Below are 56,166 nucleotides of genomic sequence, written 5' to 3' on the forward strand. Positions count from 1 at the left end.
CCGTCCAGCGCGAGCTGGTGAAGAACCCCGGCTACGTCTTCCTCACCCACATCGACCACCTCTACGTCGTGAACGACAAGTGGGACGGGCTCGGCACCCAGGTCGAGCCGCACGACCACGGCCTGGGCGCCGGCCCCTGGTGGAACGTCGAGACCTGGAAGCCGAAGCGGAAGTGAGCCGGCCCCGATGAACACCCGGCCCGCCGGTTCCCCCGGCCTGCCCTGGGGGCCGATGGCGCGCATGGCCGGGCGGCGCGCCCTGCTCGCCGCCCCCGTCCTGCTCGTCGTCACCTTCGGGGTCTTCGCCGTCGCCGAGCTGTCTCCCTTCGACCCGGTCAAGGCGTACGCCGGCACCGCCGGCCTCACCGCCTCGCAGGCCGACCTCGACCAGCTGCGGGCCAACCTGGGCGTGGACCGGCCGCTCGTCGGGCGCTGGTGGGACTGGCTCACCTCCGCGCTCACCGGCGACCTCGGCACCTCCTCCGTCATGCGCCGCCCGGTGGCCGAGGTCGTGGCCGAGCGGGTCGGCTGGTCGGCGCTGCTCGCCGCCACCGCCTTCGCGGTGGCGGCCTCGGCCGGGACGGCGCTCGGGGTCCTCGCGGCCCGGCGCCGCGGGGGCCCGCTGGACCGGGTGGTGTCCTCGCTCGCCTATACGCTGGAGGCCGCCCCCGCCTTCTGGCTCGGCCTGCTCGCCGTCTGGTTCTTCTCCGTGCACCTCGGCGTCCTGCCGTCGGGCGGGCTGACGGACGCGGGCAGCGACGTGGTCACCGCGGACCAGGTGGTCCGCCACCTCGTCCTGCCCGCCCTGGTGCTGGGCGTCTCCCAACTCCCCTGGTTCTTCCTCTACGTCCGCCAGGGCGTGGCCGACGCGCTCGACGAGGACCCCGTACGCGGGGCCCGCGCGCGGGGCATCGGCGAGCGGCGCGTACTGCTGGGCCACGGGCTGCGCGCCGGGATGCTCCCGATGCTGACGCTGATCGGCTCGCGCGTGCCCGAGCTGATCACCGGAGCACTGCTCGTGGAGACCGTGTTCAGCTGGCCGGGCATCGCGGCGGCCACCGTACAGGCGGCGACCTCGGTGGACTTCCCGCTGCTGGCGGCGCTGACCGTGCTGGCCACGGCGGCCGTCCTCGCCGGGAACCTCCTCTCCGACCTGCTGTACGGGCTGGCGGACCCGCGGGTGGGATTCGATGGCTGACCCCGTGTGGAAGACCAACGGCCGGGCGGGCCGTTCGACGCGGACCCTGCGGGTGCGCACCTCCGCGGCGGTGGTCGCGGTGCTCGCCCTGGCGGTGCTGCTGGTTCCGCCGCTGGCCCAGCTCGATCAGCAGGCGGTCGATTTGTCGATGAAGCTCCGGCCGCCGTCGTGGGCGCACCCGTTCGGCACCGACGACGTGGGCCGCGACCTGCTCCTGCGCTGCGTATACGGGCTGCGCGTCTCGCTGCTGGTCGGTCTCGTGGCCGCGCTGGTCGCCACGGTGATCGGTACGGCCGTGGGCGCGGCCGCGGGGGCGCTGGGCGGGTGGCCGGACCGGCTGGTGATGCGGGCGGTCGACACCCTGTCGTCGATACCCCACCTGCTGCTGGGCGTGTTCATCGTGGCGATGTTCCGGCCGGGAGTGTGGCCGGTCGTGGTGTCGGTCGCGCTCACGCACTGGCTGTCGACGGCGCGGATCGTCCGCGCCGAGGTGCTGTCGCTGCGCTCCCGGCCGTTCGTCGACGCGGCGATCTCGGGCGGGGCCTCGCGCCTGCGCGTCACCGTGCGCCACCTGGTCCCGGCGGTGCTTCCGCAGGCCGGACTGGCGGCGGTGCTGATGATCCCGCACGCCATGTGGCACGAGTCGGCGCTGTCGTTCCTCGGCCTCGGGCTCCCCGCCCACCAGGCCAGCCTGGGCAACCTCGTCCAGACGGCGCGCGGCTCGCTGCTCGCCGGCGACTGGTGGCCCACCCTCTTCCCCGGCGTCCTCCTGATCGTCCCGACGCTGGCCATCGCCGGCCTCGCGGGTGCCTGGCGCGACCGCCTGAACCCCCGCCGCCGCTCGGAGCCGACCCTGTGACCGCCAAGACGCCGACCCGGCCCGTTCTCAGCGTCGAGGGGCTGCACGTGCGGTTCCGGATGGGCGCCGGGCAGTACGTCGAAGCCGTCGGCGACGTCACCCTCGCGCTGGCCGAGGGCGAGTGCCTGGCCCTCGTCGGGGAGAGCGGCTGCGGCAAGTCCGTCCTCGCCTCCGCCCTGCTCGGCCTGCTCCCCGGCAACGCCGAGACCGCGGGATCCGCCCGGCTGGCCGACAGGCTGGACGTCCTCGCCGCCGACGAGCGCACGCTCGCCCGGACCGTCCGCGGCCGCCGCATCGGCCTCGTCCCGCAGAGCCCCGCCGCGCACCTCACGCCGGTCCGCACCATCCGCTCCCACCTGCGGGAGACCGTCCGGGAGCTGGCCGGCCGGGCGGCGGGCCGGAGCAGGGCTTCGCTGCGCGCCGAGGCGGAGGCCGCGGCCGAGCGGGCCGCCTTTCCCGCCACCCACCTCGACCGGCACCCCCACGAACTCTCCGGCGGGCTCGCCCAGCGGGCCGCCACCGCCCTCGCGCTCATCGGGGACGCCCCGCTGCTGCTCGCGGACGAGCCGACCACCGGCCTCGACCGCGAGCTCGTCCACCGCACCGTGGACGAGCTGCGCGCCCACACCCGGGAAGCCGGCCGCGCGCTGCTGATGATCACGCACGACCTGGCCGCCGCCGAGCGGATCGCCGACACCGTCGCCGTCATGTACGCGGGCCGGATCGTGGAGGTCGCTCCCGCCGAAGCCTTCTTCGGCGCGCCCGGTCCCCGCCACCCCTATGCCCGCGGCCTCCTCGACGCCCTGCCCGAGCGGGCCTTCACCCCCATCTCCGGCGCCCCGCCCGAGCTCGGCGCCCTCCCCCCGGGCTGCGCCTTCGCCGCCCGCTGCACCCGCGCCGACGCCACCTGCCGCACGCTGCGTCCCCCGCTCGCCGAAGGGGTGGCCTGCCACCATGCTTGAGCTCCGGAACATCACCGCCGGCTACGACCGCCGCCGCCCCGTCGTGCGCGACGCGCACCTCACGCTCCGCCCCGGCGAATCCCTCGGCCTGCTCGGCCCCAGCGGCTGCGGCAAGTCCACCCTCGCCCGGGTGGCCGCCCTGCTGCACCGGCCCGACCGGGGGAGCGTGACCCTCGACGGCACCGCCGTGACCGGCTTCCGCCATCGGGCGCCGCGCTCCCTGCGCGTCGGAGTCGGCGTCGTCTTCCAGCAGCCCCGCCTCTCGGCCGACCCCCGCCTGCGGCTGCGCGACCTCGTCGCGGAACCCCTCCGGGCCACGGGCCGGCGCGGGGAAGCGGACGAGGCCGTACCCGAGTTGGCCGCGCGTGTCGGACTGGGCGCGGATCTGCTCGCCCGGCGTCCCCACGAGGTCAGCGACGGCCAGCTGCAACGCGCCTGTCTGGCGCGCGCCTTGGTGCTGCGCCCGCGCTGGCTGGTCTGCGACGAGATGACCGCGATGCTGGACGCCTCCACCACGGCCGCGCTGGTGGGGGTGGTCGAGGAGTACCGGGCCGAGACCGGGGCCGGGCTCTTGGCGGTCGGCCACGATCCGGTCCTGCTCGCCCGCTGGTGCGACCGTACGACCCACTGGAACGAGATCGTCAAGCACTGATCGCCCGTCACGGACGGTCAACACCCGTACGGCGGACACGGGTTTCGCCCGAAGGCACCCCCTCCTGCGCCACGATGGGCGCCGCTCTCAGGAGGTATCGATGGTGATTTCGCTCTCCGTGGTCGTCCTGCTCCTGATCCTCGCGTGGATCTTCATGCGCAGCGGCGGCCTCAAGTTCTCCCACGCCCTCGTCTGCGTCCTGCTCGGCTTCTACCTCGCGAGCAGCAGCATGGCGGCGACCATCCACGACGGCCTGACGGCCACGGCCGAGGTGGTCTCCGGCCTGCGCCCGTGAGCCCTCCGGTCCGCGCGGATTGATCAACTGTTGCGCCTTCATGAATCATCCGGCTCCTCCATGGACTCCTCGGGCCGTGCGATCTAGCGTCTGGCGGCGGCGCGATGTCATACGCACTGTCAACAAGACCGAAGAGAACGGAGGAAGTTCGGATGTTCCGAAGAGCGCTGAACTGCGCCGTGGTCCCGGCCCTCATCGTGTTCACCGCGATGTACGGCATCTCCCCGGCGCAGGCCGCGGAGATACCCCAGGCGCCCGGCCACCGCCTGGTCAGCCACTACGACGGCGCCCCCGCGGCCGCCGCCCCGCTGCCCGGCGAGACCCCGCCCCAGCACCCCTTCCTCGCGCCCAACGGCCGCAGCGGCATGCACTCCGACGCGGCCGGCAGCGCCACCTCGCCGTGGTCCGGCCCGCTCGGCAGGAACCCGCAGGTCACCAGCGAGAAGATCGCGGCCCTCGGCGGCGAGTGCGCCACCGCCACCTTCGACGCGGGCGGCCGCCTGGTCACCGTCTGCGGCACCTTCTCCGGGTTCAAGGTCAAGCTCCTGGAACCCCGTACGCTCGCCACGCTCGCGGAGTACCAGCTCCCGCAGCGTTCCTCGACGGTCGAGGCGATCACCTCGCTCGACTTCTCGAAGATCTTCAAGGACACCTCGGGCGGCGCCTACTTCTACCTGGACAACCAGGACCGGGCGGTGCTGGCCGACTCCCGCCAGCACATCCTGCGCCTCTCGCACACGCAGCGGCCGGACGGCAGCTGGACGTTCGCCGTCGACGACGACTGGGACCTCACCGGCCAGGTCCCGCACGACTGCGTCAGCTGGACCAACCTGTGGCCCAGCGGCACCTGTGACCCCGTCACCTCCGTGATGCCCGACTGGAACGGCCGCATCTGGTGGGTCACCCGCCAGGGCCGCGTCGGCACCGTGGACCCGGCGACCTCGCAGATCCGCTCGATCCGGCTCCAGGGGGAGGAGATCCAGAACTCCTTCTCCGTCGCCGAGGACGGCGTGTCGATCGTCTCCGACCACGCCCTCTACAGCTTCCGCGCCGCCGCCGACGGCACCCCCGAGGTGCAGTGGCGCCAGACGTACGACCGCGGTACGGGAACCAAGCCCGGCTCCGTGAACCAGGGTTCGGGCACCACCCCCGACCTCTTCGGCAACGGCTACGTCGCCATCACCGACAACGCCGACGACCGGATGAACGTCCTCGTCTACAAGCGGGGCACGGACGTCCCGGCCGACCAGCGGCTGGTCTGCAAGGTCCCGGTCTTCGGCAGCGGAGCCTCGACCACGGACAACTCCCTGATCACCTGGGGCAACAGCATCGTCGTCGAGAACAACTACGGCTACGAGAACCTCACCAGCCTGCTCCTCGGCAAGTCGGTCGTCGGCGGGGTCAGCCGGATCGACGTCCGCGCCGACGGCAGCGGCTGCGACACGGTGTGGCAGAGCGCGATCCGCTCGCCCTCCGTGGTCCCGAAGCTCTCCACCGCGAACGGGCTGCTCTACTTCTACGAGAAGGAGCCCAACGCCTGGGGGATCGACGCCTGGTACCTGACGGCGGTGGACTTCCGCACCGGCGAGCGCCGCTGGCGGCAGCTGACCGGCACCGGGCCGCTGTACGACAACAACTGGGCGCCGATCACGCTCGGACCCGACGGCACCGCCTACGTGGGCGTCTTCAACGGGATCGTCGCGGTACGCGACGGCGGCTGACGCCGACCGGCGCAGGGCCGGCCGACACGCGATCCGCGTCGGCCGGCATCCCCGGCTCCCCGTGCTTCCCCGGCTCTCCCTGCTCCTCGGGCCGCCACAGCGGGTGTTCGCGCTCGGCCCACGCGCGGCCGACGGAGCCGGTGCGCAGGCCCCGGCGGGCCTCGGGGTCGGCCAGGGCCTTGCCGATGTGCGCGGCGAGCACGACACCCAGGGTGAGGGCCAGCCAGTCGTGGACGAAGGTGGCGGCCGTGCGCCGGGTCAGCGGGACGAGGCCGGTCCACCACATGAGCGTCCCGGTGCCCGCCATCACCAGCACCGCCCCGGCCAGCCAGCCCGCGTACACCTTCTGCCCGGCGTTGAACTTCCCGGCGGGCCGCCGCGTCACCCGGTCGCGCCGCAGGGCGGCCCGCAGCCAGACCCGGTCGTGCGGCCCGAACCGGCCCAGCCGCCGCAGATCGGCGCGGAAGGAGCGCGAGGCGAGCCCCAGCAGGAACGGCACGACCAGCAGCAGCCCCGACCACACGTGCACCGTGACGAGAAGGTGGCGGCGGCCGACGAGCTCGGCGAGGGCGGGCACGTACAGACAGGCCGCCGTGCCCGCGCACAGGCCCATCAGCGCGGCCGTGGAGCGGTGGATCCACCGCTCGGCGGGGCTGAACCGGGCGATCCGCCCGCTGCTCCGCAGCACCGGATCAGACGGTCGGGGCATCGTCGCGTCCGTTCGACCGGCCGACCCAGGCGTCGACGTCGTATCCGAGGTCCTCCCAGTAGCCCTGCTCCACGTCCCGGGTCAAGGTGATGCCGGAGAGCCACTTCGCGGACTTGTAGAAGTACATGGGGGCCACGTACAGCCGCACGGGACCGCCGTGGGAATGGCTCAGCGGCTTGTCCTGCATGCGCAGCGCCACCATGACGTCGTCCCGGCGGGCCTGGGGGAGGGTCAGGGACTCGGTGTACGTGCCGTCGAAGCAGCTGAAGCGGATGGCCCGGGCCTCGGGGCGCACCCCGGCGGCGTCGAGCAGCCGGGTCAGCGGCACCCCCTCGAACGGGGTGCCGGGCACCCGCCAGCCGGTGACGCACTGGACGTCCCGTACGACGCGGGTCTGCGGGAGCGCCCGGAGCGCGTCGAGGGTGTACGTCGCGGGGCGGTCGACGAGGCCGTCGACGGTGAGCCGGTAGTTCTCGGGGCCGCGCTCGGGGACGGAGGAGGCCACCGAGTAGTAGCGGAAGCCACCGCCGCCCGGCAGCAGCCCGGTGAGGCCGGTGGGGTCCTTCGTCGAGGCCGCGCCGAGGAAGGACTCGAAGCCGTCCTGGAGGTACGGGGCGGTGACCAGCCCGGCGGCGCCGAGCCCGACCATGCCGAGGACCAGACGGCGCCCGATCGGCGCGCCCTGACCGTCCGGGTCGGGATCCGGTGGCGGCTCAGGTGCGGGTACGGCTGCGGGTGCGGGGCTCACGGACCGATTCGACCACCGCCGCCGCCCCGGCGCCAGGCCCGGCGGCGGTCCGTCAGACTTCCGTCACACCTTGCCCGGCGGACAGGGGTGGGCCGTCGGGGCGGCAGGTAGGGTGCCCGTTGATCAAATCCGTTCATCAGGCAGTCACACAAGGAAGCGGCAATCACGGTATGAGCGCGTCGAGAGCCATCGGACACCCCGGGCCGGGGGGCGCGCCGGGGGCCGTGCCAGGGGGCGGCGGCGCCCGCCTGGCCGCACTGGACGGAGTCCGGATCGTCGCCGCGCTGGGCGTCCTGTGCTACCACTACCTGGCACTGGACAGCGGTTGGGGGGAACCGGCCGCCACCGTCTTCCCCGTCATGAGCAGCTGCGCCGCCTACGGCTGGCTGGGCGTCGAGATCTTCTTCGTCGTCAGCGGGTTCGTCATCTGCATGAGCGCCTGGGACCGCGGTGTGGGCGAGTTCGCGGCCTCCCGCATCGCCCGGCTGTTCCCGGCCTACTGGGCGGCCGTCCTCTTCACGGCCGGCGTCCTGTTCGCCTGGCCGGAGGTGCGCGGGGTCAAGGCGTTCAGCGACGTCGTGGTCAACTTGTCGATGCTCCAAGGGGGCATCAAGGTGCCGCACATCGACGACGCGTACTGGACCCTCTTCGTCGAGCTGAAGTTCTACGCGCTGTTCGCGCTGGTCGTCCTGCGCGGCGTCACCTACCGGAACTGCGTGGTCTTCTGCACGGTCTGGACCGTGGCCGGCGTGGTGGCACCCACCGCCGACAGCGGAGTGCTGTCCTTCTTCGCGATCCCGACCTTCTCGCCGTACTTCATCGCGGGAATCGCCTTCCACCTCATGCGCCGCTTCGGGCCCAATGCCGTCCTGTGGGGCATCGCCGGCCTCCAGTTCGTCCTGGCGCAGAGCTACGTCCAGGGCCGGATGATCAGCAATCTGGGGCGCGGCGTCGCCGCGCAGACCCCGGTCTGGCCGGCCCATGCCGTCATCGCGTGCGGGTTCCTCGTCATGGCGGGGATCGCCCTCGGGGCCTTCGACCGCGTCCGGTGGCGCTGGCTGCGGCACGCGGGGGAGGTCACCTATCCGCTGTACCTGATCCACATGATGGCCGGGCTGACGATCATCCACCACTTCCGCCACGTCGTGCGGCCCGTCCCCCTGGTCCTGGGCGTCACCGCGCTCATGGTGGCGCTCGCCTGGCTCGTGCACCGGCTCATAGAGCGTCCCCTGGGGCGCCGGCTGCGCCGCGGAATGCGCCGCGCCGTGCACGACATCCGCCGCCACTCCGCGCACCCGCAACCGGTCCCCGCGGTCCCGGCCCAGCCGACGGCGCCCGAGGCGGAGCGCGTCCGCACGCCCCGCCACTGAACCGCCGGCCCCGGGCTCCTCGGCGGTACTAGGCCTTCCAGAAGAAGACGGCCGTCATCCGCTTCTCCTCCAGCGTCCGGCCCCAGTAGCCGGTGGCGCTGTGGATCAGGTTGGCGGAGTAGAGCAGCAGCCGGTTGGCGCGGTGGGGGACCCGTACGTCCTCGGTGAAGGAGTCCGGGGAGACGAAGCGGGTGCCCAGCGCGTCGACCAGGTTGTTGTGCGGGGCGATCACCTGGTTGCCGCCCAGCGCTCCGCCGGGCAGGCTCTGGCGGTAGAAGCTCGTCCCGCAGTCCTTCGGCACCTTCGGGTTCAGGTAGAGCACGGCGGCGTAGCGGCACAGGCTCCGCGAGTCGGTGTGCGGGCGCGACTCGGACTCGCCCTCGCCGACGACCTGGACGCAGTTGTGGTTGAACGTTCCCCCGCCCGCGGGCCGTTCGGCCCAGATCTTCGGAGCGCCGGTGGACTTGCGTACCAGCCGCTCCACCAAGGCCAGTTCGTCGGGCTCCAGACCCGGCATCGCACGCAGCCCCGGCCAGCTCTCGGGCTTGTGCGGATAGCCCTCGGTCCAGTCGTCCTTGGCGAGGCAGCGCTCCCGTACGGCGTCCGGGTCCGGCAGTACGTCGTCCAGCACCCAGTAGTCGCGGCCGCGGGTCGGCTTGCGGTACGGGAGGACCGGGAGGGGAGGAGGTAGGGGCATGGCAGGGACGGTAGCCACCGGGCGCGGTACGGATCGCTCCGGAAGGAGTCAACGTTCCGTCAAGTGTTCACCATGGCTTGGGAGATCGGCGGGACACGGCTGCGGTCACCCGCTGCCGGACGGCCCGGATGGTTCACTGGCGGCATGCCGCTCGAAAACTACGGAGTGCTGTCCGGAACCCTGCACCGCCACTTCCGTGACCGGCCCGACGACCAGGGCCGCTGGTTCCACGTCCACCTGGAGGTCGACGCTCCCGCCGGGCGCTACGAGTGCGCCATCGACGTGGACAGCAAGCAGTCCGCCGTCGGGGTCCGGTGGAAGGTCTTCACCCTGCACGCCTCGGTGCTCGACCCCGTCGCCTCGCCCGCGCCCGGCTACCACGACCTCGCCCGGACCTCCGGATCCGGCGCGCTCGACTACCTCCGGCACCCGGCGCTCGCGGACCGCCCCGGCTGCCTCCTCGGAGGCCACCCGCCGCGGTGGTTCCAGCGGATCCTGGACCGGTTCAACCCGCCCCGGCCCTGGATCTCGGGCTCCTACCTGGAGGCCTCGCGGGCGCTGGAGCCGATCCTCGTCGCGGGCCGGCCGGTCCTGGTCTTCGGCGAGCCCTTCGACGAGGGGCTCGGCATGCACAACGTCCACCAGAACCAGGGCGACCCGTACGGCAGCCAGTGGTGGCCGGACAACGGCATCTGGCAGGACGGGGCCACGCTGACCCGGCGCCCGGACGGCCTCTTCGACGTGTTCGTCTCCAAGTTCTCCACGCAGAAGGAACCCACCGACGAGAACGGCCACCCGGTCTCCTGACCGCGACCGGGGGTACGACCGACGGCGCGGCCGACGCCCCCTAGTGGGCGGCGCGGCAGGCGCCGCCCGCCACGTTCGAGGAGATGCCCACCGCCTGGAGGCTGGCGACGCAGCTGGTCTGGTTGCCGATCTGGCCCTCGTAGCACGCCTGACCCACGCCGTCCGTGACCTGCTTGCCGTGCTGTACGAGGTACTGCTCGCAGTCCTGGATGCTGGTGGGGGCGGCGGCGGTGGCGGCCGGGGCGGCGAAGAGGGCGCCCCCGGCGGCGAGGACGAAGCCGGCGAGGACGCTGGTGATACGGGCCGAAGCGCGCATGTGGACGCACCTGCTCTCTCGGTCGGACACGCGGTCCGCCGGTGCGCCGGACCACGGGCGGGGGCGGCGCGGAGCGGGCACTCCGGGGGTGACGGGCTCGACGCATCGGTCACCCCCGCCCTTTCGACGCTAGAGCACGGTGCGGCGGGCCGCCACCGCCGCGCAGACCGCCGCCAGGGGCAGTTCCGCGCACACCGCCAAGGCCACCGCCGCGGCCCGGGCGCTGCCGGGAGCCGCGGTCGTCACGTCGAACCAGGCGTCCATCACCAGCAGCGCGGCCGTCGCCGCGGCGAGCGGCGCCGCGCGGGGATCGCGGCGCCCCAGCAGCAGGCCCGTACCGCTCAGCCCCGCGGCCAGCATGGCGTCCAGCCCGATCCATGCCGTCGACCAGTTGGAGACCTCGGCCGTCTGTGGCAGCGTCTTCGCCAGCACCACCATCCACGGCAGCAGCGCCACCCCGGCGCCGATGAGCAGCGTGGCCGGCCGGGGCCGGGGCGTGCCGCGGGTCCGCAAGCGCGGGGCGATGAGGCTCATGGCGGTGGAGCTCCTTCCGGCCCCGGTGGTCCGTCCTCCGGGTTCGAAGATCACTCTGGTCGCTCCGAGGAGCGCAATCAGTAGCGGCACCGTCCGAACCGGGGGTGGCACTGGCTACACCCCCGAGCGGGTACCAGGGTGGTGGAGCGGCTCTGATCAGTGCGATTACCGTACGGGCATGGGACTTTCCGGGGCGCCGAGGCGTACCACACGCTGGATCGCCGGCCACGCGCCCTGGTCGTCGTGGGCCTGGCGGAGCACCGCCTTCACCTGCGCCGCCATCCCCATGGCCCTGCCCGCCGCGGCCGCGTTCCTGTTCCCCAAGGCCTCCCCGATCACGCTGCTGGGGCTGCTCGTCCTGACCCCGCTGCTCACCCTGCTGCAGCGCAGCCGGTTCCGGGAGCTGCTGGAGCGGGAGATCCCGGCCGTCGCGTACGGTCGCCGGCCGCTGCGCCCACGCGCGTTGCTCGCAAGGCTGCGCTCCGAGTCGACCTGGCGGCAGTACGGGTACCACCTGCTGGTCAGCCCGCTCGCGGGGGTCGGCGGGGCCCTCGTCGTCCTGGCCTGGGCGTGCGGATTCGCCGGGGCCGGCGTGTACGGCTGGTCGTGGCTGCTGCCCGTCGAGGACCGGTACCTCGGCTGGAGCCGGTACTACGACACCGTCACCGTGCTCGGCTGTCTCCTGCTGCTCGCCACCCCGTGGGCGGCCGCCGCCCTGGCCAGGCTGGACGCCTTCGCCGCGGCCGCCCTCCTCGGACCCAACCGGGCCAAGGAACTGGAGCGCCGCGTCGAGGACCTCGCCGAGAGCCGGGCCGGCGTCCTCGACGCCGCTGACCTCGAACGCCGCAGGATCGAACGGGACTTGCACGACGGCGCCCAGCAGCGCCTGGTCGCCCTCGCCATGAACCTCGGCATCGCCCGCGCCACGCTCACCGATCTGCCGCCCGAGGCCAAGGCCGTGATCGACGAGGCACACCGGGAGGCCAAGGAGGCCATCGAGGAGCTCAACAACCTCGTACGCGGCCTGCATCCGGCGGTCCTGGAGGACCGGGGGCTCGACGCGGCCCTCTCCGGGATCGCGGCCCGGGCTCCGCTGCCCGTCGAACTGACCGTGCAGCTGGCGCACCGGCCCGGCCCCACCGTCGAGGCCGTCGCCTACTTCGTCGTCTCCGAGGCCCTCGCCAACGTCGCCAAGCACGCCGAGGCCTCCCGCTGCCGCGTGGAGGCCCGCCGGGACGGCGACCTGCTGCGCATCACCGTCACCGACGACGGCGTGGGCGGCGCGGACCCGGCCCGCGGCACCGGGCTGGTGGGCCTGCGCAAACGCGTAGGGTCGGTCGACGGAACCATCTTGATCAACAGCCCCCTCGGGGGCCCGACCGTCGTGACTGTGGAGCTGCCGTGCGGGCTGTGATCGCCGAGGATTCGGTGCTGCTGCGAATAGGACTGGTCAAGGTCCTCGAAATGGCCGGATTCGAGGTGGCCGCCGAGACGGGGGACGCCGAGGCCCTGCTCGCCGCCGTCGCCGCGTACGAGCCCGACCTCGCCCTGGTCGACGTACGCATGCCGCCCGGATTCACCGACGAGGGCGTACGGGCTGCGCTGATGATCCGCAGGCAGTGGCCCGGGACCTCGGTCCTGCTGCTCTCGCAGTACGTGGAGGAGCGCTACGCCGCCGATCTGCTGGCCGCTCAGGCCGGGGGCATCGGGTACCTGCTCAAGCAGCGCGTCGCCGACGTCGAGGAGTTCATCGACGCCGTCAGGCGGGTCGCCGCCGGCGGCACCGCCCTCGACCCGCAGGTCGTCTCGCAGCTGCTGCTGCGGCGCGGCGGGGGCATCGACCCGCTGGAGCGGCTCACCCCGCGCGAGCGGGAGGTGCTCGCGCTGATGGCCGAGGGGCGCTCCAACGCGGGGATCGCCGCGCAACTCGTCGTCGGCGAGAGCGCGGTCGCCAAGCACATCAACAACATCCTCGCGAAGCTCGACCTGCCGCAGGCCGACGGCGACCACCGGCGGGTGCTGGCGGTCCTGCGCTTCCTGGACGGCACCGCGTGAGCGGGGGCGGCGGTGGGCGTCCCCGACGCCCCCTGCGGCCCCGGCGCGTGGCCTGGATCGTGGTCGCCGTCCTGAGCGCCGTGCTCGTCGCCGCCCCCGCCGCCTGGCAGGTCTGGTCGTACACCTCCAGCGAGAGCGGGACGCTCAGCGGCGGCAGCGGCGGGCGGCCGGTGTCCGCCGTGGAGATCGACGCGGGCGGCGCCGACGTGCGCCTCACCCCCCGTTCCGACGGGCAGGTGGCCTACCGGGCCGAGGTGCGCTGGTCGCTGGCGGCTCCGGAGATCGAGGAGAGCTGGCTCGGCGACACCCTGAAGCTGACGCCGCACTGCCCGGCGGTGGCGGAGTTCGTGTCATCGGGCGCCGGCTGCTCCGTCGACCTGGGCGTCACCGTGCCCGCCGGCGTACCGGTGAAGGTCACCGCCGGCTCCGGCACGGTGGTGATCAGCGGGCTGGGCGGGTCCGTCGACGCCTCGGTCGGCGCCGGGACGCTCCGGCTGAGCGCGCTGCGCGGGCCGCTGCGGGCGAGCGTCGGTTCGGGTTCGCTCGAAGCCTCCGGGCTCAGCTCGCCGGAGGCCGAGATCCGGGCCGGAGCGGGCTCGGCCGTCGCGCGGTTCGCCGCCCCGCCGGAGCGGGTCACCGCCCGGGCGGGCGCGGGGCGGCTCCGGCTCACGGTGCCCGCGGAGACCCGCTTCCGGGTCACGGCCCGCGCGGGGGCCGGGCGTTGTGACATCGCGCCCGGGATGGACGACCCCGCCGCCCCGGGCCGGCTGGACATCGCGGCGGACGCCGGCCGCGCGGAGGCCGGCTACTGAGGCCGACGCCCCGAACCGACGCCCTGAACCGGTGTGCCCGGTGCCCGGCGGCCACGGCGCGGTGCCGTGGCCGCCGGGCGGCGCGGGCGGTCAGGCGCGGGGCGGGACCCGGGAGGGGCGGCCGCCGCCGCGGGTGAGGGAGTACCCGAAGATGCCGGCGAGGGCGCCGAGGATCCCGCCCGCCGCCGTCCAGATCCAGCGGTCCGACCACCGGCCGCCGGACCAGCCGTCGGCCGGCTCGCCGACGGCCGCCGCCTGCTGGGCCGAACTCCCGGTGCCCGCCTGGGCGGTCTTGCCGATGCCGGGCACGAGCGGCTTCGCGAGGGCGCCGTCCACCGCGAAGGCGCCTCCCGTGTCCCGGGTGGAGGCCTCGACCTCGGCCCGTACCGGAAGACCGAGGTCCTCCTCCGCCACGCCGACGACCGTCAGTCGGACGTAGTAGCTGCCGGGCAGCGGGTCGTTGGCCCAGGGCTCCGCACCGGGGCGGACGGTGCGCAGGGTGCAGGAGAGCTCGACCGAGGCGGCCTCCTTGGCCGCCGCGGCCTGCTGCGTGCCGTAGGTGCACGCCTGGCGGCGGCGCAGCCCGTCGTAGACGTCGAGCTGCCAGGTCGAGGCGGAGTGCCGGTTCGCCGCCGGAGGCAGCTTCACCGTGGCCTTGACCGTGGCCCGCTGGCCCGAGTCCAGCGGGAGCACCCAGTACAGGTAGTCGCCGGTGGACGCCTCGGCCGTGGCCCGCTGCCCCGGCTGGATCGCCGTGGCGGTGCGGAAGGCGGTGCCCGCCTCGGTCGGGCCGGAGGCCTTGCCGCCCGGGCTCGCGCTCGTACTCGCGCTCGCCGACGGGGTGTCCGCCAGGGCGGCGCCCGCCATGGCGAGCACACCGCCCGCGGCGAGGGCGGCGGCGGTCAGTATGCGTACGGTACGCATCAGTTGGTCCTCCAGACCGAGATACGCCAGCGGGAGATCCAGCCCCACAGCAGGCCGGCGACGAGGCCGGCGAGCACCAGCACGCCGAGCAGCCACCAGCCGCGGCCGAGACCGAACGCCGCCGCGTCGGACGTGTCGTCGGGCCCGTCCACCACGTCGATGGTGAGCTCGACGGGCAGGCCCGGCGTGGTCTTGACCGAGGCGGGAGCCGCGAAGGAGTTGCTGACCTGCAGGCAGACGGTCTCCACCGCCGCCTTGCCGTCGCCGTCCCCGTCGGAGTCGTCGACCTCGGCCTTCGGGTAGCGCAGACCGGTGGAGATCATGTCGGTGCGCCCGTCACCCGCTTCCGAGCCGCGGACGATCTCCCGCCCGTGCACGGTCGTGGCCCGGAGCATGACCCCGTAGTCGTTGTTGACGGCCCGGTCGGCGGCGATGCTCACCGAAGCGCGCAGCTCCTGGCCGGGCTTGACGTCCACCCGGTACCAGCGGTGCTCGCCGAAGGTCTCGCGGTCGGTGTAGAGGCCCGCGCCGAGCTGCGGGGCGCCGGCACACTGCTTGGCGCCCTCGGTCGCCACCGGGGTGACCACCGGGGTCGCCGCCCGGTCCACCAACTGCTTGACGCGGCCGGAGAGTTCGGCGGTGTGCTGCACCGAGGTGTAGGTTCCGCCGGTGGCCTCGGCGATGCAGATCAGCTGGTTGCGCGTCTTCGCGTCGGGGACGAGCCCGAGCGTGTCGATGACGAGGTGGATGCCTTGGGCCGCGATGTCGCGGGCCACCTCGCACGGGTCGAGCGGGGCGCAGGTGTCCTCGCCGTCGGTGATGAGCACGATCCGCCGGGTGGCGTCGCCGCCCTTGAGGTCCTCGGCCGCGCCCAGCAGGGCCGGCCCGATCGGGGTCCAGCCGGTGGGGGCCAGGGTGGCCACCGCCGTCTTCGCCTCGGTCCGGTCGAGCTTGCCGACCGGGTAGAGCTGCTTGGTGTCCTTGCAGCCGAGCTGCCGGTCGTCACCGGGATAGGTGGCCCCGAGGGTCCGTATCCCGAGCCGTACCTCGTCCGGCGTGGCGTCCAGCACCTCGTTGAAGGCCTGTTTCGCCGCCACCATCCGCGACTTGCCGTCGATGTCGGTCGCCCGCATCGAGCCGCTGACGTCGAGGACCAGCTCGACCTTGGGGGACTCCTTCGCCACCGGTTCGCCGGCGGCGGCATTCGCCGGGAAGAGCCCGACCGCCAGAGTGGCCAACAGGCCACAGGCCCCGGCCGCCACCCATTTTCTTGTGATCATCGCCGGATCGTATTGAGGATCCGGCTCCGGAACCAAAACGCTCCCGGGAAGCCTGCCCGCCCCGGCGGCGCCGCGGCCGACCTGCCGTCCGCGGCGGGCGCGGCTACCCTGGACGGGGGGACGGCTCGCAGTGCCCCGACGGAGGCGATCCCATGAGACGGCGCCATCACTTCCACATCGATCACGCGGGGCACTCCGTCAGCGCCACCGTCGAGACCGGCCGCCACGTCGACGTGGAGATCCTGGTCGACGGCAAGGAGACCGGGCACGGCACCACGCACCACGACCGGCCCGTCACCGTGCAGGTGGAACTTCCGACCGATCCGCCGACGCCGGTGTCCGTACGCGCCACACCCGGGCCCGGCGTCCCGCGCTGTGTCCTGGAGGCCCCGGACGCCGTCCCCCAGGTCATGTCCCCCCGTCGCTACTGAACGTCGTCGCCGACGCGCCCGAGCGGCACGCGCCCCGGCCGCGAGGCCGGGGCTCATGCCGCTCGGAGGTGCTCAGGCGGGTGTCAGCTCGCCTGGAGGGTGACGTCGTCCACGACGAAGGAGGTCTGGAGGGACTGGTCCTCCACGCCCTGGAACTTCAGGGTGACGGTCTGGCCGGCGAACCGGGACACGTCGTAGCTCTTGAGCACGTAGCCCGGGGCCGCGTCCAGGTTGGACAGGGTCTCCAGGGTCTGGCCGCCCACCGAGACGGTGAACCGGTCGTAGACCACGCTCTCGTCCTCGTCGGTGTCGATGTGGAGGTAGAAGGCGAGCCGGGCCGTGGCGCAGCCGGCCGGGAGCGCCAGCGACTGCGAGGCGCTGTCCGTGTGGGAGGCGCCGTAGCCGTTCAGCCACGCCATGTACGCGCCGCCGTGCGAGACCTGGCCGGACTGGTTGGTGACGACCCCGGCGGTGGCCGTCCACGGGCTGCTGCCGCTCTCGAACCCGCCGTTGACCACGACCTGCTTCGGGGTGCACGTACCCCCGCCGCCTACGGTCAGCGTGTAGGTGGTGCCGTGCGCGACCGTGCCGGTACCGGTGACGGTCAGGGTGTAGGTGCCCGCCGCGGTGGCCGCGCCGACCTGCACGGTGAGCGTCGAGGAGCCGCCGGACTGCACGGAGGCCGGGCTGAGCGTCGCCGTCACCCCGGACGGGGCGCCGGAGACCGACAGGGCGAGCGTCTGCGGGCTGCCGCTCACGGTGGTGGTGTTCACCGTGGAGGTGACGCTGGTGCCCGGTGCGGCGGAGCCGGCGGACGGGGAGGTGCTGATCGAGAAGTCCTGCGCCGGGGTGTCCCCGCCGACGGCCTGCTTCCAGATCGCGTAGGCGACCCCGTCGGCGCTGCGGTCCAGCACCGTCGCGTTGATGTTGTTCGTCGTGTCGCAGGAGCTGTGGTAGCAGGAGTCGTACGCCGCGTTCGCGGTGCCGCCCCACTTGGCCGCCTGCGCCGAGGTCTTGCGGGCACTGGCGCCGGCCGCGTAGCCGGAGGTGGGGATGCCGCCCTGCTGGAAGGAGTAGTCGTCACTGCGGCCCTGGCCCTCGGTGTTCTCCTCCGGGGCGAGGTTCAGTGAGGCCCAGTACGCCTTCAGCGGCGCGGCCGTGGTCGAGTTGACGTTGTTGATGAAGTAGCCGCCGTTGGGCGAGCCGACCATGTCGAAGTTGTAGTAGCCCTTGATGGCGGCCTTCTCGGCGCTGCTGAGCCGGCCCACGTAGAACTCCGAGCCGTTCAGGCCCTGCTCCTCGTCGGTCCACCAGGCGAAGCGCACGTGCTTGGTCAGGGTGGGGTTCTTCTGCGCGAGGACGAGCGCGTTCTCCAGCAGGGTCGCGGAGCCCGAGCCGTTGTCGTTGATGCCCGGTCCCGCCGAGACGCTGTCGAGGTGGGCGCCGAACATGACGGTCTGGTCGGCCGGGCCGCCGGGCCAGTCCGCGATCAGGTTGTTGGACGGGTAGGTGCACGAGGTGCAGTTCTGCTCGGTGACGGTGAAGCCGGCCGCCTGCAGTTTGCCCTTGATGTACGCCACCGACTGGGTGTAACCGGCGCTGCCCGCCCGGCGGTTGCCGCCGTTCTGCGAGGCGATGGTGTTCAGCTGGGCCAGGTGCGCCTGGACGTTGGCCACGTTGACGTCCGGCGGGTCGTTGCCGGGCTGGGTGCTGCCCACGTTCAGCGCGTAGTCGACGGTGTGCGCGAGGCTCGGGCCCTGGCCCTTGACCGTGATCGTGGAGGACCCGGGCGCCGCGTTGGCCGTGGCGGACAGGGTCAGCGTCGAGGACTGGCCGGACTGCACGGTGGCCGGGTTGAAGGAGGCGCTCACCCCGGACGGCAGGCCGGTGGCCGTGAGGGTCACCTGCTGGGCCTGGCCGGTGGTGGTGCTGGTGGTCACGGTGGTGGTGACCGAGGCGCCCTGCTGGACGGTGCCCGAGGACGGGTTCAGCGCCATCGAGAAGTCGTCGTTCTGCCCGCTCGGGGTGCAGGTCGGGTCGCCGGACTGGGCGGGCACGCTGATCGCGTCCCAGGCCGCCTTGGTCCGGGTGAAGAGGTTGCAGGTGGCCGGGTCGAGCGACTTGGCCGAGCTGAGGGTCGCCGTCCGGTACTTCTTGTAGGACATGCTGCTGGTCTTGAGCAGCATGCCGCCGTAGAAGATCTTGCCGGCGGTCTGCACGCCCACGCCGGTGACCGTGGACTGGTTGCAGGTGGGGCTGCTCGGCTTGCCTCCGCCCGGGCTGCTGCCCTCGGCCAGCAGGTAGAACCAGTGGTTCAGGGGTCCCGCGGCCGCGTGCACCTCGGTGCCGGGTATCGCGGAGCTGTAGCAGGCCGGGTCGTTGTTGACGGCCGGCGGGTTGTACATGTTCCGGATCGGCCCGCGGCCCTGGAGGTTGATCATCTCGCCGACGGTGTAGTCGGGGGTGTCGTACGGGGCCGGCTCGTTGGCGTACGCCTCCGTCAGCGCGCCGAAGATGTCGCCGGTGCCCTCGCCGAGCCCGGACTCCTGGCCGCTGGTGCCGCCGGGGGTGTTGGAGTCGATGGCGTGCCCGTACTCGTGGCCCACCACGTCGATCCCGGCGATCCACTCGTTGGCGCTGTTGTGCCCGATGGTGACCGAGCTGCCGTCCCAGTACGCGTTGAGGTCGCTCAGTCCCACCTTGCCGGGGAAGCTGCGGCCGTTGCCGCTGACGCCGTTGCGGCCCAGCCACTGGCCCAGCATGTCCCACTGCTTCTGGGCCGCGAACATCAGGTCCGTGCAGCCGGTTTCCTTGGACGTCGCGTTGCCGGTGCCCCAGGAGTCCGAGGACTTCGTGAACACGCTGCCGGTGCTGTAGTCGGCGCAGCTCAGACCGGGCCGGTTCGGGTCGCGCAGCGAGTACGAGCCGCCCGAGGCGGTGGTGTCGAGGGTGAGCGGGTTCGGGCCGTTCCACTTGCTGGTGCCGCTGCCGGCGACTACCTCGTCGTGGCGGTCGACGACCTTGCCGGTGCGGGCGTCCACGAACACGTGCAGCTTGCTGGGCGCGGTCTTGGTGTTGCCGGCGAGCACGGTCTCCCAGGCCAGGACCTGCTTGTCGTCCTTGATCTTGACGACGAGCCGGCTGTCGAGCACCTTGTCGACCTTGGCCAGCTCCGCACGCGAGACGGTCTCGGCCGCCTTCGCCGTGACGGAGGGGGTGGTCGCGACGTCGATCGCGGCGGCGGAGGCCGACTGGACGGCGCGTACGCGGCCCTGGCCGTCGGCGAGGACGACCGCGTCGCCGCCGACGACCGGCAGCCCGCGGTAGCTGCGCTCGTAGGAGACGGAGTACAGGTCCTGCACCCAGGGGGTGACCAGGCGGCGGTCGTACTGCTGCTGGTGCGAGTTGACCAGGGTGTCGAGGCCGCTGCGGACCGCCGCGTCGGCCGCGGCGACCGCGCGCTCGGCGGATTGGGCCTGCGGGGAGGGCGCGGGGGGCTGGACCTGTGGTGAGGCGGACGCGGCGGTGGCCAGCGTGCCGGCGAGGCTCGCCGTCAGCGCCATGGCCGCCACGGAGGCCATCCATCTGGTGGGCTGCAAGAGTCCACTCCGATCGTGTGGGGGGTGCTGCGGGTGGGTGTTGGCGCCGAGTATGGGCGTGGACATGGCGAGATTGGGACATCCCTGCGCACATAAGGTCCGCGTTATGGTGCCGAGGGGTCACGCTGCGTAAGCTGCCGGAATGCAGCTGGAGTTGAGGCATCTGCAAGCCGTGTGCCAGATAGCGGAGTCCGGCAGTCTGGGTGGCGCGGCCCGGCGGCTGGGGGTGTCCCAGCCCGCGCTCTCCGCGCAGCTGCGCAGGATCGAGCGGGTCGCGGGCGGCGAGCTCTTCGTCCGCGGCCGCAGCGGCGTGGAGCCCACCCCGCTGGGCCAGTTCGTCCTCGGCAAGGCGCGGCGCGTGCTCACCGAGATGGAGAGCCTGGGCGCCGAGGCCCGCGCGATGGCGACCGACGCCCCGCTGCGGCTCGGCTGCATCCTGCTCGTCCTGATCGACGGACTGCTCGCGCGGACGGACCTCGTCCTGTCCGGGCGGGAGATCACCGTGGACGTGGAGCACTCGGTGACCGCGCTCGTCCGGATGCTCGGCGCGGGCCGGTACGACGTCATCGTGTACGGCGAGGTCAACGACCACGAGGTCGCCCTGCCCCAGGGCACCCTGGCCCGGACGCTGGTGCCCAAGGAGCCCTTCTGCATCCGGATGTCCACCCGCCACCCGCTGGCGGGGCGGGAGGTCCTGGACCTCGCCGAACTGGCCGGCGAGCAGTGGATGACCCTGGTGGAGGACGACGACGGCGGCCCCGAGGCGCTGGTGGAAGCCTGCGCCAAGGCCGGGTTCGCCCCCTCCCTGCGCCACCGGATCACCGACCGCAAGATGCGCCACGACCTGGTGGCGGCGGGCCGGGCCATCTCCCTCACCCAGCCCACGGCCCCCACCGTGGAGGGCACGGTGATGCGCCCGCTGCTCGGCACGCCGATCACGGGCCGTATCCGGCTCGCCTGGAACCGCTCGGCGGTCTCCGCCGGCCAGGCGGACTCGCTCTACCACGCGGCGGCGGGCGCGTACCTGGCCAACGTGGACAACAACCCCTTCCACCGGGCGTGGTGGGACGCGCACCCGGAGGCGCACCCGGTCCTGGGGTGAGCGCGGGGCTCAGCGCGCCTGGGCGGGGCTCAGGGGAGGGGCTGGCCGGACGACGGCAGCAGCCCGCTCGTCGTGGACGAGGCCGGCCACGTGGTCGGAGACCATGTCCAGGATGGCCGCCGCCGCGGCCGCGTCGCCGAGCACGAGGAAGTTCAGGGTCAGCCCGTCCGTCATCGCCGCCAGGTAGCGGGCCAGTACGGGGACGGGGACGCGCAGTCCGGTCTCCATGCCGAGGCAGACCTGCTCGAGCAGTTCCGCGTACGTCGCGCAGTACAGCTCGTGCTGGCGCCGCGCCAGGTGCTCGAACCCGGGCTCGCGCAGGGCGTACTGGGTGAGCTCGTAGGTGAGCATGTGCTCGGCGGGGTGGGCGCGGACGTGGTCCCAGTACGCCTGGAAGCCGGCCCGGACGGTCTCGCGGAGGGTGGTGCGCGGCAGGATCGCCTGCTTGACCACCGTCAGGTAGTGCTCGGTGATCGTCTCGATGACCGATTCGAGCAGCGCCTGCTTCGAGTCGAAGCAATAGTGGAAGACGCTCAGCGACACCCCTGCCTCGGCGGCGATCGACCGGGTCGTCGTCTTCGGGACGCCGTCGCGTGCCATCGCGCGGATCGCGGCCTCGGTCAGCTGCCTGCGCCGCTGCGCCAACGGCATCCGTGCCATGCGGAATCGGTTCCCTTCGTACGGGCGGAGGTACGGGCGAGGCCGGGGCCGGAGGGGTCGGACGTGCCGATCCCCCCGGCCCCGGCCTGCGGGTGCCGCTGTGGGCCCTCAGCCGCTGCGGGCCATCAGCTGCTGTAGACGCCGACTTCGTGCAGGGAGTAGCCCCACTGGGTGCCGCGGCCCACTCCGTGGACGCGCACGTACCGGGCCGGGACCCCGGCGAACCGCGCCGTGTCCAGGCCGCCGTCACCGGCGGTCGTGGACCAGACCGTCTGCCAGTTCACGTCGTCCGCCGAGACCTCGATGCGGTACGACTTCCCGTACGCGCGCTCCCAGTCGAGGGTGACGCGCTTGACCACCCCGGGGGAGCCGAGGTCGATCCGCAGCCACTGGTCGTCGTTCCAGTCGCTCGCCCAGCGGGTGCCCGTGTCCCCGTCCACGGCCCGGCCGGGCGCGTAGCTGACGAAGGGGTTCCACTCGGCGGAGCTGGCCGAGGCGGGCGCGCCCGCGGCGAGGTTGACGCCGGCCTTGTGCTGCTCGGAGGCCCCCCAGGTGTGCAGGTAGGACTCGGCGCCCTTGAAGAGGTCGTCCACGACGCCCTGGCCGCCGACCTGCCGGATGTCCTCGATCCAGTCGGGGACCAGGCCGTAGTGCGCGGCGCCGTCGGTGTTGAGGTCCCAGGTGCGCTGCCCGGTGGTCTGCTTGTCGATGACGGAGCCGCCGTCGGTGCTGCGGAACGGGTACTTCACCGGGTTCGGGGTGTCGGCGCCGCGCGGGCCCGGCCAGCCGCCGACCCCGTTCATGTCGGTGCCGTACCCGTAGCCGACCTGGTACTTGTCGCGCAGCGCCTTCGTACGGGCGGCCTCGCCGCTGAACCCCTCGGCCCCGTTCATGTACTGGGCGGCGAACCCGCCCAGCTTGTAGAGGCGTTCGGTCCAGCCCAGGTCCATCCAGCTGTGCGAGGAGATCACGCCGGGGTAGGACTCGGATTCGAGGATGTCGAAGGCCCGGCCCGCGGCCTTGACGCTCATGTGGTCGACTTCGAGCATCATCTTGCGTTTCATCATGCCGCGCACGGCGTATTCACCGAGCTCGGTGAGACCGCGGGAGTTGCACTGCGCGTCGGCCGCGTAGGAGGGGACCGCCACGCCCGCCGGCAGCTCCTTCTGCGCCGAGGGCGCCGGTGCCAGGCCGATCGGGTTGTCGTGCTGCGGGCCGGTGCACCGCTCGGTCTTCCAGAAGGTGCCGGTGGACAGGAACTGTCCGACGTTGATCGCCGTCCCCAGGGCGCCCTCGTCGAAGCGGACCCCGCACAGGGCGTTGTCGAACTTGTGGCACAGGAACATGCTGCGGACGCCGAGCCGGTACAGCTCGTCGAGGCCGCGGTCGATGTCCGCCTTGCTGCACTGGGAGATGTCCAGGATCTGCTTGCAGCCGAACGGCTCGGAGGTCTCCACGCCCAGGACCACGGCCAGCTTGCCCTGCTGGACGACGTCGCGTGCCTGCGCGGAGTCGGTGACGATCCGGAACCAGCCCTTGCCCGGGCCGCCGTACATCTTGTCGATGTAGGCCTGCATGTCGTACGTCTTCTGCGCCTCCAGGCGGATGGCGGTCATCTCGTCGCAGCCGCGGTCCTTGAAGAAGTAGACCGAGCAGATCACCCCGTTGGTGACGAGGTCGTTGACGAGGACGCGCTGGCCGCCGCGCCAGGCGCGCTCGATCCATGCGTAGTAGTTCTGCTGGTGGGTCAGGGAGTCGTGGGCGGGCCAGTCCTTGAACGTCGGCCAGCCGTTGGGGTCGTGCTTGCCGTCCCCGCCCTTGGTGATGAAGTCGAAGATCGCGAGGGAGCCGTCGGGGTAGTGCTCGGGGCAGTCCTTGAGGGCGTCGGCCACTCCCAGGTCGGAGAACGCCTTGCCGCAGATGAGCCGGCCGCCGAAGCCCTCGTTGGACATGATGTGGTCGTGGGCGTCGACGAAGCCCCGGACCCGCCCCTGGGCGTCGGTGCCCTTGAACGGCTCGCCCGTGACGTTGATCTGGGAGTCGGGGGCGGGGCGCGCGGTGGGGTTCCACCAGCCCGCGTCGCCCTCGGCGGCCGCGCCGGGCGCGGGGCCGAGGGCCATGGCCACCATGGCCAGGAGGAGGGCGAGCAGCGCCAGTGGCCTGCGCCTGCGGTGCGGGGGACGGGTCATGGTCATCACTCACGTCATCGGTCGGCGGATGGCGCGGTCGAGGACGCAGACGGCCCGAGGAGCCAGCTGATTGTCATGTTCCGCGCAGGCAGTGTGACGAGAATGGCTACCGGCGGTAACAGAGTCAAGAGTCCGGGACGAATGACCTGATGGATTGTCAGTTGTGTGGCGAGGAGGCCCGCCCGGGGGAGTGCCGCGGGCGGGCCCCTTCGCTACTCGGCGCCCTCGTCGAGCACGGCGGCGATCCCCTGTGCGAGGCAGGGGATCCGGTGCGCCGGGATCCCCGCGATGTTGATCCGCCCGGCCGTCGTCCCGTAGATGGCGAACCGGCTGCGCAGCCGCAGCATCTGACGCGCAGTGAGCGGCAGCATCGAGAACATCCCCTTCTGCCGCGCCAGTACATCGGCCTGCGCGTCCCACCCGAGCGCGGTCAGCTCGGCGGTCAGCCCGCGCCGGTTGTCCTCGATGCGGGCCCGCATCCCGTCCAGCTCGGCGCGCCACAGCGCCCGCAGCCCGTCGTCCTCGAGGATCGCCGTCACCACCGCGGCGCCGTGCTCCGGGGGCATCGAGTAGAGGGTGCGGGCCGCGTTCTGCAGGGCCGTCTCCACGTGCCGCAGCGACTGCCGCGAGGTGCCGAGCACGACGGCGCAGCCCGTCCGGTCGCTGTAGAGCCCGAAGTTCTTCGAGCAGGAGATGGCGACGAGCATCTCCGGCACCCGCTCCGCGAGCAGCCGGGTGGCCGCGAGGTCGGCTTCCAGGCCGTCGCCGAGCCCGTGGTACGCGAGGTCCACGAAGGGCACCCAGCCGTGCTCCGCGGCGAGGTCGGCGAGAGCCTCCCAGGCCTGCGCGGACGGGTCGACCCCGGTCGGGTTGTGGCAGCAGCCCTGGAGCAGGACCACGTCCTCGCGGCGCGCCCCGCCGAGGTCGCGCAGCATCCCCGCCGTGTCGAAGCGCCCCTCGGCGTCCAGCCAGCCGTACGTCCGCACGGTCAGCCCGGCGGCTTCCAGGATGGGCCGGTGGTTGACGTACGCGGGGTCGCTGATCCACACCGTCGTGCCCGGCCGGGTCCGGCAGATCAGGTCGGCCAGCAGCCGCAGCGCGCCGCTGCCCGCGACGGTCTGGACGGCCACCGCCCGCTCGGCCGCGTCGCCGGAGCCCAGCACCAGGGAGAGCATCGCCCGGTTGAAGGCCGTGTTCCCGGAGAGCCCCCGGTACTCCTTGGAGGCGGAGCGTTCCGCCAGCCGTATCTCGGCCTCGCGCACCGCCGCCATGACCGGGGTGCCGCCCGTCTGGTCGCGGTAGACGCCGAGGACGAGGTTCAGGCGCTCGGGCCGGGCGTCGGCGCCGTACGCCTCGGTGAGGTCCCACAGCGGGTCGACGGGCGGCGGGAGGAGGAGCTCAAGCATGGTCGGGAACCTCGGGCTGCTGGGTACGGGCGGTGGTGCGCGGGCGCCGGTTGGCGAGGGCGACGCCCGCGGTGATGAGGGGGACGCCGACGAGCACGGCGGCGGTCGGCGACTCGCCGAGCAGAGGGATGGCGAGCAGGACCACGGCGACCGGGCTGAGGCTGCCGACGGTGGAGCTGCGCTCCGCGCCGAGGCTGCGGATGGCGTAGGCGTACAGCAGGCCGGCGCACAGGCCGACCCCGAGCCCCTGCACCACCAGGAACAGCGCGATGTCGCCGCCGGCGGCCGAGGCCAGGCCGGTGGGCAGCACCCCGGTCAGGACCAGGAGCGCCATCACCGCGAAGGAGGGCAGGCACAGCAGGCCGATGGACCCGACGGGATCGAGGTCCACCTCCTTCAGTCCGACCGTGTACAGGGCCCACAGTCCGCTCGCGACGAGCAGGATCCCGGCGCCGGCCAGCACCTGCGTGTTCAGCGGGACGACGTGGCGCCAGACCAGGGCGACCACGCCGACCGCGATCAGCGCCAGCCCGACCGCCTGCGTACCCCGGGGCAGGCCCTTGCCGGCGGCGACCATCAGCGCGGAGACGAAGAGCGGGACCATCCCGGGGACGATCGAGCCGACGAAGGCCGCCGACGTCAGGGAGCCGCCGTACATCGCGGCCAGGAAGAACGGCACCCCGGCCCCGCAGGCGATCTTGAGCGCGGTGGTCGGGCGGACGGCGGCGATCCGGCGGCGCCGGCGCCACAGCGCGGGTGCCAGGACGAGGAGCGGGACGCCGAAGCGCAGCAGGGCCGCGTCGGCGGGCAGCAGGGTGGAGGAGCTCAGGGCCCGGGCGCTGAGGGCGAAGGCGGCCCAGATCAGCACGGTCACGACCAGGGCCGCGGTGCCCTTCGCCCGGGGCGAGAGCCGTGGGCGGGCGGCCGCCGGCAGCGCCGTCGCGGGTCCGGCATTCGTGGTGACCAAGGGGGCTCCTCCAGCCTCGGGGGCCGGATCCGGCCATGGAGCAACGCTAGGTCTTTTGCCGGGGCAGCCGATTGCCAGTTCTGCCTTCCGGACATACGTTTGAGGCAGAATCTGCCAAGGAGGAGCCGAGGAGGGGCGATGGACGCAGTCGATCTGCAGATCATCCGCGAATTGCAGGCCGACGGGCGGCTCTCCAACCAGGACCTCGCCGACCGGGTCCGGCTGTCCCCCTCGCCCTGCCTGCGGCGGGTGCGGCGCCTGGAGGAGGCCGGTCTGATCCGCGGGTACACGGCCATGGTCGACCAGGTCGCCTTCGGTCTGCCGATCACGGTCTTCGTCCGGATCCGCCTGGACCGCCACACGAAGGAGGCGGTCGGGGTCTTCGAGGGGCACGTCGCGCTCATCGAGCACATCCAGGACTGCTACCTGATGGCCGGAAGCAGCGACTACCTGCTCCGGGTGGTCATCGAGAGCCTGGAGGCGTACGAATCGCTCGTCCGCAACCGGATCCACGCCATCCCCGGCATCGCGTCGATCGAGTCGAGCTTCGCCTTCGGCAGCGTGAAGCAGTCACGGGTCTACCCCGCCCCCATGTGACGAGGGCGACCGCCCTCCCGCCCGCGGCCCCTCCCAACCGACCGCCCGTACAGGGCGCTTGCCCGCGGCCGCCGCGAACCGGCCCGGGGCGGGCGCGGCGTGGGGGGGGCGCCCCGGGGTCCGGATCGGATCCCGCCTCGAACGGCCGCGCATGGTCCGGCCGTTGCCCGCGTGCGTGGCCATTTCGCGCCGGTGGGGCCGGACATCCGCCCCTACCCTGCGTGACGTTGTGCGACAGTCGTGGGCCTCTGTGAATCCCCCATCCTGCAACCTGCGTTACATGTCCGGATTTGCCCCGGCTTCGGGAGTGAACAAGAACACTCTCCGCAAGGCATTGCGCATGGAAGTCCGGAGCCGGGGCAACCGGCGGGTTCGTGTCGGTACCACCGGCAGGGGGATCCAGAGGACGAAAGGCACAACGCAACGTGACCGCAGCACAACAGAGCATCCACGTGGGCGGAGAGTGGCGCGCGGCCCTCTCCGGCGCCACCCGCGAGATCATCGACCCCGTCGACGCGAGCGCGTTCGCGGTCGTCGCGGAGGGCGGCGTCCAGGACACCGACGAAGCCGTCGCCGCGGCGCGGGCCGCGTTCGACGACGGTGCATGGCCGCGTACGCCGGTCGCCGAGCGGGCCGCCCTGCTGAGGCGCGTCGCGGACCTCCTGGAGCGCGATCGCGAGCGGATCGGCGCCATGGAGAGCCAGGACGCTGGCAAGACGCTGGAAGAGGGCCGCGTCGACGTCGACTGCGTCCGCGACGCCTTCCGCTACTTCGCCGACCTCGTGGCGAACGAGGACGGCGCACGGGTCGTCGACGCCGGTTCGGACGAGATCCGCAGTGTCGTCGTGCACGAGCCGGTCGGGGTCTGCGCCCTGATCACGCCGTGGAACTATCCGCTGCTCCAGGCCAGCTGGAAGATCGCTCCCGCTCTCGCCGCCGGCAACACCTTCGTGATCAAGCCCAGCGAGATCACCCCGCTGACCACCGTCGCACTGATCGAACTGCTCCTGGAGGCCGGACTTCCGCTCGGCGCGGCCAACATCGTCACCGGTCCCGGCGGCACGGTCGGCGCCCGGCTCGCCGAACACCCCGATGTCGACCTGATCTCGTTCACGGGCGGTCTCGTCAGCGGCACGAAGGTGGCCAGGGCGGCTGCCGACAGCGTGAAGAAGGTCGCCCTCGAACTGGGCGGCAAGAACCCCAACGTGGTGTTCGCCGACGCCTGTTCGACGCCCGACGCCTTCGACACGGCCGTCGACCAGGCGCTCAACGCCGCCTTCATCCACAGCGGCCAGGTCTGCTCCGCCGGCTCCCGCCTCATCGTCGAGGAGCCGCTGCGCGATCGTTTCGTCGCCGAGCTCGCCCGCCGGGCCGAGCAGATCCGGCTGGGGCGCGGCACCGACGAGGGCGTCGAATGCGGCCCGCTGGTCTCCGCGGCCCAGCTGGCCCGGACCGAGGAGTACGTGGCCTCCGCCCTCGCCGAGGGCGCGGTCCTGCGCGCCGGCGGCGAGAAGCCGGCCGGTCCCGGCTACTTCTTCCGGCCCACGGTCCTGGACCGCTGCCACCGCGGCATGCGCGTCGTCCGCGAGGAGGTCTTCGGCCCCGTCCTCACCGTGGAGACCTTCCGCACCGAGGAGGAGGCCGTCGCCCTCGCCAACGACACCGAGTACGGCCTCGCCGGAGCGGTGTGGACCTCCGACGGGGACCGTGCCCGGCGGGTCGCGGCCGCGCTGCGCCACGGCACCGTCTGGATCAACGACTTCCACCCCTACCTCCCGCAGGCGGAGTGGGGCGGCTTCGGGAAGTCCGGCATCGGCCGCGAACTGGGCCCCGGCGGCCTCGGCGAGTACCGCGAGGCCAAGCACATCTACCAGAACCTCGCCCCGCGCCCCGTGCGCTGGTTCGCGGGCGCGGCGCAGAAGGACCAGGCATGAACGACCGCACGAACGACCGCACGAACGCCTCCGTGAGCGCCTCCGTGAACGACCGGCACGTGTACGACTACGTCGTCGTCGGCGGCGGCACCGCCGGCTCGGTGATCGCCTCCCGGCTGACCGAGGACCCGGACGTCAGCGTCGCCGTCATCGAGGGCGGCCCCAGCGACGTCGGCCGCGACGAGGTCCTCACCCTGCGCCGGTGGATGGGCCTGCTCGGAGGCGAGCTGGACTACGACTACCCCACCACCGAGCAGCCCCGGGGCAACTCGTACATCCGGCACAGCCGTGCGCGGGTGCTGGGCGGCTGTTCCTCGCACAACACCCTCATCGCGTTCAAGCCGCTGCCCTCCGACTGGGACGAGTGGGCGCGGGCCGGCGCCGAGGGGTGGGACGCGGCGTCCATGGACCCGTACTTCGCCCGGCTGCGCAACAACATCGTCCCCGTCGACGAGGCCGACCGCAACGCGATCGCCCGGGACTTCGTCGACGCCGCGCAGGCCGCGCTCGGCGTACCGCGCGTCGAGGGCTTCAACAAGGCGCCCTTCCACGAGGGCGCGGGCTTCTTCGACCTCGCCTACCACCCGGAGAACAACAAGCGGTCCTCCGCCTCCGTCGCCTATCTGCACCCGTTCCTGGACCGGCCCAACCTGCACATCGCCCTGGAGACCTGGGCGTTCCGGCTGGAGCTGGAGGGCACCCGCGCCACCGGCGTGCACGTCCGCACAAAGGAGGGCGCGGAGCACGTCGTACGCGCCCGGCGCGAGGTCCTGGTGTGCGCCGGGGCCGTGGACACCCCGCGCCTGCTGCTGCACTCGGGCATCGGACCGCGCGCCGACCTGGAGAAGCTCGGCATTCCCGTGGTGCACGACCTGCCGGGCGTCGGCGAGAACCTGCTCGACCACCCCGAGTCGGTCATCGTGTGGGAGACGCACGGCCCCATCCCGGAGAACTCCGCGATGGACTCCGACGCGGGACTCTTCGTCCGACGGGACCCCGGGGCCGAGGGTCCGGACCTGATGTTCCACTTCTACCAGATCCCCTTCACCGACAACCCCGAGCGCATCGGCTACGAACGGCCCGCGCACGGAGTGTCGATGACCCCCAACATCCCCAAGCCGCGCAGCCGCGGCCGGCTCTACCTGACGAGCGCCGATCCCGAGGACAAGCCCGCGCTGGACTTCCGGTACTTCACCGACGAGGACGACTACGACGGCCGGACCCTCGTCGACGGCATCCGCATCGCCCGGAAGATCGCCGAGAGCGAGCCGCTGGCCGGCTGGCTGAAGCGCGAGGTGTGCCCCGGTCCCGAGGTGACCTCCGACGAGGAGCTCAGCGCGTACGCGCGCCACGTCGCGCACACCGTCTACCACCCCGCCGGCACCTGCCGGATGGGGTCCGAGGGCGACGAACTCGCCGTCGTCGCACCCGACCTGCGGATCCGGGGCCTCGACGGCATCCGGATCGCCGACGCGTCCGTATTCCCCACCATGACCGCCGTGAACCCGATGATCGGCGTCCTCATGGTCGGCGAGAAGTGCGCCGACCTGCTGGGAGGCACCCGATGAAAACGCCGACAACGCCGAAAACGCCGACGACGCCGCACACCGCCCCGCCGCAGACGCCCGCGGAAGCCGTGTTCTCCGTACGCGACCTGTGGAAGGTCTTCGGGCCGAAGGCCGACCGCGTGCCCGCTGACAAGGAACTCGCCTCCCTCGGCCCCGCCGAGCTGCGCGAGCGGACCGGCTGCACCGCCGCCGTCCGCGGCGTCTCCTTCGACGTCCGCAAGGGCGAGGTCTTCGTCGTCATGGGACTGTCGGGCTCGGGCAAGTCGACGCTCGTACGCTGCCTGACCCGGCTCATCGAACCGACCTCGGGCACGATCTCCATCGACGGGGAGGACGTGCTGTCCATGGACACCGGCCGGCTCCGCGAGCTGCGCCGGCACCGGGCGGCGATGGTCTTCCAGCACTTCGGGCTGCTGCCGCACCGCACGGTGCTCGACAACATCGCCTACGGACTGGAGATCCAGGGCGTGGGACGCGCCGAACGGCGCGAGCGCGCGGCGGAGTTCGCCGCCAAGGTCGGATTGGACGGCCTGGAGCAGCGCAGGCCGAGCCAGCTGTCCGGCGGCCAGCAGCAGCGCGTGGGCCTGGCCCGCGCACTCGCCGTGGACCCCGAAGTCCTGTTGTTCGACGAGCCGTTCAGTGCGCTCGACCCGCTCATCCGGCGGGACATGCAGGAGGAGGTCGTGCGCCTGCACCGCGAGGAGGGACGCACGATGGTCTTCATCACGCACGACCTGAGCGAGGCGCTCAAGCTCGGCGACCGCATCGCGCTGATGCGGGGCGGCCGGATCGTGCAGATCGGCACGCCGGAGGAGATCGTGGGCGCCCCCGCCGACGACTACGTCAGGGACTTCGTCCGGGACGTGCCGCGCGAGCAGGTGCTGACCGTCCGATCCGCGATGCGCCCCGCCCTCGCCGGGGAGCGCGAGGCCGGTCCCGCGCTCGACCCCGGTGCCACCGTCCACGAGGCCATCGAGGCCGTCGCCCGTACCGGCGAGAACGCGCGGGTCGTCGAGGACGGCCGCTGCCTCGGTGTGGTCGACCACGCGGGACTCCTGGGCGTCGTCGCCGGGATACCGGTCGCGACGGGGAAGGCGGTGGCCTGATGTATGCCCATACGACCTGGCCGCCGCCGGGCGGCACGACCGCCGGCGACGCCCGGCCCGGTGTGCTGCGCATGCTCACCCGCCACCGCGGCCGGCTCATCGGCGTCGGCGCGGCCCTCGCACTCGTCCTCGGTTCCGTTCTCCTGGGCGGCGGCAGCTGGCCCGCCCCGCTCGCCGTCGACCTGTCCGGGCCGCTCGACCGCACCAGCGACTGGATCATCGACAACCGGGACGGCCACCCGCTGTTCCTCTACTTCCTCGGCCACGTCAGCAACCTCGTCGTCGTGTCCGTCCGCGCGGTGTACCTGCTGCTGCTCGCCCTCGGCTGGGCCGGCGTCACCGCCGCCGCCGGACTGGTGGCCTGGCGGGTCGCCGGGGTGCGCCTCGCGCTGACCTCCGTCGCCGCCTTCGCGGTGTGCGGACTGCTCGGCATGTGGGTGCCCACCCTGCAGACGCTCGCCCTGATGGCGGTCGCCGTCGCCGCGTCCGTACTGCTCGGAGGCCTCCTCGGGCTGGCCGCGGGCCTGTCGGACCGCATGCACCGGATCCTGCGGCCCGTGCTGGACACCATGCAGGTGCTGCCGGCCTTCGCGTACCTCCTGCCCGTCGTCCTGGTCTTCGGCATCGGCGTGCCCGCCGCCGTCCTCGCCACCGTCGTCTACGCGGCTCCGCCCATGGCCCGCCTGACCGCACTCGGGCTGCGCGGCGCGGACGCCGGAGTCGTGGAGGCGGCCACCTCCCTCGGCGCCACCGGGAGGCAGCGGCTGCTGACCGCCCGGCTGCCGCTGGCCCGCAAGGAACTGCTGCTCGGCCTCAACCAGTCGATCATGATGGCGCTGGGCATGGCCGTGATCGCGTCCGTCATCGGCGCGGGCGGCCTCGGCGACCGCGTCTACCAGGCGCTGGCCTCCGTCGACGTGGGCGCCGCGCTCGCCGCCGGCGTGCCGATCGTGCTGCTCGCCATCGTGCTGGACCGGGTCACCGCCGCGGCCGGGGAGCGGATCGGCGCGGCCGGGGCCGGCCGGACCCGGCTCGGCTGGGCCGTGGCGGCCGCGGTGACCGCCGCCGTCGCCGTCGGCGGACGCCTCGCCGACCGGCTTTCGTGGCCCGACGGGTGGACGGTGGACACCGCCGAACCCGTCAACCGGGCGGTCGACTGGATGACCGCCCACCTCTACTCCGGCGTGCCCCTCGTCGGCGGCACCGCCGACTGGGCGGCCCGGTTCACCACGTGGGTCCTCAACCCCCTGCGCGACGGCCTGCAGTGGCTGCCCTGGTGGGCGGTCCTGCTGACCGTCGGAGTCCTCGCGCTGCTCATCGGCACCTGGCGCACCGCCGCGACGGCCGTCCTCGCCATGGCCGCGATCGGCGTGCTCGGCGTCTGGGACCCGGCGCTCGACACGCTGTCCCAGGTCCTGGCCGCCGTCGCCGTGACCCTGCTGCTCGGCGTCGCCCTCGGGGTCGCCGCGGCCCGCAGCACCCGGCTGGCCCGGGCGCTGCGTCCGGTCCTCGACGTCTTCCAGACGATGCCGCAGTTCGTGTACCTCATCCCCGTGGTCGCCCTGTTCGGCGTCGGCCGCGCCCCGGCGGTCGCCGCCGCCGTGGTCTACGCGCTGCCCGCCGTGGTGCGGATCACGACCCAGGGCATGCTCTCGGTGGACCCGGCCGCGCTGGAGTCCTCGCGCTCGCTGGGCGCGACCGGGCGGCAGCAGCTGTTCCAGGTCCAGCTGCCGCTGGCCCGGCCCGCGCTGCTGCTGGCCGTCAACCAGGGCGTGGTGCTGGTTCTCGCCGTGGTCGTCATCGGCGGCCTCGTGGGCGGCGGGGCGCTCGGCTACGACGCGGTCTTCGGTCTCGCCCAGGGCGACCTGGCGACCGGTCTGGTCGCCGGTGCGGCGATCGTCTGCCTCGGCCTGATGCTCGACCGCGTCACCCAGCCGACGGACCGCGACCTCGCCGGAAAGGGGGCCTGACATGGCCCGCACCCGTTCCACCGCACCTCGTACCCGCTCCATCGCCCTCGCGGCCGCCGTCGCCCTGACCGCCCTCACGGGCTGCGGCGCCGCCGACATGACCCGCCAGGCCTCCCCGTACGCCGACGCGAAGGACTCCCGGACGGTGACGCTGTCCGTGCAGTCGTGGGTGGGCGCGCAGGCCAACGTGGCCGTCGCCCAGTACCTGCTGCAGCACGAGCTCGGCTACCGGGTGGACACCGTCCAGATCGACGAGGTACCCGCGTGGGACGCGCTCAGCCAGGGCCGGGTGGACGCCATCATGGAGGACTGGGGCCACCCCGAGCAGGAGAAGCGGTACGTCGAGGACAAGGCGACGATCAAGCGCGGCGGCGATCTCGGAGTGACCGGCCACATCGGCTGGTTCGTGCCGACGTACTTCGCCGAGCAGCACCCGGACGTCACCGACTGGAAGAACCTGAACAAGTACGCCGAGGACTTCCGTACGGCGGAGAGCGGCGGCAAGGGCCAGCTGCTCGACGGCTCCCCGTCGTACGTGACGAACGACAAGGCGCTCGTGAAGAACCTGGACCTGGACTACCAGGTGGTGTTCGCGGGCTCCGAGGCGGCGCAGATCACGCAGATCAAGCAGTTCGCCAAGGAGAAGAAGCCCTTCCTGAGCTACTGGTACAAGCCCCAGTGGCTGTTCGAGAAGGTCCCGATGACGGAGGTGGAGCTGCCCGCCCACCAGGAGGGCTGTGACGCCGACGCGCAGAAGGTGGCCTGCGCCTACCCGCACACCCCGCTGCAGAAGTTCCTCAACGCCCGCTTCGCGGACGGCGGAGGTGACGCGGCCGCCTTCCTGAAGAAGTTCCGCTGGACGACCGCGATGCAGAACGAGGTCTCCCTGATGATCGCGGAGGAGAAGCTGGCGCCGCAGGAGGCGGCGGCCCGCTGGGTGAAGGAGAACGAGGCCACCTGGAAGGCGTGGCTCCCGTCCTGACGCCGCCCCGGCCCGCCCGTACGAGGCGGCCGGCTCGACGCTCCCTTCGCGTGCGGCCTCCAGGGGGTGTCCGCACAGTCCCGCCTGCCCCGCGGGAGCGCCCTGCGGGCGCACGGCGCTACGTCGCGGACACCCCCTCAGGGCCGCCATCAGCGCGGCCCGTACGCCGTGCCGTTCCGGCTCCCGCACTGCGCCGATGGTGGTGCCCGCCGGTGAGGTGGCCGCCTCGCGGAGCTCGACCGGGTGCGTGCCGGAGTCGCGCAGCATGACCGAGGCGCCCGCGGAGCCGCGTACGACGAGCTCGCGGGCCTTGTCCCTCGAAAGCCCCGGCAGGACGCCCGCGTCGGTCATCGCCTCGACGCGGAAGTAGAAGCAGGCGGGTCCCGAGCCCGAGAGGGCGGTCATCCCTCGTCGACCCGCACCGCCGTGTTGGGCATCGCCCGGACCACCGCGACGCCGTCCGGGACCCGCCGCTCGAAGAAGGCCGTGGTCAGTCCGGCCGCCACGCTGATCAGCAGGGCCCCGGGGGGCGATCGCGGGGCGATCTCCTCCAGCGGCGCGCCCGGCGGCCGACGCCGCCGTCCCGAGCCCGTCTCCGCGTACGCGTGCGGTGCGAACAGGGCCACGTCCTGCGCGCCGACGGTGGAAGTACGTTCCCCCCTCCCCGCGCCCGCCGGCGCCCGCGCGGAACCGACCTTGACCACGATCCGGTGGGCCCCGGCCACGTCCGCACGCTCGATGCGCGGGTCGTCCGGCGCGGCTTCGGGCGTCACGGGAGCCCTCCTCGGGGCGGTCCGGGTACGGCTGCGGGGTTCCGATTCAGCCATGGTCCGTTCCCGTTTCGTTCCCGGCCGACGGGAATGGTTCGGGACCGATCCGGTAGCCATCGGACTCAACTTTGCGGGGCATCAGTAGGCCCGCAGCCCAGAAATGCAGAGGGGAGCACGGAGCACGGTGTACTCGTCATTCACTGAGAAAATGTCCCAACCGGATCTGATAGATCTCGGCGACGGAATTTATGTCCTCCGGTTCGAGGTCATGAAGGTGACCTCGGTCTACCGGGCGGTCAAGGACCTGCTCGCGCGCGGGGTGATCCGGCACGGGCAGACCCTCGTCGACAGCTCCAGTGGCATCTACGGCCACGCCCTCGCCCTGGTCTGCCGCGAGCTGGGGCTCAAGTGCCACGTCTTCGCCTCCGTCGCGGTCGACGACGGCATCAAGACCCAGCTCAAGTACCTCGGTGCCACCTACGACCAGGTCTCCGGCGGCGGGGCCAACCTCCAGCACGACCAGGAGGCGCGCGTCCGGCTCGTCCACGCGTACCTGCGGCGCAACCCGGACGCGTACTGGATGCAGCAGTACCACGACGACGTGCACTACGCCGGCTACGAACACGTGGCGGAGCTGCTCCTCAAGGAGCTGGGCTGGGCCGAGATGAGCCTGGTCGGCGGCGTCGGCACCGGCGCCTCCACCAGCGCGATGAGCCGCTACCTGCGCGAGTCCTGCCCCAACGTCCGGGTGGCCGGCATCCAGCCGTTCGGCAGCCGCTCCTTCGGCTCCGAGAACTTCCCGCTCGACGGGTTCATCATCGCGGGCATCGGCAGCGGCATCCGCTTCGACAACATCGACTACAGCGCCTACGACGACATCCACTGGGTCGACTTCGACGTGTCGGCCGCGGGCTGCCGCCACCTGCTCTCCACCACGGGCGTCTTCGCCGGGCTGTCCGCCGGAGCCGGCTGGCAGGCCGCCCGGTACATCCGCTCGACCGAGCCCTCGGGCGGCCCCGTCGTCTTCATGGCCGCCGACCCCGGACACCGCTACATCAAGCAGGTCTTCCCGCCCGACGGCCCGCTCGTCGAGGACCCCGAATACCGGCCGGTGGTCATTTCCGCACTGGAGGAGATGACCGGACCCTGGTGCACGATGCATTGGGGCCGAAGGCCGTACAGCGTCCAGGACGACCTGCCGCTGCTCGCCCTGCAGGGCTGAATGCCCGCACGGTCGACCTGGATCGCCGAATTCCACCGCAGAAGAATCAGAGGCCGCACCCATGACCGATGTCGCCATCATCAATTATGGCGCCCAACACGACTATCCGGCCATGCTCCACGAGCTGGCGGACGGGCTCCACGTCTTCAGCCACAACCCGCTCGCGCACATCGCGGGGCTCGGCTCCTACGAACACGTCGAGGACTGCGAGTTCGTCCCCTACGCCGAACTGCGGATCCGGGAGCTGGCGCGGACCCGGCGCTTCGCGCACGTCATCACGGACAACGAGTACGACCTCGAACGGGCCGCGCGCATCCGGGAGGACCTCGGCATCCCCGGCCAGTCGGCGCGCAGCGCACGGCAGTTCCGCGACAAGGTCGTCATGAAGCAGACCGCCGGCCGCACGGTGGCCACTCCGCGCCACGCCCGGCTGAAGACGATCGTCGACCTCACCCGGTTCATCGCGGAGAACGACTACCCGGTCGTCGTGAAGCCGGTGAGCCAGGGCGGCTCGCGCGACATCGTGGTGCTGCGCGAGGAGGGCGACCTCATGGCGTTCAGCCGTCGCCACTGGCGCGAGGACCTCATGGTCGAGGACTTCGTCGACGGCGAGATCTACCACGTCGACGCGATCCTGGCACCCGGCTACCGCTTCGTGGCCTCCTCCCGGTACCTGCGGGACTGCCTCGGCGTCCTCTCGGGCCGGAACAACGGCTCGCTCCAGCTCGACCCGAGCGGCAAACTCGCCCGGCGACTGGAGGAGTTCCTCGACCGGGTCCTCGAGGCCTTCGACACCCCGGAAGTCGGCGCCTACCACCTCGAGGTGTTCCGCACGCCCGAGGACGAGTTCGTGCTGTGCGAGATCGCCTCGCGCGTCGGCGGCTCCCGCATCCCCGCCCTCACCCGCCTGACCTACGGCCTGGACCTGCACACCACCTGGCTGCGGCTGTCCTGCGGTCTGCCCGTGGACCCCGCGCCGACCGCCCCGCCGGCCGAACTCCGCGGCTCCATCGGCATCGTGCCCCAGGGCCGCCCGGTGCGCGCACCGCGGGCCCTGCCGTTCGACTGGGTCGAGCACTACCAGGTCAACGAGCAGCTCGCGCCCGGCGCCGTGGCGCAGAACAGCACCTCCAACCTCTGCTTCGCCCTGGTCCGCGGAGCCGACACCGCGGAGGTGGAGCAGCGCCTGCTCCAGGTCGAGGAGTGGATCCTGGGCAACCTGACCGAGGCCGACGAACCCGCCCGGCTCCCCGCGCCGTGAACGCCTGGCGAGAGGCGTCCCCCACAGCGCGCCTCCTGCTGGTGGCGGTGCTCTTCACCGGCCTGACCACCTTCATGTTCCTGCCCCTGCTGGCCATCGAACTGACGGCGCAGGGCATACCGGCGGGCCGCACCGGCTTCCTGGTCGGTCTGCTCGCCTTCTCCGGCCAGGCGTTCTCGCTCCTGACCGGGCTGCTGGTCGACCGGTTCGGCGCCCACCGGGTGATGTCCGCCGGCTTCCTCCTGCGCGTCCTGGGCTACGTACTCCTCGGGATCGGCGGCGCCGGCGCCCAGGCGCCGCTCGTGGCGGGGATCGTGGCCGTCGGGGTCGGCGGCTCGCTGCTGGGCCTGTCGACCAAGACGCTCCTCGTCTCGCAGGAGGGCACCGACCCGCGCACGATGCTCGCGCTGCGCTCGACGTTCGTGAACGTGGGCGTCGTGGCCGGGCCCGCACTGGGCGCCGCGGTGTACCCGCTCGGGTTCGGCTGGATCCTGGCGGCCTGCGTGCTCTCGCACCTCGTCCTCGGCACCCGCCTGGTCCTGCGACGGTCCGTGACGGCCTCCCGGTCACGGCCCGCCGCGGGACGGGCCCCCGCTCCGGCGGCGGACGGTACGCCCGCCGCGCCGTGGACGCTGCGCCAGTGGCTGCCCCTGTGCGGGCTGGGGGTCGCGTACTGGGCGATCTACAGCCAGCTCAACGTCCTGCTCCCGATCACCGCGAACGAGATGACCGGCAGCACCGCCGCGATCTCGGTGGTCTTCACGGCCAACGGTCTGCTCGTCGTGCTGTTCCAGTACACCCTGCTGCGGCACGTGTTCCGCCGCGCCACCGCCCGCACCCTGCTGGTCCTCGGCTTCCTCGCCTTCGCCTGCGCCTACGCCACGCTGATACCGCTCGCCGGGTGGTGGTCGCTGCTCGCCTTCGTGGTGCCGGTCACGCTGGCGGAGATGCTGATCGGCCCCAGCCTCGACGAGCAGGCGGTGAACGCCGCGGCGACCCGCCGCACCGGGCTCGCGCTCGGCGCGATGAGCGCGGCCGGAGCCCTGGGCAGCCTCTTCGGCTCCAGCGCGAGCGGCTATCTGCTGCAGACCGCGCGCGGCGGCGGCGAGGTGTGGCTGGTGCTCGTCGGATCCTCCCTCGCCGCCGCGGTGACCTGTCTCCTCCTACCGAAAGTGCGTACGCGCCATGCCTGAAACACAGCCGACCGTCGTGCTGCTCAATCCCCGCAGCCATGTCCTGGCCGCGGCCCGGAAGCTGGGCGCCGCCACCGTGACCGTCCCCGAACCCGGCAGGCCGCTGCCCGCGGACGGTCCGGGACTGGCCTTCCACTCCCCGTGGACGACCGACCCCGAGGACCTCGTCGAGCGGTTGCGCGCTCTGGACCTGGCCGCTCCCGTCAGCTGCTTCGGCTTCGGCGAACTCGGCTGCTCCGTCGCCGCGCTGGTCAACCGTCACCTCGGCTGGCCCGGCAACCCGCCCGAGGCCATGGAGGCGTTCAAGGACAAGGCGAAGCTGCGATCCGCGGTCGGCGACCGGGCCGGCGCGCCCGTCGCGTACCGGCTCTGCACGCACGAGAACGAGATCCGTGCGGCCGTCGCGGCCATCGGCTACCCCTGCATCGTGAAGCCGGCCGACGGCACCGGCAGCGCCGGGGTGCGCCGCCTCGCGGGACCGCCGGAGCTCGAAAGCCACCTGGCCGCACTGGACTTCACGACCCCCCACATCGTGGAGGAGTTCCTCGTGGGGACCGAGTACAGCGTGGAGGCCATGAGCTCGTCCGCGGGCCACCGGGTCCTCGCGATCACGGAGAAGGCGACCACCGGCGCACCCGGATTCGTCGAGACCGGCCACACGCTGCCCGTACGGCTCGACCCGCAGGACGAGCGGGCCGTCGCCGCACTGGTCACCGCGACCCTGGACGCGGCGGGCTACCGCACGGGCCCCTCGCACACCGAGGTCATGCTCACGGCCAAGGGCCCCCGCCTCATCGAGTCGCACGGCCGCCCCGGCGGCGACCGGCTCAGCGACATGCTGGACCTGGCGCTCGGCGAGGACGTCTTCGAACAGGCCATGGCGGACCTCCTCGGCCTGCCCGTCCCGGACGCCCCCACCCGCGAGCGCGTCGCCGGGATCCGCTACGTCACCTTCGACCGCACGGTGCCGCTCACGATCACGGACGAGGAGATCGCATCGGTCGCCGCCCTCCCCGGGGTCACGGAGGTCAGCGTCGCCGTCCCGCCGGGCGGACTTCCGCCGGAGGTCCGCCGGTCCGGGGACCGGCACGGCTTCGTGGTCGCGTCCGGCGCCGACCGCGAGGAACTGGAGGGCCGACTCGACCTCGCCGTACGCACCCTGACCGCCGGCCGCTGAGCCCCCCGCCGCCGCCCCATCCGCCCCCACCCCCGCGTGCACCGGCACGCCAACACGTCAGCGCCCGAAAGGCACTTCCCATGTCGTACAAGATCCTGGTCCTCGTATCAGAGGCAGCGAAATTCCGGCTCGACAACCACTCGATCATCCCGAGTGCGCTCCACCGCGAAGGGCACGATGTCCACATCGGCGACATCGACACCCTCTGCCTGCACGACAACGTCGTGGTCGTCGACCGGGTGCAGCTCAGCGAGGAGTACCTGACCGGCCACGACTTCCCCGCGCTGAGCGAGTCCTACGCCTCCGCCGAGGACTTCGACCTGGTCTGGGTCCTCACGGGCACCCACCCCGAGGCGCTCGCCGACTCCTTCCAGCTGCTGTGGCTGCTGAACCAGCGGGTCCCCTTCGTCAACGACGCCTCCGCCCTCTTCTACCTCAACTCCAAGATCACTCTGAGTGCGGCCGTCCCCGCGGAGCACCTGCCCGCCTCCTACGTCTCGAACGACTTCGAGTACCTCACCGGGCTGGTCGAGTCCGACGAGAACCGCACCTGGGTGCTCAAGCCGACCAACGAGGGCTGCGGCGCGGGCGTCTACTTCGTCAACAAGAACGAGCGCAACCGCCCCGCACTGCTCCAGGCCGCCACCGGCAACGCCGTACCGCGCTACGAGATGTACAGCCGCAACATCATCGGGCTCTCCAAGCGGTACACGGCCGTCCAGGAGTACATCCCCAACGTCCGCAGCAACGAGAAGCGCGTGATCATCGCCGGCGACGTCCCGGTCTGCGGCTTCCGCCGCTTCCACTTCGACAACGACGACCGGGCCAACGTCACGCTCGGCACCAAGTTCGAGGGCCTCACCCTGACCCCCGAGGAGGACGAGTTCGTCCGGGCCCTCGGCAAGCGCATGATGGACCTGGGCATCTTCTACTCGGGCATCGACATGGCGTACCCGTACATCATGGAGTTCAACCTGGTGAACCCGGGCGGGCTCAACTACTCCTTCCGGGCCACCGGCGTCGACCAGTCCTCCGAGACCGTCAACGCCGTCCTCGCCGCGCTGCGCGCCGCCGGGAAGATCTCGTGACCGCCTGGTCCTCGCTCGACCCGCGGGCCACCGCCGCCTGGGCGGAATTCGCCGCCACCGGCGCCGCCGCCGCGGACAACGAGCGATTCCAGAAGCGGCTCCACCGCCCGGGCTGGGTCCACGCGTACCCGCCCGTCGTCTTCCACGGAGCGGCGGCCGACGAGGTCGCCGAACTCGGCCTGCGCCTCGCCGAGCTGGTCTCGGACTTCCCCCGCCGCGTCTTCGGCGACGACCTGGAGGCCTGGGCCGGCTACCTCGGCGTCCCCGCCGAGGACGCGGAGCTGATGATCAGCGCGCTGCGCCATCCGCGCACGGGCCGCGCGGCCACCGCGATCATGCGGCCGGACCTGGTGGTGACCGGCGACGGACTGCAGCTCGTCGAGCTCAACGTCTCCACCCCGATGGGCGGCATGAGCACGATCGCCCCCTACACCGAAGCCACGCTCGACTCGGACTACGCCCGCTTCCTCGCGGCGCGCGGCCTCACCCCGGTCTCCGCCGCCACCTCGCACGTCTGGCTGGACATGTTCGTCGGCCTGCTGCGCGACCACGACACGGAGCGGCCCCTCCACGTGTTCGAGGCGATCGCGAACCCCGCGGACTCCGACTCGGGCCGCAGGTTCTTCGTCGACATGGTCCGCTCGGGCGGGTACGAGGTCAGCTGCGGCCTCGTCACCGACCTCGAACTCGACGACGAGGGAGCCTCCTTCGAGGGCAGGCGGATCGACGTGGTGGTCACCATGTACACCTGGCACGAGACCAGGCGGCACGTCCCGCCCGCCCTCACCCGCCGGCTGATGGAACTCGACATCGCCGAGAAGCTCGACTTCATCGGCGCCCCGGCCACGGCCCTGCACGACAACAAGGCCAACCTGGCCCTGCTCACCGAGCCGGAGTTCGACCACCTCCTGAGCGACAAGGAGCGGGACCTGGCGCGGGCCCACGTCCCGCTGACCCTCCGGCTGCGGGCGGACACCCTCGACCGCGCCCTCGCGGAGCGCGAGGAGCTCGTCTGCAAACCCGCCTCGGCCTACGGGGGCAAGGACCTCGCCTTCGGATTCACCCAGGACGACGGGCAGTGGCGGGCCCTGCTGGAGGAGCGCCTCGCCGACCCGCGCGAGACCTACGTCCTCCAGCGCCGGCTGCGCCCCGCCGTCGTCGAGGTACCCGGAGCCGAACCGGCCGGGCGCGAGGTGGTCCTGGCCCCCCTCGTTTTCGGCGGCCGGTTCGCCGGCACGTTCCTGCGCCAGGCCCCGCCGAGGACCGCCTCGACGATCAACGCCTCCAGCGGCGCGGAGGCGGCCGGGGTCCTGACCTTCGACACCCCCTAGGGGGTGTCGTCAAAGTCCCTTCTGGCCGGCGGGGTCCGGCACGCGCGCTCGCCGCGTTGTCGTCGGTCGACGACGCGAGCGTCGCCTCTCTCCTCCGCCTTGCGATCACACGCACCAGACCCCGCCGGCCCCGCCCTCACGGGCGGACGAAGCTACTTCGGCGACACCCCCTAGGCCTCTTGTCGGCCGAGGCCCATCCCTCGTCGTCCCTCATCAAGGAGTTCTGACGAATGCTGAGGATCGCGGTTCCCCACAAGGGCTCCTTGTCCGAGCGGGCCTCGGCCATGCTGAGGGAGGCCGGCTACCTGCAGCGCAAGGAGGCCAAGGAGCTCGTCACGGTCGATCCCGGAAACCGGGTCGAGTTCTTCTACCTCCGCCCCCGCGACATCGCCGTGTACGTCGGCACCGGGCGGCTCGACCTCGGCATCACCGGCCGCGACCTGCTGCTGGAGTCGGGCGCCAACGCGGAGGAGGTCCTGGCCCTCGGCTTCGCCCGCTCCACGTTCCGCTACGCGGCCAAGCCGGGCTCGGCGCGGGGCACGGCCGACTTCGACGGCCTGACGATCGCCACCTCGTACGAGAACATCGTGGCCAAGCACCTGGCGAACAGCGGCATCCAGGCCACGGTCGTCCACCTCGACGGCGCCGTGGAGACCGCCGTCGAGCTGGGCGTGGCCCAGGTCGTCGCGGACGTGGTGGAGACCGGGACCTCCCTGCGCAACGCCGGTCTCGAAGTGATCGGCGAACCCGTCATGGAATCGGAGGCCGTCCTCGTCCGCCGCCCCGGCACGGACGATCCGAGGGCCCGGCAGTTCCTGCGGCGCCTCCAGGGCGTCCTGGTGGCCGGCGCCTACGTGATGATGGACTACGACTGCCGCGCGGAGCACCTGGAGGAGGCGGTCGCCCTGACCCCTGGACTCGAAGCACCCACCGTCTCCCCGCTGCACAACGAGGGGTGGGTCGCCGTCCGGGCCATGGTCCCGGCGAAGGAGGCGCAGCAGATCATGGACGGCCTCTACGCACTGGGCGCCCGGGCGATCCTCACCACGGCGATCCACGCCTGCCGGCTGTGAGGACCCGCCGCCCCGCCCCTCCCCGGGGCACGGGGCGGCGCGGTGATCCGGTCCTGCGGCCCGCTCCGGCGGGCCCGGCCACGGGCCGCCGGTCGCTCCGCGTGCGCGGGTACGGCCCACCGAGTAGCGTCGAGGGGGAGCGTTGCGTCCACACCGCTGCGGCCCGGCCCGGCGGTCCCGCCGCCGTATCGGCAGAGGGACGAGATCACATGCCGAAGCACAACATCCACGCGGTGACCGCCGCGGCCGCTCTGGTGTGCCTGGCGGCATTCGGCCCCACACCGGGCAGCGCCGCGCCGTCGTCCGCCCTGTCCGCAGACGGCCCCGGCTCGCCGGCCCCCTCCCGTTTCGTACCCGGCCCCTGTCCCAGGACTCCGGAGCCGATCGAAGCGCTCGGCAGCGCACGGTGCGGCTTCCTGGAGGTGCCCGAGAACCGCTCCCGCCCCGGCGGGAGGACGATCGAGCTGGCCGTTGCGGTCATCCCGGCCGCGAAACCGGCGAAGCCGGCCCAGGACCCCTTGGTGTTCATGGCGGGCGGCCCCGGTGGCGACACGTTCGACGACATCCCGTTCCTCGTGGAGTCCGGCCTGAACAAGGACCGCGAACTGATCGTCATGGCCCAGCGCGGCAACCTCTACGACCGGCCGAACCTCGCCTGCCCGGAGATCGACCGCTTCAACGCGCAGTCCGTGGGTCTGGGCTACGACGCGAAGCGGGCGCAGCAGCTCATGCTGAAGGCGGTCAAGGAGTGCCGGGACCGCCTGACGGCCGACGGCGTCGACCTGAGCGCCTACAACACGACGGAGAACGCCGCGGACTTCGCCGACCTGCGGCGCGCGCTGAACATCCCGCGGTGGAACGTCTACGGGTACTCGTACGGCAGCGATCTGGCCCTGACGTACCTGCGCCTGCACCCCGAGGGGATCCGCGCCGTGGCGCTCGACTCGGTCACGCCTCCCCGGAGCGCGACCCTCCCGTGGGGATGGAGAAGCGCCGCCGAGGGGATCGACAACATCTTCGCGGCGTGCGCGGCGCAGCCCGCGTGCAAGAGCCGGTACCCGGACCTCCCGCGCACGCTGACGGAGCAGGTGCGCAAACTGGAGGCCCACCCCCTGACGCTGGACGTCCCGCCGCCGGGCGGAGGAAAGCCCGTCAAGGTCGTCCTCGACGGGGGCGCGCTGCTGAACCTGATCGTCGCCTTCACCCCCCGGCCCAAGGACCTCCCGGCGGCGCTCGACGAACTCGCCCGCGGCAACCCGCAGCGCTTCGCGCAGGCCCGCGCGGCCGGCTCGGTCCAGAACACCGGTGTGTTCGCGCACGGCCTGACGAACTCGGTGGCGTGCAGCGAGTGGGCGCCGGGGTACTCGGAATCCGACGTGCTGAAGGCGGGGCGCGAGGCCTTCCCCGGGTGGCCGGACACGGTCCTGGCCCAAGTACCGCAACTTCCCTTCCAGTACCCGGCGTGCCGGATCTGGAACGTTCCGGACCGTGCGTCCGTCCAGCGGGTGGCCACGGTCAGTACGGTTCCGGCGCTCCTCGTCTCCGGCACGTTCGACGTGAAGACCGGGGCGAGCTGGGCGAAGGACGTGGGCCGCGACCTCTCCCGCTCGACCTCCGTGCAGATTCCCGGGATCGGGCACTGGGTGGTCCCGCAGTCGCCTTGCGCGCAGCGCGTGCTGGCCTCCTTCCTCGCCCGCCCGACCGCGCCCGACACCGCCTGCGCGGACGGCCTCGAACCAGCGCCGTTCACGATCGTCCCGAAGTGACCGGGAGGCCAGATGACATGCCACCGAGAGTCCCGAAGCCGGCCCACCGTACGACGGTTGAAGGCCGCGTCGGCCGGCATGGCGACCGGACTCCTCGTCACCGGACTGCTCGCGGCGCCCGCTCAGGCACTGTCGCGCACCGACGGCAGTGCCAGCCCCGAGCCGCCGGTCGGGACGGCCGCCCGCACGGTGGGCGACGCCCGCTACGAACCGGGCCCCTGCCCCAAGACGCCGGAACCGGTCGAGGCGCTCAAGGGAGCCCGCTGCGGAACCCTCACCGTGCCCGAGAACCGCGCCGACCCGAACGGCAAGACGATCAGGCTCGGTGTGGCGATCGTGCCGGCCAAGACCGACAAGCCGAAGCCCGACCCCATCGTGTGGCTCGCGGGCGGACCCGGCGACGACGCGGTCGGGGAGGCGAAGATGGCGATCGACGGAGGCCTCAACCGCGACCGTGACGTGATCTTCATGTCCCAGCGCGGTACGTACTCGGCCGAGCCGAACCTCCTGTGCCCGAACATCGACGAGTTCAACGCACGCGCCGTCGGCCTCGTCCAGGACGCCCCTACCACCGAACGCCTGCACGTCGAGGCCACGAAGGCCTGCCGCGACCGACTGGCGGCCCGCGGCATCGACCTGGGCGCCTACAACGACACCGAGAGCGCCGCCGACTACGAGGACCTGCGCACCGCGCTGGGCATCAAGCAGTGGAACCTGTACGGGATCTCCTACGGCACCCACCTGGCGCTGGTCTACATGCGCCTGCACCCCGAGGGGCTCCGTGCGGTGGGCATCGACGGCATACTGCCGCCGTCCAGGTCCGGATCGGCGGCGACCTGGAGCAGCGCCCGGCAGGGCTTCGACGGCCTGTTCAAGGCCTGCGCCGCCCAGCCCGCGTGCAACAAGCGCTACCCGAACCTGTCGGCCACCTTCGACGAGCTCGTCCGCCGGCTCGAAGCCAAGCCGGTCACCACCACCGTCACGCTCCCCGGCAGCGACAAGCCTGTCAAGGTCGTACTGGACGGAGGGGCCCTGGTGAACTGGATGACCTCAGCCACCCACGTGGCGCCCCAGGTCCCCATCGCCCTCGACGAGCTGGCGCACGGCAAGCCGCAGCGGATCGCCCGCCAGTGGGCGGGCGGCAAGCTCAGCCCGCAGGCCGTGGGCAGGGTCGCGCACGGTCTCGTCTACGGCGTCTTCTGCAGCGAGTGGACGCCGTACGAGAGCCAGGCCGAGGCGCTCAAGGGCGGACAGAAGGCCTTCCCGGCCTTCCCCCGCTCGGTACAGGCCCAGGCCCCGCAACTGAACTCCCTCCGGCCGGACTGCGACGTCTGGAACGTCCCCGCGGCCCCGCGCTCGATCCGGGACGCCACGCGCGGCGACATCCCGACCCTCGCCCTGTCGGGCGGGTTCGACTCCCAGACCGGCGCGGACAACGGTCCCTACGTCGCCCGGACCCTGGACAAGGCCAAGGTCGTCACGGTCCCGTACGAGCCGCACGTGGTGTTCGCCACCTCCAAGTGCGCCCAGGAGATCGCCGTCTCCTTCTTCGACAACCCGGCCGCCCCGCACACCGCGTGCCTGAAGAGCCTCAAGGCCCCCGAGTTCGAGATCGGGACCTGAGCCCGTGGGCATCCCGGCGACCAGCGCCGGGATGCCCACCCGCGGGCGCCGCCTCCCCGCCCGCTACCGCTTGGGCGCGCGCTGCTGGAGGGCGGTGCGGCCGGCCACGGACATGGCGAGCGCGAAGAAGACCAGCGGAATCGCGGCCGCGGAGAACAGGGCGTTGCGCCACAGCACCAGCGCCAGGGCCGAGTGGACGATGAGCAGGGCGAGGGGGAGCGTCATCCCGAGGACCGACCGGCAGCCGCGCGCCACCAGCAGGAGGGGGCGGCGCAGGTGGGGCGGGACCCGCCGGCTCTGCCACAGCAGCCAGCCTCCCCAGCCGCCGACGAGCACGGCCGCGCACGCCAGGCAGGTCAGGAGGGCGTCGGTGCCGGTGGCGCCCGCACGCAGGTGGGCGGTGCCCAACGCCACCGCGACGGTGCCGGCGAAGGCCACCCAGCGGGAGCCCATGAGCGTTCCCCAGGCCATGTTCTCCAGGTGGTGGCGGGCCCAGGGATTGTCCAGGTCGAGGGCGGCGGCCTGGACGAAGCCCTCGGCGGCTCGGGTCCACGAGCCGGGACGGAACCAGCTGCGGCGCAGATGGAGCAGCGAGAGGTGGTTGTGGGCCGCGGTGTTGGCCGGGTCGAGGCGCAGCGCCGTCTCGTAGGCCTGCTGGGCGACCCGGTGGTTGCCGGTGCGCTGGGCGGTCAGGCCGAGGAGGACGTGCGCGTCGCTCTCCTCGGGGGCGAGGGCGACGGCCCTGCGGGCCGACTCGTGCGCGGCCCGCTTGCGCTTCCTGCGGACGCTGCGGCCCAGGACCGCGCCGAGGGTGTAGTGGCTCGCCCAGAGCTGCGGGGCGAGTTCGACGGTGCGCCGGGCGGAGACCTCGGCCTGCCTGTACTTCTTCAGGGAGAGCAGGATGTGGGCGTGCACCTGCCAGGCGCTCATCGACTCGGGTGCGACGCGCAGGGCGTGTTCGACGCTGGTGAGCGCCTGCTGTGCGTCGCCGAGGCGGTTCCGGCAGCGGGCGAGCAGTACGAGCGCGGTGGCATCGTCGGGGGCGCCGGCGAGGTGCCGGGAGGCGAGTGCGGCGGCCTGCTCGTGGCGCCCCAGGTCGAAGAGGGCGGCGGCCTGTTGCAGGTCCCGGCTCATCGGACCTTGTCCCGGTCGTGGGTGATGCTGAGCAGGTTCGGTACGAGGGCCAGCCAGAACAGGACCTGGGGGACCGTGCGTTCGGTCCACGGCAGGGCCACGAGCAGCAGCGCGCACAGGGTGGCCCAGGTGGCCTGGCCGAGCACGACCCTGGGCCAGAACGAGCGGCGCACGAGCGCGAACACGGCGAGCTGCACCCCGGTCCGCAGTCGCCGGTAGCGGCGCCAGGCGCCGAAGCCCCACACCACGGCCATCAGGGCCAGCGCCCACAGCCGGGTGCCGAGGTGGACGGGAAGCTCCTTCGCCCCGCCCCCGGTGGGGAAGACGTCGACGGTGACGGCGGCCATGACCAGGCAGAGCAGGGCGAGCCACCGGGTGCCGCGGAGCATCCGGTAGACGGCCTTGTCGAGGTCGGAGCGGAGCCACTCCGAGCCGGGGGCGGCGGCGAGCGCGCCGGCGTAGAGGTCGGCGGCCCGGGCGGCGGACGTACCGGGCTTGCGGACCTCGCGGTGCGTGACCGTGGCGACGGCCAGCTGGTCGGTCGGGTCGATGCGCAGGAGCTGCCGCAAGGACTCGTCCACCAGGTCGGAGCGGCTGTTGAACCGGGCGACCTTGTACATGGTGTGCCAGGTGTCGACGACGTCGGGGCCGAGCCGTACGGCCTCCTGGGCCTCCTGGAGAGCCTCCTCCTTCGTCCCCACGAAGATCAGCATCTCGGCGCGCTGGGCACGCGGGCCCCAGCGTTCCGGCGCGAGGCGGATGGCCTCGCGCTGCGACAGCTCGGCCTCGGGCAGCCGGTTCATCCTGCGCAGGGCGAACCCGCGCATGAAGTGCCCGTCGGCGAACTCGGGTTCGAGCATCAGTGCCTGGTCGGCGGCGTCGAGCCCCTCCGCGGGGCGGTCGAGTGAGGTGAGGCACCGGGCGCGCGCGGTCCACGCCTCGTGGTCGTCGGGTGCCTCGGCGAGACGCCGGTCGAGGAGGGCGAGGGCCTCCTCGCTCCGGTCCATGCCGTAGAGCTCGAGGGCCTGTTCGACCCGGGGGTGCAGGGACGTTTCACTCACAGCTTGCGCTTCTTCTTCAGGTAGCTGACCAGGTCGTCGTAGATGCCGCCGTCGTTGGCGAACATGGCGACGTTGCGGGCGGCGGCGAACCAGGATTCGCTGGAGGGCTTGATCTCCTTGGTCGCGTTCAGGAGGTCCTTGGTGCCGATCATGCGGATGGTGCCGGAACGGGCGGAGTCCAGGAGCGCGTACTCGGCCGCGCTCTCGCAGACATGGGCGAGATCGGCGCCGGAGAAGTCCTCGGTGGCCTTGACGATCTTGCCGAGATCGACGGACTCGATGGGGCGCTCGCGCAGGTGGTAGCGGAGGATCGACTCCCGGGCCGGAGCGTCGGGCGGCAGCACGAGCAGGGTGCGGTCCAGGCGGCCGGGGCGGCGCAGGGCCAGGTCCACGTCCCAGGGGACGTTGGTCGCGGCGAGCACGAAGACGCCTTCGTTCTGAGCGGCGTTGATGCCGTCGAGCTCGGTGAGGAGCTGGTTGACCACATTGCGCAGACCGCTGTGGTGCGTGCGCGAGCGCTTGGCGCCGAGCGCGTCCAGCTCGTCGAGGAAGACCACGCAGGGCGCCTGGCGGCGGGCGGCCTCGAAGATGTCGTGGACGTTCTTCTCCGAGGTGCCGATGTACATGTCGAGGATGTCGGAGAGCGAGACCGACATGAAGCCGGCACCGAGTTCGCCGGCGACGGCCCGCGCGATGAACGTCTTGCCGCAGCCGGGCGGGCCGTAGAGGAGCAGGCCGCCGCGGAGCGACTTGCCGTACAGCTTGCGGAGTTCGGGGTTGCGCATCGGGGCGAGGAAGGCGGCTTCGAGCCGGTCCTTGACCTGCTGCATGCCGCCGACGTCGGCGAGGCGTATGTCGCCGGGGGCGTCGACGTCCCAGGCGGACGCATCGGCCGGGTCGCCGCTGCCGTCCGCGGTCAGGGGGGCCTCGATGGCGCCGCCCGCGTCGGCGGGGTCGGTGGGATCGACGGGGCCGGCGGCGAAGCGGGGGCCGACGACGCCGGCGACTTCCTGCTCGGCGGCCGCCCAGTCGAAGGCCGAAGGCCGGGTGCCGGCCGTGGGCAGTTGCATGGCGCGGACCATCAGGCCCCGTACGGCTTCGTCGCCCGGCGCGTGCTGCAGCGCGATCGCGGCTTGCGCGACGGCCTCGTCGTGCCTCCCCTCCGCGAGGAGCAGTTCGGTGAAGTGCAGCCGCAGGGCCACGTCTTCGGGAGCGGCGGCGACAGCGGCCCGCAGGCTGCGGATGAGAGGAGACTCGTCGGACATGGGGTCAGCCTAGAAAGCGCCCCGCGGCTCTCCTGCACCGGGTGCGGTCAAGATCGGCACCACCGCGCCCCGCCCACGGCGCCGCGTCTCGTGGGCCGTGTGGCCACCGCCGGGCCGGCGGACAGCAGCCGGCCCACACGGCCGCCCACGCTCTCCTGTGTTCCCACGCACATGCCCGGTACGGGCGTGCCGTACCGGGCATGTGCGCGGCTTCGGCGTGCAGAGCCGAACCGGCGGTGCCGCCGGTACTGCCGAAAGATCTGAACCGATACCGGGAATCAGGCGGCGACGAGCTCCTGCTCGCGGTCCGGCGCCTCGGCCTTGGGCTTCTTGTTCGGCAGTGAGAGCCGGAAGACCTTGCGCCACGCGGAGAACACCTGCTTGGGCAGCGGCCCGGTGACGTACTCCAGCTCGTACTTTTCGAACAGTGCGCGCACCCTCACCGCGACCTCGGCATACCGGTTGCTCGGCAGGTCCGGGAACAGGTGGTGCTCGATCTGGTGCGACAGGTTGCCGGTCATGAAGTGCATGGCCCTGCTGCCGCTGATGTTCGCCGAGCCCATCATCTGGCGCAGGTACCACTGGCCACGGGTCTCGCCCTTGATCGACCGGCGCTCGAAGACATGCACGCCCTCGGGGAAGTGCCCGCACATGATCACCGAGTGGGACCAGATGTTGCGGACCAGGTTCGCGGTGAACGTGGCGGCGAGCGTGGTGAGGAACGACGGGCCCGACAGCAGCGGGTGGATCACGTAGTCCTTGAGCACCTGCTTGCGGATCTTGCGGCCCACGGCCTTGGCCCGCGCACGGAACTCCGGGTTCTTGCGGCGGCGCTTGCTCAGGTTCTTGCCGAGTTCCAGGTCGTACGCCGCGATGCCGTACTCGAAGAAGCAGGCGTTGAGGAAGTTCCACAGCGGCTGGCCGAGGTGGAACGGGTGCCACCTCTGGTCCTCGTCGACGCGCATGATGCCGTAGCCGAGGTCGTTGTCCTTGCCGATCACGTTGGTGTACGTGTGGTGCAGCTCGTTGTGCGAGTGCTTCCACTGGTCGGCCGGCGAGACGTGATCCCATTCCCAGGTGGTCGAGTGGATCTTCGGGTCCCGCATCCAGTCCCACTGGCCGTGCAGGATGTTGTGGCCGATCTCCATGTTGTCCATGATCTTCGCCACGGACAGCCCGGCGGTGCCGATCAGCCAAGCGGGCGGGAAGAACGAGAACAGCAGCACGCCCCTGCTGACCAGCTCGAGCTTGCGCTGCGCCGAGATGACCTTTCGGATGTAGGCGGCGTCCTTCTCACCGCGGCCGGCGATCACCTCATCGCGGATCGCGTCCAGCTCGCGGCCGAGCTCCTCGATCTGCTCCGCGGTCAGGTGGGCGGTGGGGTCGATGGCGGTCAAGGTGCTCCTACCGTTCGATATCGCAGGGGCCCGCCGCGGCGGACACGCAGGTCTGGATGAGGACGCCCGGCTCGGCCTCGGTGATCTCGCCGGTGCGCAGGTCGCGGACGGAGCCCGCCTTGAGCGGTGTGACGCAGCCGAAGCAGATGCCCATACGGCACCCGGACGGCATGAGCACGCCGGCCTCCTCGCCGACGTCCAACAACGGCGTGGCGCCGTCCGCGTCGACGGTCTTGCCGGTGGCGCTGAACGTGACCTCGCCGCCGTCACCGGCGACGACGATGCCGGGGCGGAAGCGTTCGGTGTGCAGGCGCTCTCCGACGCCGTGGCCGCTCCAGAACTCCTCGGCGGCGTCGAGCAGGCCCGCGGGCCCACAGGCCCAGGTCTCGCGCTCGGCCCAGTCCGGCACCAGTTCGTCGAGTCGGGCGATGTCGAGCACGCCGTCCGTGTCGGTGTGCACCTCGGTGAGCCGCAGCTTCTTGGCCGCGACCAGGTCGTGCAGTTCGTCGCGGAAGATCACGTCTTGCGGCTGGGGCGCGCAGTGGACCATGACGACGTCGTCGAACTCGATGTCACGCAGCATGCCCATCACGGGCGTGATGCCGCTGCCGGCCGTCAGGTAGAGCACCTTGGCGGGCTTGGCCTCCGGCAGTACGAAGTCACCGGTCGGCTGGTCGAGCTGGACCAGCGTGCCGGGCTTCGCCCTGCGGACCAGGTGGTTGCTGACCTTGCCGTCCGGGATCGCCTTCACGGTGATCGTGACGCGGCCGTCCCGGCGGTTCGTCGGCGAGGTGATGGAGTAGGCGCGCCACAGGCGCCTCCCGTCGACGTCGACCCCGATCCGCACGTACTGACCGGCCGTGTGACCGCGCCAGCCCCTTCCCGGCCTGATCACGATGGTCGCGGCGTCGGCCGTCTCGGGGTGCACGGCCTCGATGCGCCCACGCAGGTCAGCGCCCGCGCGCAGCGGGTGTACCAGGTCAAGGTAGTCCGACGGCAGCAGCGGCGTCGTGATCATCTCCAGCAGTTTCCACGCCCCACTGCGGAGGGTTGCACTCGTCATGACCCCAGCTTGATGCGCCTCAAGGCGTAAAGTCCTGACCGCAAGACGTAAATTTGGTCGGCTGGATTGTTCGCAGGGAATAAATTATGAGCCATCCAATCCGGAGAGTCACCGAACTGGTCCTGGAGCAGGCGACGGTCACCGCCATTCGGGCGGGGCTGACGACCACCGCCGACGAGGTCGTCCAGGCGATCATCGACGAGGTCCCTCCCTACGCCAACGCCCTCTCGGGCCGCATGGGCGTCACCATCCGCCGAGCGGTCCGCACCGCCCTGGGGCACTACCTGGACCTCGCGAGCGGGAACGCCACGGGCGGCGACGCCGGTGACGCGGCCTACGAGCTGGGCCGCGGCGAGGTGCGCGACGGGCGTTCGATGGACGCCCTGCTCAGCGCCTACCGCGTCGGCGCCCGCGTGGCCTGGCGATGCCTGGCGGCGGGTGCCGTACCCGCAGGCCTGCCCGCCGCCGAGGTCGCCAAGTTCGCCGAGCTGACCTTCGCCTACATCGACGAGCTCTCCGCCGCGAGCGCCGCGGGCCACGCCGACGAACTGGCCGCCCGGGGCCGTGACCACGAGCGCCACCTGGAACACCTGGCCCGCGACCTCCTCGCCGGCGCGACCCAGGACGTGCTGCTGGCCTCCGCTCAACGGGCCGGGTGGCAGCCTCCGGTTTCGCTGACCGCCGTCCTGCTGCCCGCCGCCCAGGCCCGGCCTGCCTACCGCGCGCTCGACCCGGGCACCCTCGTCCTCGACGATCTGCCGGACGCCTTCGGTGTGCTGCTCGTCCCCGATGCCGACCGGTCGCATCTCTTGCGGCAGCTGACCGACCGCACCGCCGTGGTCGGCCCGGCCCGGCCGTGGACTCGTGCATCCGCCTCGTACGCACGAGCCGCACGCGCGCGTTCCCTCTCCTCCGATATCCGCGACACCGAGGACCACCTGCCCGAGCTGGTGCTGAGCGCCGACATGGACGCGTTCGCAGACCTGCGGGCCCGAGCCCTCGCACCGCTCGGGACCTTGCCTGTCACGACCGCACGGCGGCTGGAGGAGACGTTGCGGGCTTGGCTGCTTCACCACGGCAGGCGGGACGAGGTTGCGGCGGCGTTGTTCGTCCATCCCCAGACCGTCCGGTACCGGATGTCGCAGCTGCGGGAGCTGTTTCCGGATCTCGCATCGCCACACCGGGTCCTCGAGCTGACGCTGGCGGTCGGTCTTCGGGTCAGCTGACGCCCGTGTCGAGCGCGTCGAGCCGACGGCGCCTGACGGGCGAAAGCCCGGGCCAGGCGCCGTCTTTCAGGCTCTAAAAGAAGCCGAGCCTCTTGGGGGAGTAGCTGACCAGGAGGTTCTTCGTCTGCTGGTGGTACAGCAGTTGGAATAGGGCTGACCAGGCAAAACGGTGGTTCGGGATGTCCATCCCGGCAGTATGGTCCGAGAATGGACGGGATCTTGGTCACGGCCGACCCGACACGGGTTGCTCATCCGGAGGGCCAAGCTGCCGGGCTGACGACGTCGTTGCAGTGCAGGATGCGGTGGGCGGTTGAGGGCGTGATCCCGGTCGGGGCGGTCAGTCGCAGGGATCGATCAGGCGACCGGTTGGCATGTCTGGTAGCGGCGCGCGTGGGCCGCGCGCCGCGAGTGTGGAGAGCCTGCTGGGGCTGGGGCTGGGGCTGGCCCGGGACGCGTACGGTCGGCGTCGGGTGGCGCTCGTTCCTCGCCCGGCTGCACCAACTCGGTGATCGGCACCGCCAACACGGTCACCGCCTTCTTCCCCGCCCGTGCGCAGCGCCTCTCCTTTCCGCAGTGGGATGCTGTCGCCGGACGCCTGGCGCGCCCGGCCCTCCGAGGTGACGGAGGGCCGGGCCCAGGTCAGTTGTCCATGCCGAAGTAGCGGCTGAGGTAGTCGATGATCTCCGTGGAGTGGGGGAGGAGCTCGGGCAGCTGGGCGGCCAGGGCCGCGCGGGTGGCGGTGGCGAGGGCGGCGGTGCTGGTGGCGGCGGGGCGGACGTACGGTTCCAGGCGCTTGATCAGCTCGTAGTTGCTGTCGATGTTCTCGGCGCGCATTGCCTTCTCCAGCGGCGGCGCCCCGGGCGGCGGGACGGGTGCGAGCACCCGGCTGACGTAGGTGACGCGGTGCAGGATCCGCCAGCACGGGGGCTTGGCGGAGTTCTGGCGGGTCTGCCGCAGTGCGGCGGCGTCGGGGGCGTCGCTGCCCGACAGCCAGGTGGGGTCGACGACCTTGTGGTAGAAGTCGTCGAAGTTGGCGCTGTTCTCGCCGAGGTAGAAGGTGAGGAAGCGGTAGGCGTCGACCTTGCCCGGCACCAGGACGGGCTTGCCCGCCGTGTCGTAGACGGGCTTTCCGTCCTTGTCGCGGCGCTGCAGGTCGCCCGGGGGTGCGCACTGGACGTCGAGGCCGAAGGAGCGGGAGGCGTCCTTGCCCTTGGCCCGGGTGACGCTGAAACCGCCGCCCACGGAGGCCTCGAGCTGGCCGTAGAAGTTCACACCTTTGAAGCCGAAGTTGCCCCCGTAGGTGCCGCCGATACTGCCGCTGAGCGCGTAGGAGCCGGAGGTGGTCTCGCTGACGGCGTCGGTGGCCTCGGTGGTCTCGGCGAAGAAGCCGCCCTGGGCCGTCCAGACGTAGGTGTTGACCAGGTCCCGGTGCGAGAAGCCGGTGGCGGCGGCGCTGCCGGCGGTGCTGCGCCCGGTCTCCTGCTGCTCGACGGACATGCCCATTGAGCGCAGGAGCGCGTTGGCCTGTCCCTGGGTTGGGTCCGGGCGGTGGGTCTCGGTCGAGACCGATTCGTAGAAGGCGTGCAGCCGCTGCTGGTCGCGGGTGATCCGGCGCTTGAGCGCGTAGGCGTCCCGCGGCTTGAAGTAGCTGTACTCGCCGTAGCCGGTGGCGGTGGGGTAGTCGGGGTCGGTGACCTTGCCGCGGTCGTCGAAGCCGACCGCGCCGTCCAGGGTGCCCTGCTTGGTGTAGCGGGGGTTGATCGGGAAGTGGATGAGGTTCCAGTCCAGCGGGATGTCCGGGTTGGGCAGCATCCGGTAGGCGACCAGGGCGCCGGTGTGCGCCAGGCGCAGCGCGAAGACGTCGGCGGTCTGGGACTGCACGAGCGCCATGCCGGTGTTGGCGGGCACGTACCGGCGGCCGACGGCGGAGTTCAGCACCTTGGCGGCGTCCTCGGTGTAGCCGGTCAGGGCCAGCTTGGCCTTGCGGGCGGTGTTGGCGCCCTGGCTGACCTTGGTGTCCTCGCTCCAGGTGTTGGAGAACTCCAGGCGGCCCGTCAGGCCGACCTT

The 56,166-nt window shown here is 72.3% G+C and carries 48 protein-coding genes and 1 pseudogene (2 of these 49 running past the window's edge); 30 read left to right on the forward strand and 19 right to left on the reverse strand.

All coding sequences use genetic code 11. The features are described 5' to 3' along the window. From ACFYZS_RS26760 to ACFYZS_RS26790, 7 genes are all read left to right on the forward strand, one after another. Positions 1–176: the end of an ABC transporter substrate-binding protein gene (locus tag ACFYZS_RS26760; RefSeq protein WP_389017537.1), read on the forward strand. The gene continues 1,420 nt to the left of window position 1, outside the view; the window shows 176 of its 1,596 coding nt (coding positions 1,421–1,596); its start codon lies beyond the left edge, outside the window; it ends in the stop codon at positions 174–176. Positions 177–231: 55 nt separating this feature from the next. Further along, positions 232–1,197: an ABC transporter permease gene (locus ACFYZS_RS26765; RefSeq protein ID WP_389017897.1), complete on the forward strand. Its 966-nt coding sequence runs from the start codon at positions 232–234 to the stop codon at positions 1,195–1,197. Continuing rightward, positions 1,190–2,056 carry an ABC transporter permease gene (locus ACFYZS_RS26770; RefSeq protein WP_389017540.1) on the forward strand — a complete coding sequence of 289 codons (867 nt, stop codon included), beginning with the start codon at positions 1,190–1,192 and terminating at the stop codon, positions 2,054–2,056. The genes ACFYZS_RS26765 and ACFYZS_RS26770 overlap by 8 nt, the downstream gene beginning before the upstream one ends. A gap of 59 nt (positions 2,057–2,115) precedes the next feature. Then, the gene (locus tag ACFYZS_RS26775; protein ID WP_389017900.1) at positions 2,116–3,018 is read left to right on the forward strand and encodes an ABC transporter ATP-binding protein; all 903 of its coding nucleotides are present in this window, start codon (positions 2,116–2,118) and stop codon (positions 3,016–3,018) included. Then, on the forward strand, positions 3,011–3,670 hold the full coding sequence (locus ACFYZS_RS26780; protein ID WP_389017543.1) for an ABC transporter ATP-binding protein: 660 nt from the start codon (positions 3,011–3,013) through the stop codon (positions 3,668–3,670). The genes ACFYZS_RS26775 and ACFYZS_RS26780 overlap by 8 nt, the downstream gene beginning before the upstream one ends. 100 nt (positions 3,671–3,770) lie before the next feature. After that, positions 3,771–3,965: a hypothetical protein gene (locus ACFYZS_RS26785; RefSeq protein ID WP_389017546.1), complete on the forward strand. Its 195-nt coding sequence runs from the start codon at positions 3,771–3,773 to the stop codon at positions 3,963–3,965. A gap of 152 nt (positions 3,966–4,117) precedes the next feature. Continuing rightward, positions 4,118–5,686 carry a hypothetical protein gene (locus tag ACFYZS_RS26790; protein ID WP_389017549.1) on the forward strand — a complete coding sequence of 523 codons (1,569 nt, stop codon included), beginning with the start codon at positions 4,118–4,120 and terminating at the stop codon, positions 5,684–5,686. Here ACFYZS_RS26790 and ACFYZS_RS26795 read toward each other — a convergent pair. Both ACFYZS_RS26795 and ACFYZS_RS26800 read right to left on the reverse strand, forming a co-directional pair. Beyond that, positions 5,652–6,395 (reverse strand): cytochrome b/b6 domain-containing protein, encoded by a 744-nt coding sequence (locus ACFYZS_RS26795; RefSeq protein WP_389017552.1) that lies wholly within the window; start codon positions 6,393–6,395, stop codon positions 5,652–5,654. The two genes, ACFYZS_RS26790 and ACFYZS_RS26795, sit on opposite strands and share 35 nt — an antisense overlap. Then, positions 6,379–7,044: a molybdopterin-dependent oxidoreductase gene (locus tag ACFYZS_RS26800; RefSeq protein ID WP_389017902.1), complete on the reverse strand. Its 666-nt coding sequence runs from the start codon at positions 7,042–7,044 to the stop codon at positions 6,379–6,381. Before ACFYZS_RS26800 ends, ACFYZS_RS26795 begins: the two co-directional genes overlap by 17 nt. A gap of 269 nt (positions 7,045–7,313) precedes the next feature. Between ACFYZS_RS26800 and ACFYZS_RS26805 the strand changes: the two genes are divergently transcribed. Then, positions 7,314–8,513: an acyltransferase family protein gene (locus ACFYZS_RS26805; RefSeq protein ID WP_389017554.1), complete on the forward strand. Its 1,200-nt coding sequence runs from the start codon at positions 7,314–7,316 to the stop codon at positions 8,511–8,513. A gap of 28 nt (positions 8,514–8,541) precedes the next feature. Here ACFYZS_RS26805 and ACFYZS_RS26810 read toward each other — a convergent pair whose 3' ends face one another. Beyond that, positions 8,542–9,210: a DUF6445 family protein gene (locus tag ACFYZS_RS26810; protein WP_389017557.1), complete on the reverse strand. Its 669-nt coding sequence runs from the start codon at positions 9,208–9,210 to the stop codon at positions 8,542–8,544. Positions 9,211–9,354: 144 nt separating this feature from the next. On the opposite strand from ACFYZS_RS26810, the gene ACFYZS_RS26815 reads away from it, so the two are divergent. Next, positions 9,355–10,017, forward strand: coding sequence for a DUF2278 family protein (locus ACFYZS_RS26815; protein ID WP_389017560.1), 663 nt, complete (start codon positions 9,355–9,357; stop codon positions 10,015–10,017). 40 nt (positions 10,018–10,057) lie between these two features. Here ACFYZS_RS26815 and ACFYZS_RS26820 read toward each other — a convergent pair whose 3' ends face one another. Both ACFYZS_RS26820 and ACFYZS_RS26825 read right to left on the reverse strand, forming a co-directional pair. Further along, on the reverse strand, positions 10,058–10,333 hold the full coding sequence (locus ACFYZS_RS26820) for a hypothetical protein (protein WP_389017562.1): 276 nt from the start codon (positions 10,331–10,333) through the stop codon (positions 10,058–10,060). Positions 10,334–10,462: 129 nt separating this feature from the next. Further along, positions 10,463–10,867: an LPXTG cell wall anchor domain-containing protein gene (locus tag ACFYZS_RS26825; RefSeq protein ID WP_389017565.1), complete on the reverse strand. Its 405-nt coding sequence runs from the start codon at positions 10,865–10,867 to the stop codon at positions 10,463–10,465. 178 nt (positions 10,868–11,045) lie between these two features. Here ACFYZS_RS26825 and ACFYZS_RS26830 point away from each other — a divergent pair, with 178 nt between their 5' ends. The 3 genes from ACFYZS_RS26830 to ACFYZS_RS26840 are packed head-to-tail and all read left to right on the forward strand — an operon-like array spanning position 11,046 to position 13,734. Beyond that, on the forward strand, positions 11,046–12,281 hold the full coding sequence (locus tag ACFYZS_RS26830) for a histidine kinase (protein ID WP_389017567.1): 1,236 nt from the start codon (positions 11,046–11,048) through the stop codon (positions 12,279–12,281). Further along, positions 12,269–12,922, forward strand: a complete 654-nt coding sequence (locus ACFYZS_RS26835; protein WP_389017569.1) for a response regulator — start codon at positions 12,269–12,271, stop codon at positions 12,920–12,922. Before ACFYZS_RS26830 ends, ACFYZS_RS26835 begins: the two co-directional genes overlap by 13 nt. Before the next feature lie 47 nt (positions 12,923–12,969). Further along, positions 12,970–13,734 carry a hypothetical protein gene (locus tag ACFYZS_RS26840; RefSeq protein WP_389017571.1) on the forward strand — a complete coding sequence of 255 codons (765 nt, stop codon included), beginning with the start codon at positions 12,970–12,972 and terminating at the stop codon, positions 13,732–13,734. 90 nt (positions 13,735–13,824) lie between these two features. On the opposite strand, the gene ACFYZS_RS26845 is transcribed toward ACFYZS_RS26840, so the two are convergent. Beyond that, positions 13,825–14,658, reverse strand: a complete 834-nt coding sequence (locus tag ACFYZS_RS26845) for a hypothetical protein (protein ID WP_389017574.1) — start codon at positions 14,656–14,658, stop codon at positions 13,825–13,827. Then, complete coding sequence (locus tag ACFYZS_RS26850; protein WP_389017577.1) at positions 14,658–15,938, reverse strand: VWA domain-containing protein; 1,281 nt, start codon at positions 15,936–15,938, stop codon at positions 14,658–14,660. Before ACFYZS_RS26850 ends, ACFYZS_RS26845 begins: the two co-directional genes overlap by 1 nt. A 152-nt stretch (positions 15,939–16,090) precedes the next feature. Here ACFYZS_RS26850 and ACFYZS_RS26855 point away from each other — a divergent pair, with 152 nt between their 5' ends. Then, on the forward strand, positions 16,091–16,369 hold the full coding sequence (locus ACFYZS_RS26855) for a hypothetical protein (protein WP_389017580.1): 279 nt from the start codon (positions 16,091–16,093) through the stop codon (positions 16,367–16,369). Between the two features lie 83 nt (positions 16,370–16,452). Here ACFYZS_RS26855 and ACFYZS_RS26860 read toward each other — a convergent pair whose 3' ends face one another. After that, the gene (locus tag ACFYZS_RS26860) at positions 16,453–19,950 is read right to left on the reverse strand and encodes a M28 family peptidase (protein WP_389017905.1); all 3,498 of its coding nucleotides are present in this window, start codon (positions 19,948–19,950) and stop codon (positions 16,453–16,455) included. Between the two features lie 160 nt (positions 19,951–20,110). Between ACFYZS_RS26860 and ACFYZS_RS26865 the strand changes: the two genes are divergently transcribed. After that, positions 20,111–21,070 (forward strand): LysR family transcriptional regulator, encoded by a 960-nt coding sequence (locus ACFYZS_RS26865; protein ID WP_389017583.1) that lies wholly within the window; start codon positions 20,111–20,113, stop codon positions 21,068–21,070. 9 nt (positions 21,071–21,079) lie between these two features. Here ACFYZS_RS26865 and ACFYZS_RS26870 read toward each other — a convergent pair whose 3' ends face one another. From ACFYZS_RS26870 to ACFYZS_RS26885, 4 genes are all read right to left on the reverse strand, one after another. Further along, on the reverse strand, positions 21,080–21,730 hold the full coding sequence (locus tag ACFYZS_RS26870) for a TetR/AcrR family transcriptional regulator (protein WP_389017586.1): 651 nt from the start codon (positions 21,728–21,730) through the stop codon (positions 21,080–21,082). Between the two features lie 125 nt (positions 21,731–21,855). Then, positions 21,856–23,919, reverse strand: a complete 2,064-nt coding sequence (locus tag ACFYZS_RS26875; protein ID WP_389017589.1) for a discoidin domain-containing protein — start codon at positions 23,917–23,919, stop codon at positions 21,856–21,858. 212 nt (positions 23,920–24,131) lie between these two features. Beyond that, on the reverse strand, positions 24,132–25,325 hold the full coding sequence (locus ACFYZS_RS26880; protein ID WP_389017592.1) for an aromatic amino acid transaminase: 1,194 nt from the start codon (positions 25,323–25,325) through the stop codon (positions 24,132–24,134). Further along, complete coding sequence (locus tag ACFYZS_RS26885; protein WP_389017595.1) at positions 25,318–26,292, reverse strand: DMT family transporter; 975 nt, start codon at positions 26,290–26,292, stop codon at positions 25,318–25,320. The genes ACFYZS_RS26880 and ACFYZS_RS26885 overlap by 8 nt, the downstream gene beginning before the upstream one ends. A gap of 138 nt (positions 26,293–26,430) precedes the next feature. Between ACFYZS_RS26885 and ACFYZS_RS26890 the strand changes: the two genes are divergently transcribed. From ACFYZS_RS26890 to ACFYZS_RS26915, 6 genes are all read left to right on the forward strand, one after another. Beyond that, positions 26,431–26,889, forward strand: coding sequence for an Lrp/AsnC family transcriptional regulator (locus ACFYZS_RS26890; protein WP_386164843.1), 459 nt, complete (start codon positions 26,431–26,433; stop codon positions 26,887–26,889). 425 nt (positions 26,890–27,314) lie between these two features. After that, complete coding sequence (locus ACFYZS_RS26895; protein ID WP_389017598.1) at positions 27,315–28,823, forward strand: aldehyde dehydrogenase family protein; 1,509 nt, start codon at positions 27,315–27,317, stop codon at positions 28,821–28,823. After that, positions 28,820–30,391 (forward strand): GMC family oxidoreductase, encoded by a 1,572-nt coding sequence (locus ACFYZS_RS26900; protein ID WP_389017601.1) that lies wholly within the window; start codon positions 28,820–28,822, stop codon positions 30,389–30,391. The genes ACFYZS_RS26895 and ACFYZS_RS26900 overlap by 4 nt, the downstream gene beginning before the upstream one ends. After that, the gene (locus tag ACFYZS_RS26905) at positions 30,388–31,497 is read left to right on the forward strand and encodes a glycine betaine/L-proline ABC transporter ATP-binding protein (protein WP_389017604.1); all 1,110 of its coding nucleotides are present in this window, start codon (positions 30,388–30,390) and stop codon (positions 31,495–31,497) included. Before ACFYZS_RS26900 ends, ACFYZS_RS26905 begins: the two co-directional genes overlap by 4 nt. Further along, positions 31,497–33,467 (forward strand): ABC transporter permease, encoded by a 1,971-nt coding sequence (locus ACFYZS_RS26910; protein WP_389017606.1) that lies wholly within the window; start codon positions 31,497–31,499, stop codon positions 33,465–33,467. The genes ACFYZS_RS26905 and ACFYZS_RS26910 overlap by 1 nt, the downstream gene beginning before the upstream one ends. 1 nt (position 33,468) lies before the next feature. After that, the gene (locus tag ACFYZS_RS26915) at positions 33,469–34,449 is read left to right on the forward strand and encodes an ABC transporter substrate-binding protein (RefSeq protein ID WP_389017609.1); all 981 of its coding nucleotides are present in this window, start codon (positions 33,469–33,471) and stop codon (positions 34,447–34,449) included. A 117-nt stretch (positions 34,450–34,566) separates the two neighbouring features. Here the strand turns inward: ACFYZS_RS26915 and ACFYZS_RS26920 are convergent. Beyond that, positions 34,567–35,012, reverse strand: a pseudogene (locus ACFYZS_RS26920) (pyrroline-5-carboxylate reductase family protein); the annotation flags it as partial. A gap of 415 nt (positions 35,013–35,427) precedes the next feature. Between ACFYZS_RS26920 and ACFYZS_RS26925 the strand changes: the two are divergent. The 9 genes from ACFYZS_RS26925 (at position 35,428) to ACFYZS_RS26965 (ending at position 46,953) form a co-directional block, all read left to right on the forward strand. Further along, positions 35,428–36,441, forward strand: a complete 1,014-nt coding sequence (locus ACFYZS_RS26925; protein WP_389017612.1) for a pyridoxal-phosphate dependent enzyme — start codon at positions 35,428–35,430, stop codon at positions 36,439–36,441. Between the two features lie 61 nt (positions 36,442–36,502). Then, complete coding sequence (locus ACFYZS_RS26930; protein WP_389017615.1) at positions 36,503–37,702, forward strand: acetyl-CoA carboxylase biotin carboxylase subunit family protein; 1,200 nt, start codon at positions 36,503–36,505, stop codon at positions 37,700–37,702. Next, entirely contained in the window at positions 37,699–38,895 is a 1,197-nt protein-coding gene (locus ACFYZS_RS26935) for an MFS transporter (RefSeq protein ID WP_389017618.1), read from the forward strand. The genes ACFYZS_RS26930 and ACFYZS_RS26935 overlap by 4 nt, the downstream gene beginning before the upstream one ends. Then, complete coding sequence (locus ACFYZS_RS26940; protein ID WP_389017621.1) at positions 38,888–40,072, forward strand: ATP-grasp domain-containing protein; 1,185 nt, start codon at positions 38,888–38,890, stop codon at positions 40,070–40,072. The genes ACFYZS_RS26935 and ACFYZS_RS26940 overlap by 8 nt, the downstream gene beginning before the upstream one ends. An 80-nt stretch (positions 40,073–40,152) precedes the next feature. Further along, positions 40,153–41,160, forward strand: coding sequence for a RimK family alpha-L-glutamate ligase (locus ACFYZS_RS26945; RefSeq protein WP_389017624.1), 1,008 nt, complete (start codon positions 40,153–40,155; stop codon positions 41,158–41,160). Further along, complete coding sequence (locus ACFYZS_RS26950; protein ID WP_389017627.1) at positions 41,157–42,491, forward strand: hypothetical protein; 1,335 nt, start codon at positions 41,157–41,159, stop codon at positions 42,489–42,491. The genes ACFYZS_RS26945 and ACFYZS_RS26950 overlap by 4 nt, the downstream gene beginning before the upstream one ends. A 230-nt stretch (positions 42,492–42,721) precedes the next feature. Further along, positions 42,722–43,564, forward strand: a complete 843-nt coding sequence (hisG, locus tag ACFYZS_RS26955) for an ATP phosphoribosyltransferase (RefSeq protein WP_389017630.1) — start codon at positions 42,722–42,724, stop codon at positions 43,562–43,564. A gap of 209 nt (positions 43,565–43,773) precedes the next feature. After that, positions 43,774–45,330, forward strand: a complete 1,557-nt coding sequence (locus ACFYZS_RS26960) for an alpha/beta fold hydrolase (RefSeq protein ID WP_389017632.1) — start codon at positions 43,774–43,776, stop codon at positions 45,328–45,330. 78 nt (positions 45,331–45,408) lie between these two features. Next, positions 45,409–46,953, forward strand: a complete 1,545-nt coding sequence (locus tag ACFYZS_RS26965; RefSeq protein WP_389017908.1) for an alpha/beta fold hydrolase — start codon at positions 45,409–45,411, stop codon at positions 46,951–46,953. Positions 46,954–47,016: 63 nt separating this feature from the next. Here the strand turns inward: ACFYZS_RS26965 and ACFYZS_RS26970 are convergent, their stop codons facing one another. From ACFYZS_RS26970 to ACFYZS_RS26990, 5 genes are all read right to left on the reverse strand, one after another. Next, a complete protein-coding gene (locus ACFYZS_RS26970; RefSeq protein WP_389017635.1) occupies positions 47,017–48,087 on the reverse strand; it encodes a CDC27 family protein in 1,071 nt (356 codons plus the stop codon). Further along, positions 48,084–49,148, reverse strand: a complete 1,065-nt coding sequence (locus ACFYZS_RS26975) for a hypothetical protein (protein WP_389017638.1) — start codon at positions 49,146–49,148, stop codon at positions 48,084–48,086. The genes ACFYZS_RS26970 and ACFYZS_RS26975 overlap by 4 nt, the downstream gene beginning before the upstream one ends. After that, positions 49,145–50,413: an AAA family ATPase gene (locus tag ACFYZS_RS26980; protein WP_389017641.1), complete on the reverse strand. Its 1,269-nt coding sequence runs from the start codon at positions 50,411–50,413 to the stop codon at positions 49,145–49,147. The genes ACFYZS_RS26975 and ACFYZS_RS26980 overlap by 4 nt, the downstream gene beginning before the upstream one ends. A 278-nt stretch (positions 50,414–50,691) precedes the next feature. After that, positions 50,692–51,810, reverse strand: coding sequence for a fatty acid desaturase family protein (locus tag ACFYZS_RS26985; RefSeq protein ID WP_389017644.1), 1,119 nt, complete (start codon positions 51,808–51,810; stop codon positions 50,692–50,694). A 7-nt stretch (positions 51,811–51,817) separates the two neighbouring features. Continuing rightward, positions 51,818–52,873 (reverse strand): ferredoxin reductase, encoded by a 1,056-nt coding sequence (locus ACFYZS_RS26990; protein WP_389017647.1) that lies wholly within the window; start codon positions 52,871–52,873, stop codon positions 51,818–51,820. Between the two features lie 86 nt (positions 52,874–52,959). Between ACFYZS_RS26990 and ACFYZS_RS26995 the strand changes: the two genes are divergently transcribed. Then, positions 52,960–54,099, forward strand: coding sequence for a helix-turn-helix domain-containing protein (locus tag ACFYZS_RS26995; RefSeq protein ID WP_389017650.1), 1,140 nt, complete (start codon positions 52,960–52,962; stop codon positions 54,097–54,099). A gap of 639 nt (positions 54,100–54,738) precedes the next feature. Here ACFYZS_RS26995 and ACFYZS_RS27000 read toward each other — a convergent pair. Next, positions 54,739–56,166, reverse strand: partial view of a LamG-like jellyroll fold domain-containing protein gene (locus ACFYZS_RS27000; RefSeq protein ID WP_389017653.1) — the 3' end only. It continues 5,895 nt past the right edge of the window; 1,428 of the gene's 7,323 nt are visible here — the last part of the coding sequence; its start codon lies beyond the right edge, outside the window; its stop codon occupies positions 54,739–54,741.

Origin of the sequence: Streptomyces sp. NPDC001903 (genome assembly GCF_042891345.1) — a bacterium.
Classification (GTDB): Bacteria; Actinomycetota; Actinomycetes; order Streptomycetales; family Streptomycetaceae; genus Streptomyces.

Excerpts from the sequence above, each read along its gene's own strand:
- ACFYZS_RS26865 (WP_389017583.1), top strand. The coding sequence starts at position 20,111 with ATGCAGCTGGAGTTGAGGCATCTGCAAGCCGTGTGCCAGATAGCGGAG.
- ACFYZS_RS26785 (WP_389017546.1), top strand. The coding sequence starts at position 3,771 with ATGGTGATTTCGCTCTCCGTGGTCGTCCTGCTCCTGATCCTCGCGTGG.
- hisG (WP_389017630.1), top strand. The coding sequence starts at position 42,722 with ATGCTGAGGATCGCGGTTCCCCACAAGGGCTCCTTGTCCGAGCGGGCC.
- ACFYZS_RS26925 (WP_389017612.1), top strand. The coding sequence starts at position 35,428 with ATGTCCCAACCGGATCTGATAGATCTCGGCGACGGAATTTATGTCCTC.
- ACFYZS_RS26960 (WP_389017632.1), top strand. The coding sequence starts at position 43,774 with ATGCCGAAGCACAACATCCACGCGGTGACCGCCGCGGCCGCTCTGGTG.
- ACFYZS_RS26830 (WP_389017567.1), top strand. The coding sequence starts at position 11,046 with ATGGGACTTTCCGGGGCGCCGAGGCGTACCACACGCTGGATCGCCGGC.
- ACFYZS_RS26810 (WP_389017557.1), bottom strand. The coding sequence starts at position 9,210 with ATGCCCCTACCTCCTCCCCTCCCGGTCCTCCCGTACCGCAAGCCGACC.
- ACFYZS_RS26940 (WP_389017621.1), top strand. The coding sequence starts at position 38,888 with ATGCCTGAAACACAGCCGACCGTCGTGCTGCTCAATCCCCGCAGCCAT.
- ACFYZS_RS26780 (WP_389017543.1), top strand. The coding sequence starts at position 3,011 with ATGCTTGAGCTCCGGAACATCACCGCCGGCTACGACCGCCGCCGCCCC.
- ACFYZS_RS26930 (WP_389017615.1), top strand. The coding sequence starts at position 36,503 with ATGACCGATGTCGCCATCATCAATTATGGCGCCCAACACGACTATCCG.
- ACFYZS_RS26910 (WP_389017606.1), top strand. The coding sequence starts at position 31,497 with ATGTATGCCCATACGACCTGGCCGCCGCCGGGCGGCACGACCGCCGGC.
- ACFYZS_RS26775 (WP_389017900.1), top strand. The coding sequence starts at position 2,116 with ATGGGCGCCGGGCAGTACGTCGAAGCCGTCGGCGACGTCACCCTCGCG.
- ACFYZS_RS26820 (WP_389017562.1), bottom strand. The coding sequence starts at position 10,333 with ATGCGCGCTTCGGCCCGTATCACCAGCGTCCTCGCCGGCTTCGTCCTC.
- ACFYZS_RS26875 (WP_389017589.1), bottom strand. The coding sequence starts at position 23,919 with ATGACCCGTCCCCCGCACCGCAGGCGCAGGCCACTGGCGCTGCTCGCC.
- ACFYZS_RS26795 (WP_389017552.1), bottom strand. The coding sequence starts at position 6,395 with ATGCCCCGACCGTCTGATCCGGTGCTGCGGAGCAGCGGGCGGATCGCC.
- ACFYZS_RS26845 (WP_389017574.1), bottom strand. The coding sequence starts at position 14,658 with ATGCGTACCGTACGCATACTGACCGCCGCCGCCCTCGCCGCGGGCGGT.
- ACFYZS_RS26790 (WP_389017549.1), top strand. The coding sequence starts at position 4,118 with ATGTTCCGAAGAGCGCTGAACTGCGCCGTGGTCCCGGCCCTCATCGTG.
- ACFYZS_RS26890 (WP_386164843.1), top strand. The coding sequence starts at position 26,431 with ATGGACGCAGTCGATCTGCAGATCATCCGCGAATTGCAGGCCGACGGG.
- ACFYZS_RS26800 (WP_389017902.1), bottom strand. The coding sequence starts at position 7,044 with ATGGTCGGGCTCGGCGCCGCCGGGCTGGTCACCGCCCCGTACCTCCAG.
- ACFYZS_RS26870 (WP_389017586.1), bottom strand. The coding sequence starts at position 21,730 with ATGGCACGGATGCCGTTGGCGCAGCGGCGCAGGCAGCTGACCGAGGCC.
- ACFYZS_RS26880 (WP_389017592.1), bottom strand. The coding sequence starts at position 25,325 with ATGCTTGAGCTCCTCCTCCCGCCGCCCGTCGACCCGCTGTGGGACCTC.
- ACFYZS_RS26860 (WP_389017905.1), bottom strand. The coding sequence starts at position 19,950 with ATGGCCTCCGTGGCGGCCATGGCGCTGACGGCGAGCCTCGCCGGCACG.
- ACFYZS_RS26905 (WP_389017604.1), top strand. The coding sequence starts at position 30,388 with ATGAAAACGCCGACAACGCCGAAAACGCCGACGACGCCGCACACCGCC.
- ACFYZS_RS26945 (WP_389017624.1), top strand. The coding sequence starts at position 40,153 with ATGTCGTACAAGATCCTGGTCCTCGTATCAGAGGCAGCGAAATTCCGG.
- ACFYZS_RS26765 (WP_389017897.1), top strand. The coding sequence starts at position 232 with ATGGCGCGCATGGCCGGGCGGCGCGCCCTGCTCGCCGCCCCCGTCCTG.
- ACFYZS_RS26990 (WP_389017647.1), bottom strand. The coding sequence starts at position 52,873 with ATGACGAGTGCAACCCTCCGCAGTGGGGCGTGGAAACTGCTGGAGATG.
- ACFYZS_RS26980 (WP_389017641.1), bottom strand. The coding sequence starts at position 50,413 with ATGTCCGACGAGTCTCCTCTCATCCGCAGCCTGCGGGCCGCTGTCGCC.
- ACFYZS_RS26770 (WP_389017540.1), top strand. The coding sequence starts at position 1,190 with ATGGCTGACCCCGTGTGGAAGACCAACGGCCGGGCGGGCCGTTCGACG.
- ACFYZS_RS26805 (WP_389017554.1), top strand. The coding sequence starts at position 7,314 with ATGAGCGCGTCGAGAGCCATCGGACACCCCGGGCCGGGGGGCGCGCCG.
- ACFYZS_RS26970 (WP_389017635.1), bottom strand. The coding sequence starts at position 48,087 with ATGAGCCGGGACCTGCAACAGGCCGCCGCCCTCTTCGACCTGGGGCGC.
- ACFYZS_RS26995 (WP_389017650.1), top strand. The coding sequence starts at position 52,960 with ATGAGCCATCCAATCCGGAGAGTCACCGAACTGGTCCTGGAGCAGGCG.
- ACFYZS_RS26900 (WP_389017601.1), top strand. The coding sequence starts at position 28,820 with ATGAACGACCGCACGAACGACCGCACGAACGCCTCCGTGAGCGCCTCC.
- ACFYZS_RS26855 (WP_389017580.1), top strand. The coding sequence starts at position 16,091 with ATGAGACGGCGCCATCACTTCCACATCGATCACGCGGGGCACTCCGTC.
- ACFYZS_RS26965 (WP_389017908.1), top strand. The coding sequence starts at position 45,409 with ATGGCGACCGGACTCCTCGTCACCGGACTGCTCGCGGCGCCCGCTCAG.
- ACFYZS_RS26825 (WP_389017565.1), bottom strand. The coding sequence starts at position 10,867 with ATGAGCCTCATCGCCCCGCGCTTGCGGACCCGCGGCACGCCCCGGCCC.
- ACFYZS_RS26815 (WP_389017560.1), top strand. The coding sequence starts at position 9,355 with ATGCCGCTCGAAAACTACGGAGTGCTGTCCGGAACCCTGCACCGCCAC.
- ACFYZS_RS26850 (WP_389017577.1), bottom strand. The coding sequence starts at position 15,938 with ATGATCACAAGAAAATGGGTGGCGGCCGGGGCCTGTGGCCTGTTGGCC.
- ACFYZS_RS26915 (WP_389017609.1), top strand. The coding sequence starts at position 33,469 with ATGGCCCGCACCCGTTCCACCGCACCTCGTACCCGCTCCATCGCCCTC.